Below are 57,671 nucleotides of genomic sequence, written 5' to 3'. Positions count from 1 at the left end.
AGGCGTCCTACTCCGAGGAGCAGCAGTCGGTCTGGGCCCAGAGCTACACCGACGTGATGAACTGGATCGTCGAGAATGCCGAGGAGCGCAAGATCGCCTACGTCGGCCACACCGGCGACATCATGGAGAACTGGCACACCGCCACCGAGCGCGACGACGAGGAAGAATACCGCGAAATCGCCGAGCGCGAGTTCGAGTTCGTCTCGGAGGCTCAGAAGATTCTCGACGACGCCGAAATCGTCAACGGGGTGCTGCCGGGCAACCACGACAACCGTTCCGGTGCCGACGTCGGGCCCGACAGCCTCTACAACGACTACTTCGGCCCCGAGCGCTACGAGGCCCTGGAGCAGACCCAGGGCTGGCAAGACGCGCAGGCCAGCTACACCCCCTATGCCGACGGCGACAACCAGAACCACTACGACCTGTTCACCGTGGACGGGATGGACTTCATCGCCCTGCACCTGGGGTACGACGTCACCGACGAGGAGATCGAGTGGGCGGACGAGGTGCTCAAGCAGTACTCCGACCGCAACGCCATCCTGCTCACCCACGCCCACCGCAAGCCCAGTGAGAACCCTGACGGCCGCGGCGCCACCTTCTCCCACGATGGCATCAACATCGACGAGGGTGTGCTGAAGCAGAACTCCAACGTGTTCCTGGTGCTCTCCGGCCACGAGCACGGGGTGGACATCGAGGTCCGCAAGGATGTGGGCACCGAGAACAACAACATCGTGGAGCTGCTGGCCGACTACCAGTTCTACACGGTCAGCGCCGAGGAGCTGGGCCTCACCGGCATCGATGGCCGCTCCGAGGACGACATGCTCCAGTTCGGCTCCAGCTTCTTCCGGCTGCTGCAGTTCGATGTGGACCGCGGCGAGATGGCGGTGGACACCTACTCCCCGCTGCTGGAGAACTTCGGCGCCACCGAGTACGACGACCGCGAGCGCTACAACGGCACCGAGGACGACACCCGCCTGCCCATCCAGCTGGAGACCCGCAAGACCAGCTTTACCACCGAGGAGGTGCTGGTCACCACCCCCACCGATGAGGTGATCGGCGAGGACACCGCCGAGTCCGGCTGGCCCGCCTCCGTTCAGTGGTCGGGCCTCACCGAGGGCGAGACGTACGCCTGGTACGCCGTCAGTCGCGACGCCGAGACCGGCGAGAACCTCACCCCCGGTTCCATCGCCCAGATGTCGGTGTTCACCGCCACCGCCGCGGGCACCGATGTCACCGCCCCGGAGCTCACCGTCCCCGAGGGTAGCGAGATCAGCGTGGGCGAGAGCTTCGACCCGATGGCGGGTGTGTCGGCGACTGATGACACCGACGGTGATCTCACCGCCGAGGTCGAGGTGATCGGCGCGGTCGATGCTTCCAAGCCCGGCAGCTACGCGCTGACCTACACGGTGCAGGACGCCAACGGCAACCAGGCCATCGCCTCCACCGTGGTCACTGTGACCGAAGGGGCTGCCGAAGACTCCGACGCTGGCGCAGGCTCCGGTGACGGCGACGGCGAAAACTCCGGCGAGAACAACGGATCCAACGACGACGGCGCGGCCGGTGGCGGCGGTTCGGACAACGACCAGGCCACAGGAAATGGCTCCGACGCCGCGCCTGCAGGCTCCACCGGTGAGCAGGTTGGCGCCGGTCAAGGCAGCTCGGCCCAGGCCGATTCCGGTCAGGCCGCTGAGCAGTCCTCGGGCATCCTGGCCCGCACCGGCGCGGACCAGTTCCTGCCGTGGGCACTGGGCGGGCTGCTGCTCGTTGGCCTCGGCGCCGCCGCCTGGTGGCGTGGACAGCGTTCCCCACAGGGTCGTCACTTCAGCAGCACGCACCGCGGCTGATCGCTGACGGCGCACACAGGCCCGGCACCTCATATCCGAAGTGCCGGGCCTGGCCGCGTTCAGGCGCGGATCACTGGTAGTAGATCGTTCCGCCCCAGTAGCTGCCGTTGCGCTTGTGGCAGGGAATGTACTTTTCGATGAGCCAGCCGCTGCGGAAGGCTTCATTGAGCTTGGCGGAGGCGACCTGCTCACATTTGGCTTTGGTCCCGTATTGCCAGTCGCTCATCGTCGGAGGGGCAGCTTGCGCAGCCGGAGCGGCAACGGCTCCCAATCCTGCGATCAGTCCCACGGTGGCAGCCGCCGAAGCAAGCGTGCGTTTGAGGTTCTTCACCACGATCTCCTCTGTCAAAGCGCCGAACCCGGGTGGCCCGACCGGCGCAAGTGTAAGCACAGTCACGTTCAGAACCCCAGGACTGATGAGCGGGCCGTAGGCTGGTAGGGAAAACCCCCGGTCATCTCGGCGGAGAACCGCGTTCCGCCGTACCTCGGCCCAAAAATAGGGTGGAACCATGAACACCACCACCACACCCCCTCGCCCCCATTTCCTCGTGGGCGCGGCCAGCGTCCTCCTCTCCGGACTGCTGTCCGTCACCTGGCTCATCGTCAGCGTGTCCATCTTCTTCACCGGCATTGGTTCCCTGCCCGCCGGGCTGATGGGCGTGCTGCTGCTGGTGCCCTGGGTGATGGTCATGCGCTGGATCGCACGCCTCGAGCGCCGCCGCGCCCTGGCCGTCCACGGCATCGACACCATCGAGCCGGCCCGCACCGTCTCCGACAAGCCCGGTTTCCTGGGCTGGCTGCACACCCTGGGCCTGACGGTCATCTCCTGGCCGTTCTGGCGCTCGGTGCTGCACCACCACCTGAACATGTTCATCGCGTTCTTCCCCAGCCTCGTCTTCTACTCGGGCATCTGGGCGCTGTGGACCTCCATCGAAGCGTCCATCGTCGTCCCGGACGCCCGGGTGCTGGCCTGGCAGCCCGGACCATTCCTGATGATCCTCGGCGGCGCACTCTGGTTCGTCGCCGGCCTGGCCGCCCTCACCGCGGGCATCTTCGCCGAGCGCGGCCTGGCCCGGGTCATGTTGCCCAATGGTGATGAGGCGCTGCGCGAAGAGGTCCACGAGCTCACGGCCCGCCGCCAGGGCGCGGTCGACGCTGCCGAGCAAGAACGGATGCGCATCGAGCGCGACCTGCACGACGGCATCCAGCCGCGACTGGTCTCCCTGGCCATGACCCTGGGCCTAGCCAAGACCAAGATGGATCAGGATCTCGACTCCGCCAAGCACCTCGTCGATGAGGCTCACACGGAAGCAAAAGCAGTGATCACGGACCTGCGTCAGCTGGCTCGCGGCATCCACCCGGCCGTGCTCTCCGATCGCGGTCTCGACGCCGCCCTGTCCTCGCTCGCCGCCCGCTCCCCCATCCCGGTGGACCTCAACGTCTCCGTTCCGGGCCGGCTGCCGCGCGAACAAGAAGCGGTGGCGTACTTCGTGATCGCCGAGACGCTGACCAACATCACCAAGCACTCCCACGCCTCCCGGGCCACGGTGCTCGTCACGGTGGAGCACGATCAGCTCTACCTGCGCGTCGAGGACGACGGCCGCGGCGGAGCCATGGTGCGCCGCGATGGCGTCTCCACCGGCCTGGCCGGGCTGAGCGACCGGGTGCGCGCCACCGGCGGCTCCTTCGAGATCGCCAGCCCTGTGGGCGGCCCCACCGTGATCACCGCCCACGTCCCGCTCACCACGCAGGCCCAGCACCAGCCGTCCCAGACCTCCGAGGAGCAGTCATGACCAGCACCCCCGAGACGACCCCCATGACCATCGTCGTCGCCGAGGACTCGGTGCTGCTGCGGGCCGGGCTGGAACGGCTGCTCACCGACGCCGGCCACCAGGTCCTCGCCGCGGTCGACAACGCCAACGACCTGCTCGATGCCGTCACCCGCCACACCCCGCAGCTGGCCATCGTGGATGTGCGCATGCCACCCACCTTCACCGATGAGGGCATTCGCGCCGCCGCGCTAATCCGGGCGCAGAACCCGGATGTCGCGCTGCTGGTGCTCTCCCAGTACGTGGAGGAACGCTACGCCTCGGAGCTCATCGCTGCATCCAACGGGTCCCTGGGCTACGTGCTCAAGGATCGCGTGGCGGACGTCGAGGACTTCCTCCGCGTGGTGGCCTCCGTGGGCTCCGGCGGCACCGCCCTCGACCCGGAGGTGGTCCAGCAGATCCTGGTCCGCTCCCGCCAGCGCAATGTGCTCAACGAGCTCACCCCGCGCGAGAGGGAAACCCTCCAGCTCATGGCCGAAGGCCGCTCGAACGCAGCCATCGCCCAGACTCTGTTCATCTCACCCGGGAGCGTCGAGAAGCACGTCTCCTCCCTGTTCATCAAACTTGGCCTGCCACCCGTCGACGGCGAGAACCGTCGCGTGATGGCCGTGCTGCGCTATCTCGAATCGGAGAACCACTGATGCCTACCTCCACCGTGATCCCGTCCCGTCCCACCGACCCCACCAACGCGCGGTCCACGCGCATCACCATCACTGTCATTGCCGCACTCACGGTGTTGCTCAGCCTCGGCGGCCTCAGCGCCTCCAGCATCGCCGCCGCCGTTGATCGCGCCGACTTCGAGGAGATCCCGCTGCGCCAAAGCATCGGCACCCCCACCGCACTGGATCTGGACTCCGGCGTGGGCCAGGTGCGCGTCCAGGTCTCCGAAGCGGTCGATGAAATCGAGCTCGGCCTCGTCGATCGCGGTTCCACCACCCTCACCGACACCGACGACACCACCCAGGGCCACTGGGAGATCACCGAGGAGGGCACGGGCGACAACGCCGAGACTTCGGTCACCCTGCAGCGTCCGAACTTCCAGGGCAACATCGGCTGGGCCCTGGGCGACAGCCTCGACCTGCTGGTGGTCATCCCCACCGAGCTCTCCGAATCGCTGGACCTCTCGGTGCGCAACTCCGTGGGCAACATCGAAGCCTCCGGCTCGTTCGAGCGGCTGCAGGTGAGCACCAACGTGGGCAGCATGTACCTGCCGGCCGTCGCCGCCAGTGAGGAGCTCGTGGCCCAGGGCCAGGTGGGTCAGCTGCAGATCGGCCTCACCGAGGATCACCGCGCCGATGTCATCGCCCGACTGGACGTCGGCAATGTGGACGTCACCGTCCCCTGCTGCGAAGCCTGGTCCGTGCGCGTCACCAACGAGGTGGGCGAACTCGATGTCGACTCCGACCTCCGTGAAGGAAGCGGTCCCACCATCGTGGCTCGCACCAACGTCGGTGACGTCACGGTCGAACGGCGCTAACCAACACCCCCACCACCGAACCTCAGGCGATCAAGTGCGCTGCTACATCAGCCGCTTGATCGCCTGGCGTTTGGGCCAGGTATAGGGAGGGTAGGCCATGCGCAAGGTGTCCACCTGGTCGGACTTCGTCAGCGACGGGCGCATCTGCGAGAACGTCCGGAAGCTGGCCTCCCCGTGGTAGCTGCCCATCCCGGAGGGCCCCACCCCACCAAAGGGAAGCGTGTGCAGTCCGGCGTGCAGCAGCGCAACGTCGAAGCCCAGTCCGCCTGCTGTCACCTGCTCCTGGAATGCCTTATGGTACCGGTGCCGGTCGGTGAACAGGTAGGCCGCCAGCGGGTGCGGGCGCTCGGTGATGAACGCGATCGCCTCATCAAAGGTATCCACCCGGATGATCGGTAGGATCGGCCCGAAGATCTCCTCCTGCATCAGCTCCGAATCTGGATCCACATCCGCCAGCACAGTGGGCTCCATGTAGCGGGACGCAGCATCCACCCGGCCACCCGAGACTAGCCGCGCCGGGTTCGGCCCGCTCAACGCCCCTTGTAGCAGAGCCTCCAGCCGCTCGGCCTGCGCCACATCAACCAGGCGCGCGTAATCCTTCGACGCCTCCGGGTTCGTCCCGTAGAACTCCGAGATCACCTCCGGCACCCGCTTCTCCAGCTCCCGCTCCGACCGGGCCCCCACGGCCAGCACATAATCCGGGGCCACACAGGTCTGCCCCGCGTTGGTGAACTTGCCAAAGACAATGCGCCGGGCGATCGTCTGCCAGTTCCGCCCGTCCGAGACCACGCACGGGGATTTTCCGCCCAGCTCCAGGGTCACCGGGGTCAGCTGCTTCGCCGCCGCCTCATAGACAATGCGGCCCACCCGCTCGCCACCGGTGTAGAAGATGTGGTCAAAGCGCTGCTCCAGCAGCTCGGTGACCGCTTCGGCGCCACCCTCGACCACACGCACAGCACGCGGATCCACATACTCTTCCACCAGCTCGGCGATCACCTTCGAGGTGGCCGGCGCTTTCTCGGAGGGCTTGACCACCACGGTGTTCCCTGCCGCAATAGCCCCCACCAGCGGGTTGATGGCTAGCTGGAACGGGTAATTCCACGGCGCAATGATCAACACCGTGCCGAGCGGTCGCGGCGCCACCTGAGCGCTGGCCGGCTGGAACGCCAGCGGCACCTTCACCGGGGTCGGTTCCATCCAGTCCGTCAGGTGCAGCAGAGTGTGGTCCACCTCGGACTTCACCACTCCGATTTCGGTGGCCAACGCTTCTGTCTCGGACTTGCCCAGATCCTCGCGCAGCGCCAGCGCGATCCGGTGCGACTGCTCATCCAACATCCGGCGCAGCGCCTTCAGCCCCTCCACCCGGAACCGGCGGCTGTGCGTGGCTCGGGACCGTGCGGTGTCGCGCAGGGAAGCGACGATCGGGGCGATCTTCTCACGTGGGGTGGCTCTCATTTCAGTCATGCCCTCCAGCGTAGCGAGCACACCTCCGTGCGGGCTGGAGTTCAGATGCGCCCAACGAGAATCCGATCCGGCTATCTGTTCGCGATACCCTGTTGTGGATGACTACGCAATACAGAGGCCGCAGCGGCGCCACCGTGCGCCGTGCTCGGCGTACGCTCGACCAGGATGAGCTGCGTTTCCTGCGGGAGATGGAAACCACGCACCTGGCCGGTCGAGTCACCGACCTCTATGGCGAGACCAGGCACCTGAAGCCCATGGGTGGCCGCGCCCCGATGGGTGAGTACTTGGCCGAGGTCTGGCAGCGGCGTCACTTCATCATGCGTGAGTCCCGCAACAAGGTGCTCAGCCGCACGAATGACACCCGTCTAGGGCCGCTCTGGCTGGTGCTCAGCCCCATCTTGCTGGCGGCTTTCTACTGGCTGATCTTCGGCGTAGTGCTCGGGGTCAGTCGCGGCATGGACAACTTCGTGGCGTTCATCATCATCGGCATCCTGATGTTCCAGTTCACCTCTGGCACCTTGTCGCAGAGCGTGCGCTGCATCGTCAGTTCCAAGGCGATGATCAAGTCGTTCTCCTATCCGAGAGCCGCGATCCCCATTTCGCTGGTGATCCGCGAGCTGTTGGCCCAGGTACTCATCATCGTGGTGATGATGGTGATGATCCTGGCCATTCCACCACACGTCACGATCAGCACCGTCTGGCTATTCGTGCCCGTGGTGCTCGTATTGCAGACCCTGATCAACCTCGGGATCGCCTTCTTTTTCGCCCGCTTCGGTTTCAAGTTCCCCGATGTCGCTCAAGCCATGAGTTTCGTAGTGCGTGTGCTGATGTACGCCTCAGGCGTGATCTTCCCCGTGGAGCGGTTCCTCGATCACCCCACCGCCCTGGCCATCGTGAAGGCCAACCCGGTCTGGATGATCCTGGATGCTTACCGCTCCATCCTGATGGAGAACACCATCCCGGACCTCTCCACCTGGCTGGGCCTGGCCGCTTGGGCCGTGGGGCTGCTGAGCTTCGGATTCATCTACTTCTGGCAGGCTGAGGAGGACTACGCCCGTGACGAGCGCTGATCCCCGCATTACTGTCTTGGCCGACAACATCCACCTCGGCTACAAGGTCCGCACCGTACAGAAGTCGCGGAACCCGCTGCGCTTCAACACCCGCCGCATCATCAAACCGGTCCTCAAAGGCATTTCTTTCGCCGCCCGCGAGGGCGAGTTCATCGGGGTCATCGGTCGCAACGGCTCCGGCAAGTCCACGCTGCTACGCGCCCTGTCTGGACTGGAATCAGTCAACACCGGCCGGGTGTACACCTCCGCCAAGCCGCAGCTACTGGGTGTGGGTGCCGCGCTGATCCCCAACCTGTCTGGATCCGAGAACGTGATTCTGGGTTTGTTGGCCATGGGCTACTCCCCTGAGGAGGCCGAAGCCACGCGGGAGTCGGTGATCGACCTGGCACAGATTGGCCCCTCCATCAATCAGCCGATGAACACCTACTCCTCCGGTATGGGCGCACGTCTGAAGTTCGCGATCTCCGTGGCAGCCCAGCCGAAGATCCTCATGGTCGACGAGGCGCTGGCTACCGGTGACGCCACCTTCCAGGAGCGCTCCAAGAACGCCATGGACAAGATGATCGAGAAAGCCGGCACCGTGTTCCTGGTCAACCACTCACGCGGGTCCATCGAGGAGATGTGCACGCGCGTGCTTTGGCTAGAGGATGGTCAGATTGTGGCCGATGGCGACACCAAGCAGAAGATGGAACAGTACATGACCTTCGCCTCCGCCATCGGGCGCGGCGAGCTCGAGTACGCCAACACCTTCCTGACTGCGGTCAAGGACACCTACGCTAAGCAGAACCCCGACCTGCAGCTCACCCCATGATCCCCGTCCGCTGACAAGAACCTGGAGAGGGTCCCCATGAAGGCCGATCATTCCCGAGAACAACACATCGCCGTGTTCGGTGAGTCTGGAAGCGGGAAGACGGTTCTTCTCTCTTCCTTTTACGGTGCAGAGATGTACCGCGGCGAACGCGAAGCAGAGGCGCTCTATCGCCTTCATGTTCCCGACACCGGTCAAGGGCGTCGACTACGGCAGATCTACTTGGGCATGAAACAAGAAGATGCCGTGCCCGTTGCCAATCGGTTCAAGTCCGCGACGTTCACGTTCCAGGTCGATCCCAAGGCCACCGAGAACACAAAAGCTGTCAAGCGCCGCGACTTCAACAGCCTTCGTTTGGTCTGGCACGACTATCCGGGGGAATGGTTCGAAAACAGTCCCAGCAGTCCGACCGAAGAACAACGACGCATCGATACCTTCCGTTCGCTACTGAACTCCAACGTCGCATTGATCTTGGTTGATGCCCAGCAACTCGCCGAATATCCGAGAGAAGAGTCCCGCTATTTGAAGTCGCTCTTCGGAAACATCGAGAACACCCTGCTCTCCCTTAAGAAGAGCATCCTGGAGGATGGGGAACGACTGGAGCGTTTCCCGAGAATTTGGATGTTCGCTCTCTCAAAGGCGGACTTGATCCCCGAGATGACGGTTCAAGATTTTCGAGACTTGATGATCTTGCGTGCCGCTGGTGACATCGAGAGACTGCAAGAAGTATTGAGCGAATTCATCGTTGGAGATGAGGCACTCTCCGTGGGTGAAGACTTCCTGCGCCTTTCTTCGGCTGAGTTCCACCCCAACGGCATTAACGTAGACCGACGCATTGGGCTTAACCAGATCCTTCCCCTGGCTGCAATTCTGCCCTTAGAACGACATCTCCGATGGGCGCGTACGCAAGAGGTCCCCCGGAAGGTTCTAGACAGCCTATTGGGACCTGGCCTCGAATTAGGCAGTGCTGTACTGGGGAGGGTGCTCCGCGGCCTCCCGACTTCCAAGGGGCCTTTGGGGATGGCCCAGAAGCTTCTCAATTCGATCATCAGCTCCGATGCGTTCGAAGAGTACTCAAAGTTGGCGGGAGAGCGGCTACGGCGCTCTAACCAGGCAGCTCGTGAGCAGGGCGATCAGATGAGAGCCATTTTGACCCAGTTCAAGATCGACCTTGAGAACGGTGAAAACGAGAACGTCATCCTCAGGGGAGAACGATGAAACTGATTTGGGCCACGCGCGGCCGAACCTGGGGGTTTCGGTTTCTTAGATCCGGCGGGCTCGCCGATCCACTGGAAATCTACGAGGTATGCTTTGCGGACCTCGACTCCGAAGCTGAAGGTATCCGCCACCTTCCCGACGGTAGCGTCGCCCTCAGAATCCTTGATCCAGAACGTCGCAAAGACCGTGCTGGTCGGATCATCCCGCATGATTTCGTCATTCTCGACCACACCGGCCTCGAGATCACCTCTGTTGAGGCGGCTCGAGACGTGGTCTGGCCAGAGGTCGCCGATGAATATGAGGCGGCCTGGGAGGCGTCTGAGCCGAGCTCTGCAGCTCGGGGGCTTTAGTTCCGACCTGCAGCTAACCCCTTGAGCCCCATCCGCTGACGGCGTTCAAAGTCCAGGGTCTGGAATCCGAGCTCGCTCAAGCCGTCTTCCCAGGACGCTGCCGACGACGCCACATCAAGCACGTTGGTTAGCAAGGGTTTCGGAGGTGGCGTATGCCCGGGGTCCCAACGCTCCGCCAACAACATCACTCGGTTATCCTCGTGCGATTGGCGCAAGAACGGGCGCAGGTGCCTATTCACGTGGGACACATCGTTCAGGTTCTGCATGTATCCCACTAGTGGCGGTCGTGGCGTCCCGTACCACCTACAGAGGTCACTGACTATGGACTCAGGCTTGTATGCGAGACGACGGCTGCGCGGCGCGTGAGCGTTGAACGCTAGGTTCATATACATCACGACAGCTCGGTCCAAATATCGCCGGATACTCGTCTGGGGGTTGAAGGGCAATGCCAGCGAGTTTTCGAAACGACTCGCATAGTACAGCGACGCAAAGCCCCCACCGGAACCGCCGAAGAACACCACACGCTTGGCGCCCAAGAGCGTGAAGACGTGATCCAGAATGCGAGTCAGTGCATCTTGGAGGTCCACTTGGTGGCGGTTGCCGGCATACCAACCGAGGAGCAACCGCTGCTCGAGGATCAGCGACGGATCCGAGACGAATATCCGGTTGGCATTCAAACCACCAGAGATCCCTAGCCCCGAAAGCACCGGCAGAGTGAAGTGCTTCTCGATGGCGCCGTGAAAGAACACGATCGCCGTGTCGCTGGGATGAGGGGCCACCAAGAGGTCGATCGGAACGTTGTGATGATCGACGGTGACGATCCCCGTGGGGGTCTCATCAACACGCAGAAACGCGTCCAAAGTCTCATACTCACGAACGCGATGTTGTGTTGAATCGATCGAACGCTCGCGAGGTATCCGAGGTTTCGGTTTACGTTTTGCAGGAGCTGGATTCTTCGAGGACGTTGAAGACGAACTAGGCCCCTCGCCTGGTGATGCTGTCATAGTCGATGTAAACGATCAGTCCCTGCCGTAGACGTCGCGGGAATAGATCTTGTCCCGGACGCCCTCCAGCTCGTCACCGACACGGTTGGTGATGATCAGTTCGGAGCGCTCCAGGAACGTGTTCAGATCGTTCTCCAGAGCCACACCCTCGATCGGGCTTTGCTCGACGGTCGGCTCATAGATGACCACTTCGGTACCGCGATCACGCAGCCCCTCAAGCACCACAGAGATGGACGAGCTACGGAAGTTGTCCGAACCAGCCTTCATTGCCAGGCGGTGGATGCCTACCACGGAAGGATTCTGGCGGAGCACATCATTAACGATGAAGTCCATGCGGGTCTGGTTGGAGTCGACGATAGCGTCGATGAGGTTCTGCGGCACTCCCTCGTAGTTGGCACGCAGCTGACGGGTGTCCTTCGGCAGGCAGTAGCCGCCGTAGCCGAAGCTGGGGTTGTTGTAGTGGTCGCCGATGCGCGGATCAAGGGAGACACCGCGGATCACCGCCCCCGAGTCCAGACCCTTCTCCACCGCGAAGGTGTCGAGCTCGTTAAAGTAGGCCACGCGCATGGCCAGGTAGGTGTTGGAGAACAGCTTGATCGCTTCGGCCTCGTCGGTGCCGGTGATGACGGTGGGGACGTCAGTGTCCTCAGCTGCGTCGGCCATCATCTCGGCGAAACGGGTGGCGGGTTCCTCGGAGCCGGAGGCGATCACGCGGCTGGGATGCAGGTTGTCGTAGAGCGCCTTGCCTTCGCGGAGGAATTCCGGGCTGAACACGATCTGCAGATCGGGGTGCGTCTCCTGCATGCGCTGAGTGAAGCCGATCGGGATGGTGGACTTGATCACGGCCACCGCGTTGGGAGCCAGGTCCTGCACCTGCTGCAGCACGGCTTCGACACTCGAAGTGTCGAAGTACTGGGTGTCAGGATCGTAGTTGGTGGGCGTCGCGATGATCACGAACTCGGGATTGTCGAGGGCAACGGCGGCATCCGTCGTCGCGGTCAGGTTCAGCTCGGCCTCAGAGAAGTGCTGGATCAGCTCCTGGTCCACGAGCGGCGAAACGCGCTGGTTCACCATGTCGACGCGAGAAGCGTCAATATCGAGCGACACCACCTCGTGTTTCCTGGCCAGCAAGACCGCATTCGCGAGTCCTACGTATCCCAGTCCCACCACAGTAATGCGCATTCGAGTGTCCCCCGTCGTGCTGTTGCTTTGGCCCATTCGGTGCTGATCGGCCATGTACTTACAGAGGATATCAAGGCTGAAAGCGACTTAACCTTCTGGAAAGGTCGCTTACCTAAGGTCACCGAGTAGGCTTCAAGGAGCACATCGGCCAACTCCCGTATCCGCGACCCTCAGGAAAGCATGAACCACAACATCACGAAGGCAGTCATTCCCGCGGCAGGACTCGGAACCAGATTCCTCCCGGCCACGAAGGCCATTCCCAAGGAAATGCTTCCCGTGGTGGATCGACCTGCCATCCAATACGTGGTGGAAGAAGCTGCCGGAGCCGGCCTCTCTGACGTGCTGATGGTGACCGGCCGTAGCAAGACCCCGCTTGAGAATCATTTCGATCGGGTGGCCGAGCTGGAAGATGTGCTGGAAAGTCGCGGCAAGACCAAGGTGCTCCAGGCAGTTCAAGCCGCCACTGATCTCGCCGACATCCACTACGTGCGTCAGGGCGACCCCAAGGGCCTGGGCCACGCCATCCTGCGCGCCCAGCAGCATGTGGGGCAGGAAACCTTCGCTGCGCTGCTGGGTGACGATATCATCGATGACGGTGCAGACCTGCTGCTTGAGATGATCCGGATCCACGAGTCCACCGGCGCCAGCGTTATCGCGGTCCAAGAGGTACCGGAGGACATGGTGTCGTCGTATGGCATCGTGCAGCCCGGCGGCGAGCTGGAGGACACCCGATGGCGTGCGCTGTGGGCCAATGACCTGATCGAGAAGCCCGCCAAGGAAGACGCACCGTCCAATTTGGCGGCCATCGGACGCTACGTTCTGCGCCCCGAGGTTTTCGAGGTGCTCGAACGCACCCAGCCCGGCGCCGGCGGCGAGATCCAGCTGACCGACGCTCTCATCGAACTGGCCAAAGATCCTGAGCAGTACGGTGGCGTCGTCGCGGTGGTCTACGACGGTCGCCGTTTCGACACAGGCAACAAGCTGGAGTACCTTAAAGCGAATATTGAGCTCGCGTTGCGCCACGAAGAAATTGGTTCTGATTTCGAGGAATGGTTGCGCGACACTTTCTCCAGCTAAACATCTGAGGGGCGAATGGACGCTACAACGTCGACCTCGTGGGAATACGTTCCTGCGAACCCTGCTGCCATCAAGCCTGTAGACGATTATTCGCATCTGCTCTATGCACGTGGCTACGTGATCCACACGGACCAGCACTCCCCCGTGGTACCGGATTTCTGGTTGCGCACGCGCTTTGCAGACCGGATCGTGCGATGGGACCCTCGCGGAACGCTCGCTGCCTACGATGACGGACAGTGCGGCATCCTCATCTTCGGCCATGCTCTACACTCGGAGCTCGGGACAACAGACATGCGCACGATCGGGCAGCATCTGCTCGATGCGCGCCGCGAGGGTCGCCAGCAGTACCTGGACGCGTTGGAGGACCAGTTCGGCCAGTTCATCGTGGTGGACCGCGAAGGCGACGATATCCGTTTCCAGACCGACGCCATCGGATTGCGTGCCGCGTTCCACAACGAAGACGCCAGCCTGATCGCCGCCCACGTCCGTGCGGTGGGATTGACGCTGAACGCGCCGGACAGCAAATGGGTCGAGTGGGTGAGCAATACCCGGAACAACGACTTCCCGGGGCGCGCCACTCGATATGAGGGGGTCTGGCAGCTCCTGCCCAACTCCGAGGTACAACTAGGTACAGGCAAGATCAACCGCGTAGGCCCCCGCCCATACACCCCACTCACCGTCGAGCAAGCCGCCGACCTCATGGTGCCCATCTTGGAACGTCAGGTGGAGATCCTCTTGTCGTCCGGCCGGCAGGTTCTGGTGTCTGCGTCGGCCGGTGTCGACAGTCGGACCTCGCTGGCTGCCTTCGCGTAAGCGAGCAACGCGGTGCAGGCCTTCACCTACACGAAGGATCCGAATACCGGGCACCAGAGCGGTGAGCTTCACCGGGACAAGCTCGCAGCCAAAATGGCTGCGCAGCTGAGAATCCCTCATCAGCTTTTCGATCTGAGTTCGGCAAGCAAGCCTCCGAAGGCTTTCATCGAGTCGCTAAGGAAGCTCAGTACCCGTCGATCGAACACACTGATCTCCTGGGCCTACTACAACAAGTTGCCCCACGACGCGCTGCACATTCGCGGACAGATCAACGGCGTCGGTAAGTGGCATTTCGCGCGCCAGCTGCACTTCTCCGAAGATATTGAGATCGGAGCCCGCCGCATGGCCTCGCTGACCAAGCGTGCACAGAAGGTAGACCGGGAGCTCTCGGATCCCTTCTGGGACCTAGGTGAAGAGGGCTTCCAGGAATACATCGACACCACGCAGCTTCGGTCGATCCCTGCGGGATATCGCATGACCGATATGTTCATTTGGGAGCACCGCGTGGGCAATTGGAACCATCCTCATATCGTGGAATCGGACGTCACTTTCGATACGTACCAACTGTACGGATCCCGGCGGATGATCCGACTAATGCTCTCCGTCCCGGAGATCGATCGAGTGCAGCTCAGCCTCTTCCGTGAGATCATCAATTGCGGGGAGCCGAGCCTGTTGGAATACCCCTTGAACGGCCACACCTGGGCACCACCTCGCTATGATCGGCCTTTGTCCTCCTACCAGCGTGGTAAGACCGCGGTGGAGCTAGAGCTGGAACAGCTCAAGAAGGAAAAAGCTGCTCTCACCGAGGAACTCACCAAGTTGCGCAGTTTGACTAAGACTGGGTCGTCAGACTGATCAGGACGGTTCGAGAAACATTTAATGACAATCCAGTATCTCGTTTCCGACCACAATGCACTGCCGACGGGTACGCCTTCGCGCAGAAGCTGGGCTTCCACGGGCCACCTGAGGAGTGGAATGAACTTCTCGAGTCGTCGCGCACTCCGAGAATTGTCGATTCCGATAAGGATCTGAGTAGCCTGCGCCCTCGATGGTATCGGGTTGAGCATGCTTCGACGGCCAGAGCCTTGGGTTTGCCTGTCCAGACGCCAGGATTACTTGACAAACTCCCGAGCTTTTCCACCCGACGTATCTACTGCTTTCAGACGTTGCCCGAAGACGGACTTCCAGCAACGTTCTGGATGACTTCTCCCGTCAGCGACCGGTCCTCTGAAGGCCCGTAGTGGCTGGTCGAGTTCGCTTCGGACAAGAGCAAGACGCCATCCGAGCAGATTCTGGGCCTTGCCCGAATCGATGGTCGGACCGCGGTCTACGATCCCACAGATGCGACAACAACGGTCACAAACAGTCTCGGCGAGATTCAGACGGTGGCTGACGGGCTGAATCACCTTCCTCCGTTATCCCTCGGTCGTGCTGAGGACACCGTGCTTTTAGTCGAGGGCGAATTCGAACTTCCGCACGGGTTGCAGACTGGCCATGGAACGTTGTCGACGACATTTGCTGACGTCCAGCGCTTGCGTCAGCCCAACACCATCATCACTCTCGCTCGCTCTGCAACGTCCGATCCGGGACAGCGTTTCCTCTTCGACGGGATGCGGAAAAGCCGTCAGACGGTTCACACCCGAGACGAACCCGGGACGCCGCTGAGCATATGGTCAGGATCAAGTTCTCCCGGCGGGAACCCCACGGACACTGAACCACATCTATTTACCTCTACGTTTCATGGGTCCAACAGTCAACTGAGCCTGGACTCAAGGACGTATCGCGCCGATTCAGAGAGGAAGAGCAATCGCACGCTGGGCGGCTTGACGCTCGGTGGCGGTCATCAGGGAGCACGCCGCTGGGATGGATCAATCGGTCCTACGCTAATCCGTCAGGGCGAGATGCCCGAGGACGGACGGATCCGCATGGAGAACCTAATCTATCGGCTCTCGGGGCTGCGTCCGCAATCTTCGCAATTCCCCGACGATGTCATCGTCTATTCGGCAGATAGTTCAGGACATCCAACGGTGACCCACGGAGCAGCGGATACTGTGGTCGACGGGCCCGGGATCGCATCTCTCACCAAAATGATGACCGCCTGGCTTACGCGCCAGGCCTTCAGTAGGGGCGCGGGGCTTACAGAGAAAAGCTGAGATCCTCGCCACCGATCGACGCAAATATAGTTATCACAGATTCCTTCGCCGGGACCTCGTCTGTCACGAGGATCTGCTCCGCGCCATGATGATGGCCTCGGACAACACCGCCCCCTATACCCTGGCTAGAGTTCTCGGCGAGAGGCTTCACCGCAGCCAAGACCCGGTCGGACTGTTCGTCGACGAAATGAACGCTGAAGCTGCGCGGTTAGGATACCAAGGGGCTGAGTTCACGACGCCCTGGAATTTCGGTCGGATGAGCGCGGTACAGATAGCCGATCTGCACCTAAAGATGCTCGAGGATGGTGTCCTCGTCACGGCCATGGGCTTGCTCTACCACGACGTGAGCATCGATGGCCCCCGTCAGCGCGTTCAGCCGATACAACACGAAGTGTCGATTTCGCCCGCAGCTCCTGTGGTCGAGATGCAGTCGGCCAAGACCGGAACATGGCCGCCGTCATATCTCTTACGCCTAGAAACACTTTGACGGCAGCACGCACGTCACGGTAGTTCTCAACGCGCGATCCTAGCGAATCCGAGATTTTGCCCTACGTTCAGCCAGCTCTTGGATACAGCACGGGACTTCCTAACTCTATGTAACTAAATTAGCCCCGTCCTGCTTCCCACTCCTAAGGAAGAGACTGTGCTGATCAGGGAACTACGTGCGCGCCTGCCCGATACCGGATGGATATACGAGGGCCGCCGCGACATCGAGTTCGCTGGCCTAGCCGTCGGGTACCGCAAGGAACGAAGGCGCGATCGATTTTACGCGCCGCGAGATGCTTCCTGGCCACAGTCGCCCGAAGAAACGGACCATCCTTCTCCCCAGAAGACTCGAAACAATATCCAGCGTACCCTCGCCTTGGGGCCGCGGGTGTGATCTGCTCGGACCAGCTGCGAGGTACCGACATGCTCGAAGGACACAATGTCTTTTATGCGAAAGATACTTTCGCCCTCGTCTGCAATATCGTCACGATCTTACGCGATCAGCTCGAGCAGTCGCACATCACCGGCATCACTGGTGCCGCCGGAAAGACCTCGACGAAAGCCATGCTGATGCACGCACTGCGCTCGGACAGGGACATAACAGTTGCCACCGAACCGGAAAACCGCAACCGACATCGTCCGATCTTGCATGGGCTAAGCATCGCGTGGAAGAGCGACCACACCGTGCTCGAAGTGTCATCCGCGGCGCTCGAGGTCTTCCGTACGACCGCGTTTCCAATTTCACCCGATGTCGCCATTGTCACCGCCATCGCCGCGGCCCATCTGGAACACATCGGAAGCGTCGAGAATGTCGCACGCCTGAAATCCGGCATCTTCTTGTCCCCTCCCCCCGGAGGCACCGCTGTGATCAACGGTGACACCGAGTATGCCGACCTCCTTATCGAAAGGGTTCGCACCGAGGGGTATCAGGTAGTCATCTACGGCGAGTCATCCGGCGCCGATATCCGCCTTGTCAGTTGGGACCCGGCGACGCACCAGACAACCGCTTTGGGCGACGGCGAAGAGATCTCCTACCGCCTGGGCCTTGCCGGCAGGCACTCCGCGCCGAACAGCCTCGCGGTCTTGGCAGCGTTACGCGCCCACGGAGTACAAGACTGGCGCGAGGCAATGCAGTCCCTCGCGGACTTCCAATCGCAGTCCGGTCGCGGCGATGTCCGCGAGCTCGCCCTGACCAACGGCGGAGTGATCACTCTGCTCAACGAGTCCTACAACGCGAATCCGGCCTCGATTGGATCTTCCTTGCAGAATCTAGGGACCGTCGATGCCCCGCAGGGAGCGCGGCGCGTCGCCCTTCTCGGAGACATCCTCGAGCTTGGGGAACAGTCCGACCGAATCCATCGTGAACTGGCCGATGTGGTCGACGAGTTCATGCCGGACCGCCTCGTCCTTTTCGGGACGCACATGCGGGCTCTCCGAGATGAACTTCAGTCGCGAGGGCACGATGTCCGGCACTGGGATGGCCTGGAATCGGTGAAACGGGAGCTTCCGTCCCTGTTGTGTGACGCGGACGTTGTTCTTATGAAAGCCTCCGGAGGAACCGGCCTGAACGAATGGGTGAAGTCGTTGCTCAAAGCTGGTACTGTCCCGACGCATTCGGTCAGTTAAAGTCGAACCCCTGCATGACGATTCCTTTCCACGGAGCCTCGCTACCAGGTTTAATCCCGAGGATCGTTCGGGCCCTGCGCACGAATATGCGCACGTTCTCCTCAACACCGCAGACTATGACGTAGGTTCCGCTCGGCTCAGTCCACACTCCTCCGGCGACCTGCGTCTGCCGCGAGAGCATGAGCAGTTGGCGCTTCTCCGCGGGGCTCAAATCGACGGCTCGTTCAGCCTCAAAGCGGAGACGGCACGGATAGTTATGGCTGGGCTTACTCTTTACGAGCACTTCATTGACGACCCCGCTGCGCATCGGTCCCAGCAAGACAGATGCGTTCAACGACACAGTTTCAAGTCCCGGGGCAGACGGTCGCGGAACGTCAGGAAAGAGCTGGTCAATGATATCGCGCGGGGCATCCCGTCCCTGGCCTTCCCAAGGGAACATGTTAATCTCAATCCCGGGGCGGGAGTTTAGCTCGAGAACCCGGAAACTATCCTCCGCCGGTTAGCGCTTTTCGTCATAGATGATGTCCACTCCAGCCATGAATAGGCCTGGAATCGCTGCCACCGCGCGCACCGCTGCTGCTTTGAGGGCTTCCGGAACCTCATCGGTCCGGTCGATACTGTCGCCGCCCTGTGTCGCATTGGCTTTGCCGCGCAACATCACCAGCGTCCCCGAGTCAGGCACGGATTCTATGTTCAGGCCCTGTCGGGAGATGAACTGCCGTAGCTCATGGTCCGGCTTGATGCGTTTAGAGGAGAGATGCGGATTGCAGGATCGCGCTTTGTTTTTAAGCGAGATCAGCTCTGCGATGGTATGTTCTCCATCACCAATGACGTTCGCGGGGCGGCGTAGTACGGCTCCGGTGACTCGATCGCCGATCACCAGGACTCGATAGTCCTCACCGGCGAAGTGCTCCTCGAGAATATACTTCTGCTTCTTCTGTCCAGCGCGGTTCAGATAGCGGTAAATCTCCAGCAGGTCCGCCTCTGTTTGGATATTGGTGTAAACATCGCGGCCCATACTGCCAATCAGCGGCTTGAGCACGACCGGGTAGCCAAGGGCAGAAGCCTCCATCACTAGACGTTCAACAGCATCTTCATTAGCCGGATCGATGACAGCATTCGCCGGCACTGGCACCCCGGCGCCACGCAGACGGGCCGACGTCATGGACTTGCTCTTCACCACGCGCATAGCAGTGGCAGTAGTCGTGGATGGGCGGGCCTTGTCGAACTTGATTCGACGATTCTCGCTAGAGATGAAGAATCTCCGCATCTGACCGTCTAACAAGCGCACTTCGAGGCCGCGACGCCATGCCTCCAAAACGATGGAATAGCCGGCCAGCGGTGTTCCGAACGCTTCCCTGACGACGTCAACCGAGAAATGTTGCGGCACAGAACTGGTCATCGAATGGCCTCCGGTATTTTGCTGCGTGGACCTGCGAGCTGTTCCGCAGGAAGCTTCATTATCTCACCCAGCCGCAGGTGTTGGCCTAAATTGCACAGGACTAGCGCCGCGTGTGGATGATAGTTGGGCAAGAAATCAACAGGCCCTGGTTCCTTGAGTGATCGATAGTCTCCTTACACCGTGACGAACCGTGCCGTCCTCGCTGCCTACTCCGCGTTGATCACGGCACGAGATTGGTACTCCTGTAGCGTCAACGTCGCGTCACTCCTGACCCGTCGTTTCATCGAAAACACCCACACCGCTCTTCAGCACGGCATACGATGCGATGCTTTCCGACATAGCGGCTTCTTCGTCTCCCCAGACGTCGCTATTGTCAGAGGCGGCTCACTTCGAGCACACGGATAACGACCATAACGTTGCACGGCTGAAGTCCGACATCTTTTTGTCGCCGCCCCAGGTGGCGGGACCATTATCAACGGCAACACCGATTTCACCAGCGTGTCGACCGAGCGCACTCGCGGCGAAGGCTATCAATTGGTGGCCTATGGTGATGCCCCTGACGCTGATGTCCGATTGGTCAGCTGGGGCCCGCAACCCGCGAGACAATTGCGCTTGTCGACGGTGAAGAGATTATCCACAAACGGGCCCCATCCGGAAGCACATAGCGGTGAACAGACTTGCCGCGATTGCCTCCCCCGTGCGGGCATGGCGTCGACAATTGGCGCGGGGCGATACAGTCGCTCTCTGTTTTCCAACCACAAGCCAGCCAGGGCGATGCACGTAGGGCGACCCGACCTTTTCGCAGTAAAGCAACACTGATAGGCGTGTCATACGACACGAATCCCGTGTCCATTCGCTCGTCCCGAGAACTGCTTCAGAGCACCGACGCACCAAAGCGTGCGCCCCACGTCGCCCTCCCGGGCGACGTCTCAGAACCAGGCGACCATTCCGATCAGGTTCACCCCGATCAACTATTCCTTGTCGGAAAGCACGTACTGGTTCTCCACGATGCGCTTCAGCTTCGAGGGCAAGATGTGATCCCTTACCTGAGTTGCACAGGTTTAGTGCCCCGGTGCGTTGATTGATGGTAGCTGGTCGAGAACTTCTCGGGCTTCCATGCTGATAGTTGGTTCAGCAGTGAAGGCATGACCGTTGATCCGGATCGTCACACTACGCAAGGGCCGTAGGGTACGCACGAGCTTTTTGATACTGACACCAGTAGCGTCCTGCACGTAGGGGGCAACACGCAGAGCAGCGAATACGACGGTCAGATGCGCTTCGAGCGATTGTCGACTGCGATGAAAGACTGGCCTGGCACGCAGGTCGGACTTCGTCATCCGGAAGGAGCGTTCGACCTGCCAGAGATCGTGATACGCCGCGACCACCTCAGTCCCCGACATCTACTCCATCGGCAGGTTGGTGACGTAGCCCTTCAGGCCCTGTAGCTGTCTAGACCGTTCCACCAGTGCCCAGTCCACCCCGAGTTTCTTGCCGTTGAGTTTCACGAATCGGTCCTTACGCACCGGCCGGGCCCCGGAAGCGACTTTCTCGGCCTTCTCGATCCTTTTGTTCAGCGTGTAGTTGTCTCGTTTGAACGAGTAGTGATACACCACCCTGCGACCCTGCGGTCCCTGGCCTTAGCCCCGGTGCCCATGGTGCGCACGGATTCCAGGGTCTGTCCATCAGTGAAGTGAGTGCCATGGCGCTGAAAATGCCCGGCCAGATCATAGGAGGCCTTCGTAATCCTGGAGCCGACGATGAAGGAGAATCCAGCAACTTCTAAGGCGTTGAGATTGGCCGCTTTGAGCATCCCGGCGTCAGCTGGCGCATAGCGTGAGATGAAAGCGCTGGTCTGGGTATCTGTAAGCGCGGTTCTGGGTATTGGGTAGCACCATGGTGTGCTGAAGAGTAGTAGCGTCGTCCGGCGTTGCCTTTCTCTTCTAGATCCATGGAAGCAGGCCTTCATCGTGGCTGATTACAAGAAGATCATGTCCCTGTTGCTGGAATCGCGGTCATATCGAGATATCGCTGAATCCTTAGGATGTTCCCAACGAGACGTTGGTAAAGCCCGTGCGGTGATCAAAGAGCACGGCCTCACCGGTGACCAAGTTGCTGTCATGAGCGTTAAACGGGTCGAGGAGCTTTTCCCCGATCGGCGTCGACGAGTTGCAGGTGATTACCTAGCCCCGGAATTCGGCCCGGTGGTGGCCTCGATGCGTTCGAATCGTCACTTCACCTTGCTTCAGGGGTGGAGAACTTATCTCGGTGTGGCCTCCGGGCTGCGGAAGTACTCGTACTCTCAGTACTGCCACCTCTTCAGCGATTACGCGGCAAGAAATGATCTTGTCGCCACCTTGCATCATGAGCCGGGCCGGGCGGCATTCATTGATTGGGCTGGTGACACCCTTCAGGTCTGCGACGCAGTCACCGGTGAAATCACTAAGGTCTACTTATTCGTCGCGGTGTTACCCTATTCGGGCTTGGTGTACTGCACGGGATGCACTGATATGCGCATGAATTCATGGCTGAGTGCTCACAAGGCAGCTTTCGAGTATTTCGGCGGGGTCCCTCAAATCGTGGTCCCTGATAATGCGCCTACTGCTACGCACCGCCCGACCAAAGGCGAGTCTGCCCGAGCAGTGAATCCAAAGTACCAGCAGTTCGCCGATCACTACGCAACGGCGATTGTGCCGGCCCGGGTACGCAAACCTCGAGACAAAGCCGCCGTAGAATCTGCCGTTCAGGTGATCAACAAGCGCGTCATCGGATATCTGGCAGAAGACGTCTTCACGACCATTACCGAACTCAACACCGCGATCAGTGTTCGGATGAGGGAGATCAATGAAGAGATCCGCCGAGCCGATGGAACAACCAGGTCCGAACGATTCCTGGCAGAAGAAGCATCAGCCCTGGCAGGCTTGCCAGCTGAGGGGTATGAAGACGTTGAATACAGGCAAGTCAAAGTGGGACGGAATTACCATGTCACCTGCGACTATCAGCACTACTCAGTGCCACATAGACTCGCAGGTCAATTACTACGAGCACGACTGACAGATCAACAGGTCAGTATCTTCGATGGTGATGCCATCATCGCCGAGCACCGACGTAAACATGGTCGCCGGGGCCAGTACTCCACTGATTCCGCGCATATACCCCACCAGCATCAAGACGTTGCGGGCTTGTGGTCTCGCGATTGGTTTATCCGTCGGGCAGCCGCGTTCGGGCCGGCGACCGTGGAGATCATCACCGCTGTTCTAGACCGCCACAAGATCGAGGCTCAAGGGTATCTGGAGTGCCAGAACATTCTCGAGACCCTCGGCAAACGCGATAAACAACGCCTCGAGGCTGCGTGCACGCAGTTAGCTAACCTAGGCGGGTATGCCAGCTATTCCGGACTCAAGCGACTCATGGCTGCTATTGATTCTGATACGAAAACACCCAGACCTCTCAGGGCGGCAGCCGCCACCATCAAACCCCAGGCGGCCGCAGCTAACCTCGATCCAGCACAGATCTACGTGCGTGGAGCTGACTACTACCAGCAGGGACGGTGAACAGCGCCATGACCACGACACCCACGAGCGGCGCCTTGATGAATTCCGTGTTCAGTACCGAGGACAAAGAGAAGTTTCGCACCTTACGAATCACTCACCTGGCTGCGAAGTTCGAAGAGCTCATCATCGATGAAAGCAACGACCACCTGACCCCGGAGCAAATATTCCTGGCGGCCGTTGACGACGCTTTAGATCAACGCCGAGTGAAGAACATTCAGAAACTGCTCCTGGCTGCGCAGCTACCGATCATGAGGGCCTCGATCGCAGAGATCAACTATCAAGAAGGACGAAATATCACCCCAGCTAGGATGGCCCGCTATGCCGCCCATGACTGGGCCAATGAGACCGCTAACCTGTTGATCACCTCGCCCACAGGAGGAGGAAAGACCTATATTGCTTGCGCGATTGCCGTGGCAGCATGTCACAACGAGCATAAAGTCTTCTACACCCGCATGGACGAACTCGCCCGTCGTCTCGTCATCGCTCGAGGCGATGGCATCGCTCATCAAGCCTTATTGAATCGGCTCTCCGATGCGGATCTGTTGATCATCGATGATTTCTTGACCGTCGGTATAGACCCTGAAGCCGCGAACGATCTCTTCGCGATCTTGGCGAACCGAGAACACCGGGCAGCGACCATGATCGCTTCTCAAACCGGGCCCGCGTACTGGGCTTCAGCTCTGCCTGACAGAATCGCTGCGGACAGTATCGTCAATCGGCTGGCGAATAATGCCCGCACGATAAACCTTGGTGACATTGATATGCGACGCCACCAGGGGGAACAGACACGAGCGGCCCCTGGCTACTGGGAGTAGAGGAACTTGAGAAACCGACGACCGGGAAGCACCATAGAGGCGCTTCCCGGTCGTCAGAACTCCGCTACCGGTTACCCAGACCAGCGCTACCGACTCACGCTATGCGCCAGTCAGCGACGACAACCATGTCCCTCACCCCCGTGACGGGCCTAAAACATCTCCAGCACCGGGACCGGCATCGTGGTCTCTGCTTTGTTGCCTTCGAAGAGATGCACCTCCAGCGGGAAACCGGTTGGGTCAACGAGGAAACCGACCTGGACTTGTGGGTCGACTCGGCGTTCTTTGCTCATTCCGACTTTGCGGAGCTCGTCTTCGTCTTCTGCTTCAAAATGCAAGGTGGTGGTGTCGTAGAGGACCATGGTGGCTGCCCCGCGAGTGCCGATGGTGAAGGGCAGGCACACCCAGTTCTTCCAAGATCCCCGTGGTCGCCAGTTTCGAAGCTGGCTCGATGATTCTGGCGAGCACCATAGACCGGAACGCGTCGTCTTCGAGGCCATCGAATCCAAGATACGTGTAAGCATCGGCCAGCACGTCCCAGAGCACTTGGCTGACGGTCCCCGTGACGACCGCACCAGCAAGGGACTCCTCGGCGTGCTCCGGGGCAGGTAGGTCAAGATCGAGTACTTGTTGACCTGCGTTGAGTTTTTCCTGGCCTAACTGCATCAATACCACGAGCTCTGCTGGCGTGTGGGCTGAACCGAGATGCTCCAGGATACGACGTGTTCCGCGGCGTTTCTCAACGATCTGTACCGCGGTCGCTCCTGAGGCAGTACGGACTTTCCGGATGTAAGGACTCACTCTCACAGCATACGATTAGTGCCCCAAAACGACGCTTGAAAACTCTCTGACCTGGGACGATGCCTCACAAACCCCACCACCTGTACAACTCAGGCCAAAAGATTCTTCAGCTGCGCCGTCGGGCGGGATGTAGACGTCCACGTTCGTTCCCAATTGCGACTCGTTGATCAGTCCGGCGGACTGCTGATTCGTTGTTGGACAATTTGCTAACTGCTCACTTGGATCTGTGGCGACCGGCTATAGCGCCCCAAGCCCAGCGTGAACTCGTCGCACGTTAGCTTGGGCTCCATTAGTGATGCTTAACATGGCAGCAATCTCATCATTGCGAAGTCGACGCCACTCGTCGCAGGACTTGAGATCCTCAACGAAAGTCTGAGCATCTGAAGCCCACCCAATTAACTTCGCAAAGCGTCCTGCGACTTATACGCCCTTTTGCCGCAAGCGTGCAACGCCATCTTCCAATAGCCCGAGAAAAAGTTCACGGTTCGGCGGGTAATGTCCGTGAGGACCAGGGTACTCGATGAACCTACTGTCGTTGTTAGTCGCGCTTGACTCAACTTGCTCCCGAAAAGGCCGGTAGTGTTCAGTGACGTGATGTTGGTCATTCATGTTCTGCACAACCCAGAATTCGTTCTGGGGATTCTGCTGATATCGCCTCAACACCGACGTGCGTGTGCCCAACGAAAGCGTCCACGAGTCGCGGACACGATCACGTCCGTCAGACAATTGCGGAAAAATTCTCTTTCGCAAACGCTCTTGAACGGTCCAATGGTAACGACGTACGTCCGTCTGAGGGTTGTACGCAAGCGACAAGCTGTCTGGGAGGTACGCGCCTACCTGCAAGCTCGCAAAGCCACCCCCGGAGGAGCCAGTCAGAATAATATTCTTCGCACCGGTCGCAGCCGCCGCTTTCCGAACCAACTGCGCGAGAATAGGTCTTAGATCAAGGCTTTCCGAACCGATATACCAAGCCAGGTTTAGGCCCTTGCTCATATATAAAGTCGGGTCCGATACAAAAAGACTACTATACTCGGTATTCTGAAGCGTTCTCAGCCATTCAAAATGAGGAAGTTCCTTCTTGCCAGAAGTCAGCGCCCCGTGAAATGCAACCACAAGCGTCTCAGAGTCTTTGTTTATGAGGAGAGAATCTAGAGTCGACCCCTCGGACAGGTCTGTTCGATACTTCATCGCACCGAAAGATGCATGAAAGTTAAGGCGGCGCAAAGAGGAATATATAAGGAGCGGCAGGTTGGCTCCACTGCGTTCGATGTCTTCGGCACGCACCGGAGATTGTACTGGTTCATCTGCCGGTGCGTTCAAGGGCGAACCGACCCGGGTCCTCTCCTTCTCAAGCCGTGCAAAGAAATTTCTCACTCCGCGGGAGTTCCATGTTGATTTCTCGTAGTAGGAAGTAAATTCTGCGATGGTTTCCGCTGCTTCGAGCCACTCTTCATCGGAAACTCGCTCGAGCTTCACCAAATGCCAGGTTCTGAGAAATCTCTCAAGTCGCGTATTCTGGTACTCCTCCAGCAGACCTACGGACTTAACCCATTCTGATCGCGCCCGCTCGAGAGGGACATACTTCTCAAAGAACCTCGGTGAAATGTCATTGACCGTTGAGTTCGCGACAACACCATAGTAAGTATGAACAGAGGTATCGTGAATCCTGATCCGATCTGCGTAATGCAACATCTGCTGGAAAAAGAAAGTGTCTTGCCCAACGGCGCCCAATGGTTGTTCGAGCCCAAGAGACTTCAACCATGCTGTTCTGATTACTGCTGCTTGGATACTAATGGGACGGAAGTCAACGCGAGCGATAGCGTGATGAGGCAGATGGACTGTGCCATTTTGATCCATATCATCGCCGAATGCGTCTAAAAGCCGCTGGTGGTAGCGCTGCGGAACATACCTATGTCTCCACACACTGATATTCCCAACAGCGAACTGAGCCTCACCGTATGCTTTCAAGTCCTCTAGCAACTTGGCATAGCCGTCTTCAGTCGCCTCATTGTCGGGATCCAAATACGTCACATACGGCGTGGAGGCTAGTTGCAGGCCGGCATTTCTCGGCCTGGACGCTGAACCAGACCCTCCTTTGGGAAAGTGGAAGGCCTCGACATTTTCGTAAGTTCGTGCAAGCTGATCGATTGTCTCGATAGTCTGAGGATCGCTAGATCCATCATTAACTAAAAGAATCTGCATTTTGTTAAAGATGCTGGATCTGACCAATGAAGCGAAACATTTGTGCCTCAGATGGTCGCCGTTGTTATATATCGGTACGATCACGCTCAGCTCAAGGTTGAGACGTTTCCCAGCGACGCTAAAAGCTGACGCCGATTCCTTCAGTCTCGCCTCATCATCAAGATGCAACTTGCGCCCGGGGTCGACGTTGATTCGGTCCCTAGATCTCGAGAACCCTTCTTGATCGATCGCGTAGGCGTTGTCGAACGACGAAGAGAGCCGCTCAGGCGAACTCAGATACCGCTCGTCCGGTTTCCACCATGCTGTCATCTCAAGGGCGGTCAGAGCATCGGTAAATTGATGCCTTCGATCGACTGCGTCGCTTGGGGCGCAATCAAGCTTCATGGTCACGTTGGAACCCTGGTAACTGAACGCCGCAACATGATCTTGTACATACGTTGGCGAGTAATGCCACGCTGGATTCAGTGGAAGTAGCACATCGTATTCGTCACGATATTCCGAAAGCTCGTTCCAATCGATGACAGGAACCATTCCGCATGTCTGCACTGACATGTTTTGTCGAAGCGCATCGCTTGGTTCTTTCGATACACCAAGAACACGTTCTTTAGCGCTCTCGCTTTCGACAAGGCCCAACGTCGCCAGAATAGTCGTAACACGGTCGTATGCATGATGGTCTGTAAATGCCTCTCGGACACCCGCATTCTGAGCTGCAAGGAGCTCGCGCGAACTCAGTGAATCAAGTGTCGACGCGACGTCGTCACTGGAGTTAGCAATATGGACATAGGGGTGATGCGAATTCACCCCCTGGCTGTAGGTGGATAGGACCAGTTTGCCCATAGCCATCTGATCGACGACGTCGGGGGAGAAATCTTCTTGCGATGCCATTATTGCATTCTCGACAATAGAGAAATCAGAAAGCCTGGATATTCTGTCTAGGTGAACTGCAAACTCTTTGGACACCATGTAGGGGGCCGTCGAGCGAATCGGAGACTCAAAGCTCCCCTCAGTAATCAAGAGTGCTTTTTTGGATTTCATGAGCCCTTCTAGGACCCAGGCAAGATACTGTCGCGATTCACCAGTACCAGGAAGCACTCCCGGATTGTAGATCACAAACTCCTCTCGATTACCACCGGCTCCGACCGGCGAATAATGGAGAGGATTCACACCATTTTTTAGAACCTGAATTGTTGTCGCGTTAACGCATGAGTTCTCATAGAACGTGATGCGTTCAGACGACCAAGTAAAAATGTGGTCGGCATACTGCGCCAGTACTTGCCCGTCGCTCGTATTCGTATCAGCCCCATCCCAGTAAACGATGGGGACACCGTTTTCACGAGCAGCCTCGAACATGCTCCTAAACGCTGGGAGTTTCATCCAATCCAGGCGTTCGCTTGGCACAACCAAGAGGGCTGCCATGCCTTCAAAGTCTGAACTGGCTGACGCGTCGAGCGACATGCGCCGGACAGCGACGAGCCCTTCGAGCATGGATCGAACATTCTCGGGGCCGACATAGCCAAACAAATAGTCTCGGTACGGACGCGATATTCCCTGCTGAAGTCGCGGAAGAGAGTCCGCCAAGTTGCTGAGGTGTGTCGTGAGCGCGTCAGGCGATCTATATCCGTGCGCAGCCGTCAAGGAAGTTACGGGAGTTCTTAGTTGTACCGCGTCATCTTGCAGCAACGCTCCCAAACTTCGTCGGCCGGCTTGAAACTCCTCAATTTGCTTCAGCGCTAATTGAATGGACTCGAGTCGTGTACTTATTGGGAAAGCCGGCTTATGCATCAGGATTCGTTCTCGGAATTAGTGATGACCGTGTTATCTGTACGGCCAAGTTGACTTTCGATGCGATCTAGTTGAACTGTTATCGCACTTAAAGCATCGGATAGTCCGTGTAACTGGCGTTCGAGGCGCTGCGTTCTCTTCGAAAGTCGCTCAAATCTCTTTGCATAGTTCTGAGGAAGAGATTTTTCCGAGACGGGTTCCGCTATGCGGTTTAGCACCTCCTGCTGTTTGCGCAGCCGAGCCTCGAACGCATTCGTGGTAGTCGTCGACTGCTCTCGAGCAGTTCGCAACTCGTCTGAGATTCGGTTGAGGCCCTCGTCAAATGACTCCATTGACGCAATCTGCTTATACGCCATCTGAAGCTCGACTAGTAGCGCTCGCTCTTCCTCGATAAGTGACTCATGAAGAGCCGACCTGTCTTGGGCTGTCTGCGGTTCTGTCTCGTTGCCTGACGCAACAGAATCTTCCCCATCGCCATGTCGTATATTGCTCATTAACGCTTTCCTTCAAAAGTACTGAAATCTCGACACTGAAATTGGTAGAGCTAGCTTGTAACGCCCAATCGTGCAAGGCGTCGCAGGTAGGCTTCGGAAGTGCATTCGTCCTCGATGAATGCTCGACCGCGCCGCTGCTGCTCCGCGTAGCGGCCCTCGTCCCAGAATTCAGCGATGACGTCCTGCACCTGATCTGGTTCAGCGTACACCGCGCCGTCCTTGAACACGGGGCGGAAGTGCTCAGGGAGCACGCAGACCACGCCATGGCTCATGGCTTCCAAGATGGCCATACCGAACGCTTCCAGCCAGCCGTCGCTGTGGAAGTAGACGAAGAAATCGATCTTCTCATCGAGATACTCGTTCACGTCAATCTCGTTGAAGACGTAGATCTCCCAGTTCTTCGGGCGCCGTGGCATGAAGCCCTTCTGCGTGGGCACCTTCGTGCCACCCAGGATGCAGACCTGCGCCGACCCGTCGATGGGGTAGACCTTCTGGAATATCTCTCGCCGGGACGGCCACTTACCCTCATCGTCACGGGCGTGGCGACCGATGACCGGCTGACCGGGGTGGAATCGGTTCCGATCAATGCCGTCCTTCAGCGAAATGATGCCCTTCCAGGTCAAGCCCGACAGGTCAGAGGACGGCATCAGCGGCTCGACCATGGCGCTGATCTGCTCGCTCTGGGGCGCCCATACCGGGCGTACTCCGAAGAGCCCTTCGACGTTGCGAGTCACGGTGCCCATGTCATAGCTGCGCCGCTCGCCACTGGGCTCATAAGGCGGGTGGTTCGCTACGATCACGATACGCCCCGGGATCAGCCCGGACCGGCCATCCGGTACGGACTGGACAGCTGTGGGCCAGCGGATCACCAAGAGATCGGTCTCATTCACCGCGTCCAGGGAGAGCCGATCGATCTGTCCATTAAACACCAGGTCGTCGATCTTGCGGTTGAACTGACGCTTCGCTGCCGAGGGAATCAGCCCGTTCTGCAACGGGATCACCCCAACCCTCAGCCCGGCACTCAAGCACACGTTGATCTCATTGAACAGCGAAGTGGAGTTGCCTGCGAGGAATCCGAACTCCGAGGCGAACACCACGTCGTACTTCCCCGGTTCTTTGGACCGGCTCGGCAAATAGGCCTCCGGCGCCACAAAGGGACGGTCCTGCGGCGACTTGGCCAGGTACGGTGAGGCCTCTTCCTCGCGGATACTGCGGTGCCAGCTCTTGTACGCGCGCAGGTACGCCCGACGTTCCGGTGCAAGGTAACCCACACCCAAATCGTCACGGGTGAGATTACCGCCTTCCATCAGGGCGAAGGCCAACGGGGCGTCGATGATCGGCTCGATCTTGATGCCGTAGTAGTTCTCGATGCGTGACTTGTATTCGGAGTCGCCCGATTTCCGTACCGTGTCCCAGTAGCCAAGGTCGTTCACCACAGGATCGCGACGGAACATGACCGAGGGCAGTGACGGATAGAAGACCTTGCCCGTGGCAGAGCGCAGCTTCATGGTCAGATGCTCATCCACACGCACCCAGTTAGTCATGTTTGCCACCCGATCCGGGTGATCCATGAAGTCCCGCACCTGCAGCTCAATCTGTTGCGGGTGATGCCAGTCGTCCTTGTCGGCGATGGTGATCAACTCACCGCGGGACAGATCAATCCCGTCGTTGCGCACGGAGTAGGAACCGCGATTGGTCTCGTTGAAGATCAGGCGGATGCGATCATCGAGGGCCGCAAGAGCTTCAAGCTGATCCCGGTACGGGGCCGGGTTCCCCTCCGCGTCGATCAAGGGAGAGCAGTCATCCATCAGGAGGATCTCGATATTGGTCCAGGTCTGGGCCAATAGCGACCGTACCGCCACATCTGTGGCTGCGGAGGGCTCGTAGATGGGCATCAGCACGGTGACGAGCGGTCCGTTGCCGGCATCCTCCGCCGGGGGCAACGACGAGCTCACGGAGAAGAAACTGACATCATCGTCGAGTTCGATGCCGGCAGCACCGCCCTGCTCCATCAACTGATTGAACTCCACCAGCCAGGTGTCCCGACCGTGTCGAGCGTCGCCCACGTGCGGGTTCAGCGCATTGAGAGCCATCAGCCGCTGCGAGTAGTCATGTTCCGGGTCTGGGTCTCCGGAGGTAAGCAAACGGTAGGACTCGTCGAATTCTCCGCGCCAGTGCAACAGCTCCCCGTAGAACGAACGGTTCGGCCCGGTCACCTCAGCGATCCCGCGCCAGTCTTCCACCATTGAGTACAAGGTCAAGGCGTCCAGGTAGTCGATGTCGTCGCGCGGGGCTGCGAAGAGGTACCGTGCCAGCGAGAGCATGCCCGTCTTCCAATTGTCGGCCTGCAGGTTGTCACGCGCTTGGTCACGGAATAGTTTGATGCGGTAGGACTCAAGCACTCCATGGAGCTGATCGAAGTCGTACCGGCCCTTAGTGGCCGCGTAGGCGAGGATGTCGCGGGCTCCGCCATTGCGGTTGCGGATCGCGTTCTGGGTGAACCAGTGGATACGACCAGTGTTCGTGCGCACTTCTTCGACCCAGTACCAGATGGCGCCTGATGCCGGGTTGAGAGTGGCACCCGGCAGCTCATATAGGGATGCCACAGCCCGTTCGAGCCTTTTCAACGAGATCTCAGACTTCGCCTTGTGGTGCGTCCGCATGAACTCGCGGTAGAAAGTCTCACGCCCGGCGCGGCGAGCATTTTTCCACATCTCGATGACAGCGTCTGGATCGAGGGACTTGCGCGCCATCTCGAGAAGCATCTCGTCCGAAGGATCGAAACTGTCGTCCTCCCAGAGAATTTCTTCGATAGACCCATGTGCAACAGTCAGACGGAGATGTTTCTCGCCGGTAACGAGCGCCTCCGGTGGAAGCACCATCGAATATCCGGAGCGCTTCACTCCAAACTTCGCAATCGATTCGGGATGACGTGCCCTGGCGTCTGTTCCGATCAGTTCACGAGGTACTCCATCAACGATGGACTCTAGAACAACGCGCGCTGGATACTGGAGCGCACCTGTATGGAAGGCCCATCCATGAAACGCCACTCCGTCGAATTCAGCATCCGATCGATAAAACTCACCGTGGAGACTCTGCTCAATTTCGTCCGGGAGATCCTGCGGGCGCCGACCGGTCTCACCGCCAAGTCGAAGATCAAACGTCTCGGACAGTTCAGCCCCAGAAGAGTACAGACGCAGTTGCTCTGGAACGTGAGCTTTCGTCGGTAGCTCGCCCGCGAATCGATGCTCGCCGGTGGTTTCGCCATCCGAGTCGCCATCATTCACAGCGTGCAATACGGCGATAGCGTCACCGAGGCGAAGGTCCACCCGCTGGTGACCGACGGGGCCCGTCACCGTGACACTCGCGTATGACTCGGTAAATGAAAGCTCTTTCAACCTGGTACCACGACGCACCGAAAGATCTTCAACCCAGTTGAAGAAAGTATCTGGACGTCCTTCCTTGATGCGCTCGACTTCGTGACGAGCTACCCCCGCGTGTTCTCCGGCCAGTATCACGTCGTCTTGCAGTAGCCGCACCTCGGACCCGTCAGGGCTCTGAACGAAAACCTCAATACGGTGCAACGCGTCATCAAAGTATTCGCTGGGAATCTGGGCACCGTATTGATGATTGAACGGAGCTTTCAGATCGATCCGGCCGTGCTTCCACGGCAGTTTCTTCAGGTTCGCTGGGGACTCCTCCACGGTCGTACCATCAACGGAAACCCTAACCCGAGCAGTCTCGGACGAGGATTCACCGCACACTGCCCATCCTGCTACTTGACCGGCTGGAGTCACCAAGAATTCACCACGCACCGTCGACGAGGGGGCCCGTCGATCCGGGACCTGAATTCGGTCCTGCTTCAGAACGGTCCCCGAAGCGCGATGAATTAGCTGAACTTCGTGCTCGGTGCCGTCCCAGAACTGCGGCGGTAGGCTCCCCAGGAAGCCGATGTTGCGGGTATGAAAATCTGCAGCCGAGAGCTCTCCGCGGAAGATCTTACACCGAAGATGCTCGATGAATTCACCGTCGACAACGAGATCGAGAACGGATTTCGTGTCACTGGGCTTGGGATCATAGAACCAGCCGCTGATGCGATGGGCTTGAAAGTTGACGACCTTGAATTTCATATCTGTGTAATCCTCTAATCGGTCCCGGTCGGTCGAGCGGCGGCATTAGAAACGGGCTGTGTGATCATCATGAACTTTCGGCGAACATCTACAATTCCGCGGTGAAGAACTCCCTGAGCCGGGGGTCGTTCCACTCGTCGGGGGCACGGTAGAAGGAGCCGAGCTGACGGATGATCCGCTGGCATTCCGCAAGATCTTTCTCGACAACCTGCGGCAGCTTGCCCAGGAACCAGTTCCGGAAGAACGGCTCCAGGCGGGTCTCTTTGTAGTGGTCCAGTAGCCCAACCTCGGCGAACCAAGCCGCCCGCGATCGCTCCAGCTCCACGTACTTGCGGTAGAAGCCGACGCCCACCGTGTTGACCACGGAGTTCTGAACGGCGGCGAAGTAAGTGTGCACGATTTCGTGGGTGATCGCGATCTTCCGCGCTGCGTGGAAGAGCTGCTGGAAGAAGAAGGTGTCCTGACCTTGACAGCCTTCGACCTGGGTAATGCCTAGGCCGCGCAACCATTCGGTGCGTGCCACGATTGTCTGAATCCGCACCGGGGCGTAGTTGAGCCGCGAGAGCGCACCGTCGACGACGGTGCCGTCCTCCTCCACAAGGGGCGTGAGCATTTTCGCGTGATCGATCACCACTCGCCGCTTGTGCTGGACCACTGCGTTACCTACCGAGAAGTCGTAGTCGCCCTGCTTCACCAGCTCGAGCAGCCGCACGTAACCGTCGTTGCTCTGCTCATCATCCGGGTCGAGGTTGGTCACGTAGGGGGTCCGCACGAGCTCGAGGCCCTTATTGCGGGGCCGGGAGGCGCTGCCGGAACCACCGGGCGGAAAGCGATAAGCACGCACGTTGGAGTACTGTGCTTCGAGCTGGTCCACGATCGCAATGGTCTCGGGATCGGTAGACCCATCGTCGACGAGCAAGACCTCGGCATTCGGGAACACACTGGAACGGCGCAATGATTCAAAGCACTTATTGCGCAGGTGCGGGCCGTTGTTGTAAATCGGCACCAGGATGGACAGCTCGGGCTCACTCTGAGGTATGGCTACGGGCCGGTAAGCAAGCACTGTGTCCGAGGCGATGCTCAGGGTGCGCTCTGCACTCGATTGAGCCTCGGCCAGCGTCTGCCCAGAGCGCACCCACACTGCGTGCGGCACATCCGCTTCTACCGGATGCTCATCCAGGTACTCATACAACGGTCCCTCAAAGTCCAGGTTTCGGACGACCACCGCGTCCGCGTCCGAGTAGCGATAGGCGCAGACAATATCGGTGATAAGGTTCGGCCCGGAAGCGCTGTCCGCTGGCAACCGCACAAAGACGTCGCCGTCTTGAGAACCTCGCACCTGATCTTCCTCGCCGTGCGGAACATGCTCGATCGTCCCTGCGTAGGTCTGCTGCGCCACGAAGGCGGCGAAATCGTCGGCGCTGATCGCGCTGACGAGTACCCGATGTACCGGCAGGTGCGGAACGAGGCCGATGGCCTCGAGGAAATCTCCCATGCGGTCGGCGGCAGTGTTCGCGCTGAAGGCTGCCCGAATTCCGGCCACCTGGGCTTCCCGGATGGTCTCCGGGGACAGGCTCTCCACGATCTGCGCCACATCCACCGGACCGTCGGGCATCTGCAGGTGCGGGAGCTGAGTGTTCAGGCCGGCGTTGTAGTTCGCCACGATCATGGTGCCGGCCGCCTGCAACTCGAGTGCGCGCCGGTCGAACGACGTCTGGCTCTCTGCATCGGCGCTGAGCGCGACTCCCAGCGGCAGCAGGCGCTGCAGCGCTGCGGTGTCTTCAGCGGTGAGCGGGCTATGCAAATGAGGCAGGTAGCGGTCGGGGTAGCGAGCTTCCAGTCCGGCGACCATGTCGGGCAGCAGGACGTCAAGAATCGTCAGATCGGCGCCCGCATTAACCAGCCCGTCGAGGATCCGCTCCCCCGCGAAGCGGCGCTCCGGGTACTCTTCGCGGTCCCAGGGGCCAACCAATAAGAAGTCGTGATTCTGGTGACGCGCGCATCCGAGTGGGTGATGGTGGTGTGGGTTGATACCGAGCGACAGCACCTGCACCGTGGTGCCGCTACGCAGGATCTTCTCGTAAGCAGGCACCGACTCGGCCGCGGTGGTGAAGACGTGGTCGGCATGGACGGCAAAGCGGCGGAACTGGGTGAAGCCGAGAGGGTCCTCTGTGGACCAGAACGCGATCGGAACGCCTCGTTCACGGGCTCCTCGCATGATGGACTTAACCACCAGATCACGTAGCGGCGAGGTCAGAGCGGCCAGTCCGGACCAGGCTCCGTCGACGCCCATCCATGCTGAGGTGACCAGCAGGACATCGATTTCGCCGAGTTCCAGTTCCCAGTTCTCCGGAGTGATGGGCACCAAGGTGACGGAATCTTCCAGAGCAGAAACCAGCGGCTGATCAGCGATGATCCCCACTCGCGTGGCGCTTTTGCGATCCCAGTGCGGTGATGCGACCTGGGGCAACTGTGCCGCCTCGGTCAGCCAGGCGCGTACTTTCTGGCGAAGCTCTGCCTCCGCGCCCTGCTGGCGGAGCAGGTACTCTCGCTCGTCCGCGGCCGGCCAAGGAGAGCCCTGACCTCTCGCAACGATGCGGCTGAAGTAGGGCGATGCCACGTGGGCCGCGAGGTCACGGTTGTCGTGGCGCAGCTGTTCAAGCTCGTGTCGGCGCTGAGCAATGGAACTCAGCCGGTACGCCAGGGTGCCGCTACGTAGATCAGCGGTGTCCACCGCGCTCATGAGGGACGCACCACGCGTGCTACTTTGCGCCGCAACTGACGATATCGGCGCCGCAGCGCCGAGACGTCAGACTGGGACGATTGATCATTCTTCGAATTGGCGCTGGTGGAGGACGTACCCTGGTGCAGGGAGCGCAGTTCCGCGTGTGCGGCAGCTGCAGCCACGCGCACGGAGGACAGCTCGAATCGCAGATCAGCGTTCTGTGCTTCGACGCTTTCCAGCTTCCGCTGCAGTGCGGCGTCGGTGACGGGCTCCTGCGTGGTCTGCTGCTGGCGTGTCTGCAGCGCATCCACCTGCTTGATGAGGATCTCCTCGCGCCGGTAGGCGTCCAGCAATTCTTGGGACAACTCGTCCACGCGACGCGTCAGTTCTGCGACAACTTCAGCAGTCTCGGCGGGGGCAGTGTCCTCATGGACGGAGGAATCGGCGGTCAAGCTCACTCCAAGATCTGATTCGGGAATCATGGTGAGGGGAGAAACCCGATAGACAACCGTGAATTCCCCTTGAATTCTGAGGATACCAGCCGCTGTGCGCCCGTTCCCGAAGTCGACAGCGGAACCCTCGGCTCAGCGGTCGAGGTTGAAATCCAGGGCGTCACGCACAGCGGTAGAGAGCGGTACGGCGTGGGCCTCGGAGCGACGATAGTGGACCGACAGTTCCCGTGACAGCTCGTCGTTGCCGAGCCGCTGGGCTTGGCGGATGGCCTGGCGCACCGAGCGACGAGGGACCGAGGCGTCGTCGATCTCCTCCAGAGCAATCGCAGCGGCGTCCATGTTGCCCAACGCGAGATCCACCAACAGGCGGGCACGCACGGCGTTCTGCGGTGGCACGTCCCGTGCGAGGTCGTCCCACCCTTCGGCAGGGGTAGTTGCTAACAGGCTGATCTGCCGGGCCACCGGGTCCTCACTGCGTTTAAGAGTGCGGATGCCTCGGTTCACGGCGTCGACCAAAGACACGCTGGGTACAAGGAAGGCCGCCGCCTCGGCATCGCGTCCGGCACCCAGAGGCAGAGACTCTGCCAGGGCCATCAGCGGCTGGGTGGCTACCCCCTTCGCTGAGGGCAGGTCACGGTTGATGTCTTGGAACAGCTCAAGGACATCGAGGTGAGCGGGATCGGCATCCACGGCATCGTGAAGCGCTTCCCGGGCCGCCCACACGTGGCCCTGCAGAAACGCCTGAGCCCCATATTCGCAGAGAATTTCGGCATCATTGCCGAGGGTGGCACGGGTGCTACGAAGCAGTTCCAGCGAGGACAACCGGCGCCCGGAGTCCCACAGATGGGCGGCTTCGTCCAGGGCTTCCTGACGGGTCAGTTCGACCTGATCCGGGACCACTGCGGACCCCTGGTCCCCTGGTGATGATTCCGAACGATGCGGACGGTTCCGCCAACGTGTGAGCAAACTTGTCAAACTCGTTCCTCGACTCTGTTCCGGGGCGGACAGGACTCAAGCACCAATGCGTGTCAGCGCCAGATGCCCCGTGTGTCAATCACTGTGGCGTCACCCAGCGTTGCAGGGTCGATTTCCGTGAACTGGTGGTGATCGACCAACAGCAAGACAATGTCTGCATCTTTCGCTGCCTGGTCCAAAGGGGCGAGCTGGACATTCTCATAACCCGTCAGGCTCTTCGGCAGCTCGTCCACGTTGGGCTCCACCACGTGAATTCGCGCGTCGGACATCTCCGTTGCCAGGCGTTCGACGATATCAAGGGACGGCGATTCGCGCAGATCGTCAATGTCAGCTTTGAAGGCCACACCCAGTGCAGCGATCGTCAGGTTATCGCGCCCAGCGGCCGCTTCCTTGACCTTCGACAACACATATTCGGGTTTGCCGTCGTTGGTTGCCCGAGCCTGCTGGATCAGCGGCGACTCTTCCGGCGCGGACGAGACGATGAACCACGGGTCCACCGCAATGCAGTGACCGCCCACACCCGGTCCAGGCTTCAGAATGTTGACTCGCGGGTGATGGTTCGCCAGCTCGATGAGCTCCCACACGTCGATGCCCAGACGGTCCGAAATGATGGATAGCTCGTTGGCGAACGCAATGTTGACATCCCGGAAGGCATTCTCGGTCAGCTTCGCCATTTCGGCGGTGGTGGCGTCGGTTAGGAGCAGCTCGCCATCGCAGAAGGTCGCGTACAGGTCCTTGGCCATTTCGGCGGCTTTGGGCGTCACGCCGCCGATGACGCGGTCGTTGTCCCGCATCTCGATCATGATGCGCCCGGGAAGAACGCGTTCGGGGCAATGTGCCACGTAAATGCTGTTTTCCTTGCCCTCGTCCAAGGTCAGGTCGGGTCGTGCGTTCAGGATGAACTGGGCCATGCGCTCGGTCATGCGCGGCGGAGACGTCGACTCGAGGATGATCAGCTCGCCACCGCGCAGCTGCGGGGCAAGATTCTCTGATGCGGCACGGATGAACTTATCGTCCACCTCGTGGTTGTCCTTGAAAGGAGTCGGCACAGCCACGATGTACGCATCTGCTTCGGGGGTGGTCGTCTGAGCGGACAAAGACCCGTTAGCGACAACGCCTTCAAGCATGGCAGAGAAGCCTGGCTCAACGAAGGGCACTTCGCCACGATTAATGGTCTCGACGAAGCGCTCGTTAACGTCCACACCGATAACGCGGGCACCGGTCGAAGCAATGAATGCGGCGGTCGGAAGACCGATGTATCCGAGTCCAATCACGCTTACCGTGGCAAAAGGCAGATCTTGAGTCTTGGGGGTCACTTTGATTCCTTCGAATTGTCTCCATCAACAACCACGTGCCGGGCATTCATCCCGTACGATTCGATGACGCCGTTGGCATAGAGCTCAACGTCGTCCACGTCCCAGGTATGGCTGTGGCTGCCGCGCATCTGCATGAAGTTGAAGCGGTCAGCGGCGTAAATTCGGGCTCCGCGTTCTTCGGCAGACTTCAGGAAGCGCGTGTCCTCGCCGCGGCGCACAGGGGAGAACGGAACCTTTCGGAACAGATCGCTCTTGCCCACGAAGGTGGCTCCCGCGATGAAGTTGGTGAACATGTTCTCCTGACCGGGATTGCGCAGCACGATGGCGTCATCGGTCTGGGAGTACATGTAGACCGCCAGCTTTCCCACAAGATCAGCACCAGAGTATTTCAGGGCGTTGATGCTGTCAGAGAGGTAATGGCTGGCATAGAAATCATCATCATCGAATTTGGCGATGACATCGCCGTCAGCGGCCTTGACCAGGCGATTCAGGCAAACACCCAGGGAATCGTTCTTGTGGGCGTGCAACAGGGTGAAGTTCTCGATCCCGTGGTCACGGGCGTAGGCTTCCAGCTCAGTTTTCTGCGCGTCGAAGCCATGGGTGAGCAACACCAGCTCGAGGTTGTCCTTCTTCTGCGCGGCCACCGAGTCAATAGCTTGGAAAAGGAATTGCGGGCGGTTGGTCGAAACAATGGCACTGACGCTGGGGTCAGCCAGGAAGGGAGACTCCACGCGGAGGCCGGCGGACTTCAGAATTTTCGCCGTGCGGTGCGCATACGTGTGCTGTTCCCAGATGCGACGCTGCGCACGGTGCACGGTGCGGTCCCGCAACTGCGAGGAGTTGAGCATGGCCCGCAAGGTGTAGGCAGCGGAAGCTTCATCGCGCACCACCGGCACTTCATTGTTCCGGAAGAACTTCGGGATCGCAGCAGATTCCGTGGACACCACGGGGGTACCTGAGGCGACGATTTCGAAGACACGTCGCGCACACATGGAGGGGCTGTCCGTCACCGAGTTGACGTTCAAAAAGACTTTGTACGCGCGGTAGGCCGCGAGCATCTTCTCGTACGGCAATGAGCCGACCACGTGCTTCTTGAACGGCTGAGGGAACTGATACTTCTCATCACCGCCGTGATGGCGGGAGAAAATGTCGAAGGAGTAGACCCCGCGCTCAAAGACGCGCACCGCCGCACCCAGCAGCATGTGCATCTGTTCGCGGCGTTTCTCGTACTTGTGGGAGAAATACATGCCCGCGAAGGCCATGTCGTTCTGCTTGTGCAGGCCCTTGATACGCACGGGGTTGTGAATGGAGGGCTGGGCGGCGAAACTCAGCGAATCCACTCGGTCGTGGTCGAGGAGTTCTTTGTACTTCGGGATCAGATTAGAATCTGAGGTGAAGACCACGTCGAAGAGCTTTGCGGTCGGCAGGAAGTCCTCGAAGTGCGGCGGGTCTTCCTTATTCCAGAACACCGTCGGCACTTCCATGGCCTTGCAGTAGTTGACCAGCTCGAGCACAGCGTGGCGCGGAGCGGACGTGCCGGTGAGGTGGTACTGCCAGGCGCCACCATTGCCGGCCCAAGCTGACTCAACGAAAAGCAGATCAATGGGCTCGCGAACCAGTTCTTCACGCCACCGCTGCGGAGTGAGCACCACCATCTCGAACTCGGGCCCCCAGGCGGCCAGCGAGAATTCGTCAAGAATGACTCCCACACGTAACCCAGGGAAAGATTTCGGCCGTTGCAGCGGGGAGACCGCCGGATAGTACTCTTCAATGCGCTGTGGGGAGGCCCCCACGGCGGGCTGCTGAGTGCCATAGCCCGGGATGTGGTACTTGCTCCGCCGCCGCCACTCTCGATACTGAGAGTAACCGCCCTGGCGCCAGTGCCAAAGGCCTTTTCGAAGGCGCTTGAGCGGAGTCGGCATGGTCCTGGGAGCCCCTCGTAGTTCGTCTAATACGTACATCGACTTAGCGAAGAATCGGCTGGTGCTCGCATGCCGATTCGGTCGTATTACGTCGATTCATCGGCGAGTCTATCGCAGAAGGGTTACCTCACAGCGGACAAAGTGGAATATCTCGTCGATGGCTTCACCCCCGTCAAGCACCTCATGACCCGGGCGTAACGCGCGCCTATGCGATACTAAGGGGCATGACCGACGCGCTAATGGACACTCCCCACCGTGATCGCCCGCGGAAGAAGAGCCGCAAGGGCTTGATAGCTATTCTCATCGCGCTGGTGCTGTTCATCGGTGCCATCGTGTTCATCGCGTGGAGCCTCTTCGGTCGACTCAGCGATATCGAGACCATTGACAACGCCTTCCCAGATGAGTCCCTTCGCCCCGCCGCAGTCGAGCCTCCGGATGGCGAGGACGCCCCGCTGAACATCCTGCTGTTGGGTTCCGATACCCGTGCGGACACCTCCACGTCTCTGCTGTCTGACCTGGGCAGCCGCGCCGACACGATTATGGTGGCGCATATTCCTTCCGACCGCGAATCTGTGCAGATCATGTCGATCATGCGTGACTCGTGGGTGGAGATCCCCGGTCACGGCAACGCGAAGGTCAATGCCGCCATGGCCTACGGCGGCGTTCCGTTGATGGTGCAGACCGTGGAGGGGCTCATCGACCAGCGCATCGACCACGTGGCCGTGGCGGACTTCAACGGTTTCAAGAACATCACCGACGCTTTGGGCGGGGTCACCGTGAACAATCCGCGCGCCTTCACAGCATCCTCCCCGGTGAACATCCCCTTCGAAGCCGGCGAGATCACGCTGAATGGTGATGAGGCTTTGGCCTTCGTCCGCGAGCGCAAGTCCTTCTCGGATGGCGACTACACGCGTGTGGCCAACCAGCAGCTGTTCTTGCAGTCCGTGGCCGGCCAGGTACTCTCGCGTGAAACCCTGACCAACCCGGGCAAGCTCTCGGATCTGATCGGTGCCACCACCCCGTACGTGGCTCTGGACCATGAGCTGGGCCTGACCAAGATGATCCAGCTGGGCTCCTCCATGTCTTCCACCCGCGCCTCGGACATCTCCAGCTTCACCCTGCCGACCAACGGCACGGGCCGCGAAGGCGGCGGTCAGTCTGTCGTCTACGTGGATTGGGACGAGCTCGAGAACGTGCGCACCCGCTTCGCAGAGGATGACCTGGTGGGCTACGAGCCCGCCGCTTACTGAGGCTCTGACAGTGGTGACTGATCAGCCCGGGCGAGAAAGCTCAGATCGTCATCGGAATCTGGATGAGATAACTCGACAGGCTTTCGAAGATGGCCTGTTTGACGTGAGTGCTGATGCCCATACTGAATCGTTGAAGGACGCCCGAAAGTCCTCACCACAGAAGTGACCTCCCCTACCCGGAGTACGTGGGTAGTTCGAGTCCCCAGGAGCTTGATTTCGATGCCCATGGATCTTGAAGAATACCTCGCACGTCGCCCGGTCGACCGCGAACAGGTCAGAGCGAACAAGGAGCGGATACTGGCCGAAGTCCGCGCGTACCAATCGAGCAATAGTGGACAAGATCAGTAGGCTGGCTGACTTACCGAAACTCCCTGCGGCCCGGACCTTACACAGGCCGACAGCAGATACGTATCCTTTGGAGATAGCAAGCAGTTGAACGGTGTTTGCTCGGTCTGGGCACGCCCCACAGAATGCAGGAGTACCGCATGACTAACCCGTCGATTCCGAAGATTCTGGCTCAGCGCCTCAGCGAAGAGATCCAGCCACAGCGAGCATTCGGTTGGAAGAAGGAACCCTGGCTCAAGATCGTCAGCGACGCTCCGGAAGTTGTCGCGACCCTCAACGATTTCCCAGACAAGCTCGACCGCGAAGTAGTTCGAAAAGTGGTTCAGGAAAAGCTCGCGCAGGAGCAGGTCCTTGCAGCCTTCATTCCCGTACTCATTTGGGGCGGCCCGGGCGGCTACGGCCCATTCCGGGCACGATCCATTTTGACCGGTGTCGGAACAAGCGCGAACTCCCAGGCATCGATTAATCCCGCTGTTGCCGAGAAGCTCAGAAATGCCGCTGACATCGTTCGCCAACCGGACCACGTTGCTGCGTATAGCTACATGAGCAACGACGGTCGAGTAAAACATCTTGGTGGGGCCTTCTTCACCAAGTGGCTATCCTTCGCTTCTATGACAAGTTCCATTGATGGACCGGATGTTGCTCCGATTCTCGACAAGCGCGTCAGCGATTGGATCTTCGAACAGACCTCGGGTGAAGTGACAATCGGCAAGAAGATTCGATCTACGCCGGACTACCGCACGTACCTCGAATTACTAGATAGCTGGGGTGGGGACCACAACCGCACCCGCGCTCAGGTCGAGCTCGCTATCTTCGAGCTCACGCGCGACCGACCCGCTGACTGACCCGCTACCGCTGGGGCCAGTGGCCGCGTGCGGCCATGACCTCGGCCAGCCCCGCACCGTTGTCGGTGACGAGCCCATCGACGCCGAGCGCCAGCAGCCGCTCCATCTCGGCCGGATCGTCCACCACCCAGACATGCACGGCCAGACCCACCTGGTGGCAACGCTCCACGAATCGGGCGGTGACCACCGGAATCGGCCCGGACCGCACGGGCACCTGCACCGCATGCAGATCGACGTCACGCCGGAGCCGCTCGACGACCTTGCGGAACACGGGCAGCGGGAACCTGTGAGTGAACACCAGTGTGGCCACGGCGCGAGTGCCCCCGGAATGGGCTATGGGCAGATCATCGCGGCCGGTGAGCCGGCGAGCGTGATCGCGGTAGGCGATGCGATGGGCATCAACGAACGAGGCCACTAATACCCGCGCCCACGCATCGTGCCGGTGGACGACGGTGGCCACTGCCTCCGCGGAGGCGGCGTCTTTCAGATCCACGTTGAGGTGAATGTGCGGGAACGCGGAGAGCAGGTCCTCGAACAGCAGCAGCGGTTCACCCGGACTGCCGTCCGGATGCTCCCCCACCACCCGGAACTGGGCGAGCTCGTCCCACGTGCGCTCGGCCAGCGGCCCGGCACCGGTGGTGATGCGCTCCAGGGTCTCGTCGTGGAAGACCACGGGCACGCCGTCAGCAGTGGTGCGCACGTCGAGCTCGAGGTACCCGAAGCCACGGTCGACCGCTGCACTGAAGGCGGCGAGGGTGTTCTCCCGGTCCGGGTCGGCGCCACGGTGGGCCAGGGCGATGGGCCAGCCGTGACGGCCGGGCAGCGAGTCGGTGAGGTAGCGGGGCATCGGCGTCCGGCCTTTCATGACTCAGGTGGGTGACTCAGGTGGGCAGGGTGAGCAGGTGCTCGATGGCGCGGGCCACGCCGTCGTCATCACAGGCGGCGGTGACGGAATCCGCGGCCTCAATGAGCTGGGGGTGGGCGGAGGCGACCGCGTAGCCGGTGCCGGCCCAGGAGATCATCTCGAGGTCGTTGAGCATGTCGCCGAAGGCCACGGTGTCTTCCGCAGCGACGCCGAGTGAGTTGGTGTAGTCAGCGAGGGTGAGGGCCTTGTTGACGTCGGGGCGGCTGATCTCCAGCAGCGGGAGCCCGGGGGCGGAGTGGGTGACGGAGACGAGCTCGCCCACCAGGCCGCGCACGGTGGCCAGGAGATCGTCGGGCTTCACTTCGGCGGCTTTGACGAGGAATTTCACCACTTCGGGGTGCTCGCTGAGGGCGCTGACCACGGGGTCGGCGAGGGTGAATTCGGGGGCCGTGGTGTCATCGTCGGGAGATTCGGGGTGTTGTAGCCGGGAGCGGCGCCCGGACTCGTACAGTTCGGACTCCATAACGAAGCCGGTGAGGGTTTCCAGCCCGAAGCTGGTGCGGGGCACCCGGGCGCTGATGAGTTCGTGCACGGTGCGCACGGTCTCCCCCGACATGGGGTGCGCCTCGATGACCTGGTCGGCAACGACGTCGTAGATCACCGCCCCGTTGGAGCAGATGATGGGGCCGGCCTGACCGAGGGTGTCGGCGAGGCCGGCGAGCCAGCGCATGGGGCGCCCGGTGACGAAGACGACCTGGATGCCGGCTTCACGGGCGGCGGTGAAGGCTTCGATGGTGCGGGCGGAGATGTGGCCGGTGCGGGTGTGGCGGTAGGAGATGACGGTGCCATCGAGATCGGTGGCGATCAGGCTGGGGCGCACCAGGGGGTGGCCGTCGGCGGATCGCTCCAGCTGGGTGCCGTGGGGAGTCAGCGGAGAGGCGGGGTCCGTGAGGCGGGCGGAGGTGCGCGGGCGCTCGGGTCTCACAGATGCCCCTGGGCCCCGTCCGCGGAGGCGGCGGACGAGGTGGCGGCGTCGAGTGCTGCGTCAAGTTCAGTGCGGGAGGGCGGGTCGGCGCCGGGGCGCGAGGAGGTGATGGCCGCGGCATGGGCGGCGAAGGCCAGCACGGAGGCGACCTCGGCCTGGGGCAGGGCGCGCAACCGGGAGCGGGATGCGGCGCCGAGGAGGCCGCGATCGTGCAGGGCCACGATGAGGGCGGCGGTGAAGGAGTCGCCGGCGCCCACGGTGTCGGCCACCTCCACGGGGACGATGGGCTGTTCCCAGGTGCCCTCGGCGGTGGCGCAGAGGATGTCGGTGGCGCCGCGGGTGACCACGACGATGGCCGGGCCGAGGGACTGCCAGTGGGTGACCACCTGCTCGAGGGTGAGTTCGGGGTAGAGCCAATGCAGATCTTCATCGGAGGCGTGCACGATATCGGTCAGTGCTACCGACTCTTCGGCGCGGGCGCGGGAGGCTGCGCGATCGGGGATGATCGAGGGCCGGCAGTTCGGGTCGTAGGAGATGGTGGCGGTGGGGTGCAGGCGGCGCAGCATCTCCATGACGGTGGCTTCGCCGGGGGCGAGCATGGTGGCGATGGAGCCCATGTGCAGGTGGGCGACGTCCTGTTCACCATCGAGCTGGTTCATGACCGTGCGGAAACGGTCCCACAGCTCATCGGGGGTGGGCAAGGTCCAGTCGAGGTCGAACTCGTAGGTGGCGGCCCCGGTGGGGTCCAACCGGGCGGTGGCGACGGAAGAGGCCAGTTCGTCAGCATCGAGCACGGAATGGACGTGGTTGGACTCGAGGTGAGCCTGGATGACCTGGCCGTGCTCATCGGTGCCGTAGCGCCCGGCGAAGAGCACGGTCTCGCCGAGACGGGCCAGACCCACCGCGACGTTCAGGGGGCTCCCGCCAGGGTGAGCTCGGGGAACAGCGGTGTCCGAAACCACCACATCTACCAGTGCCTCACCGATCACGCCCACATAGTCTTTCACTCGTTAAACGGTACCCTACCGACCCGTTTGCAGAGCCTGCTTGACGTCAGGTCACCGAGGGCACCAATCCTGGTCCGCGCCCGGTGCGGAATGAAACGATCACAGAACCCAACAGAAAAGCGAGGTCCCGATGAACGGCACAGCACAGCAGCGCCTGGGCGAGGAGTCCATCACGCCCAGCCCGCAACCGCGGCGGGTGCTGGTGCTCGGTGCGACCGGATACGTCGGCGGACGGTTGGTTCCACGGCTGCTGCAGGCCGGGCACGACGTCAGCGTGGCGGTGCGGTCCCCGGAAAAGGTGCGCGCCACCCCCTGGGGTGCCGAGGTCACCGTGCACCAGGTGGATCTGGACGAGGACCCACGTCAACACCCGGCCCTCGGCAAAGCGCTGGAAGACCAGGACGTCGTCTACTATCTCGTACATTCCATGGGTGGCGGCAGCGACTTCGAGGAGCAGGAGGCGCAGACGGCCGAACGCCTCGCGGCTGCCGCACGCGAGGCGGGAGTCCAGCGGATCGTGTACCTCGGCGGTCTGCACCCCGAGGGCGCCGAGCTCTCGCCGCATATGCGCTCCCGGGCCGCCGTGGCGCGGATCCTGTTGGACAGCACCGTGGACACGATCGCGTTCCAGGCCGGCATCATCATCGGCTCCGGCTCTGCTTCCTTTGAGATGATTCGGCACCTGGCCCGGACGCTGCGGCTCATGCCGGCACCGGACTGGGTGGCGAACCGGGTGGAACCACTGGGTATTCGCGACGTCCTCTACTATCTGCTCGCTGCGGCAGATGTACCGGGCAGCATCAACGCCACCCTGGACGTGGGCAACCGGCAGACATTGACCTACGCCCAGGTGATGAAAATCTTCGCGAAGGTGGCCGGGCTCGCACCGCGGCATGTGATCGCGCTGCCCATCCCGGCTCCCACCCTGTCCGGGATGTGGGTGGGGCTGGTGACCCCGCTGCCGATGAGCCTGACCATCCCGCTGGTGCAGTCGCTGCAGCTCGACGCGGTGGCCGGGGATCGTCGGGTGGATGAGCTGATTCCGCCGCCGGCCTCCGGCTTCTTGACGTACGAGGAGGCGGTGACCCTGGCCCTGCGTCGGGAACGGGAAGGGGCCGTGGACACCACCTGGGATGCCGATGTTGGGCCCCTGGATCAGGCGGCGGCCAGCCTGCCCAACGACCCCCAGTGGGCGGGTCATCCGGTGTACGAGGACGCGCGCAGCGTGACCACCACCGAGGCGTCGGCGGAGGCGGTGTGGCGCGTGGTCGAGGGCATCGGCGGAACCAATGGCTGGTATTCCTGGCCGCTGGCCTGGCGAGTGCGTGGGGTGTGGGACAAGCTCGTGGGCGGGGCCGGCCTGAATCGCGGTCGGCGTCTGCCCGACGTGCTGCGCGTGGGCGACCCGGTGGACTGGTGGCGCGTGGTCGGCCTGGAGCCCGGGCGTTCCCTCACGCTCCGCGCCGAGATGAAGGTCGCGGGTGAGGCATGGCTGGAGTTCACGGTGCGTGAGAGTCAGCAGGGCACCGAGCTGACCCAGCGAGCGGTGTTCTACCCCACGAACGTGCGCGGCACCCTGTATTGGTACTCCATGGCGCCGTTCCATCGGTTCATCTTCCCGACCATGCTCGAGCGCATCATTCACGCCGCGGCAGCAGGCGCCCAACACGACGCCAGACCTCCGGCAGGTCAGGAACGATTATGACCCGAACCCTGTTGTGGTTCAGAGACGACCTGCGTGTCGAAGACCATCCGGCGCTCACCTTTGCTGTGCACGCCGCCAGCGATGACGGCGATGTTGTCGGCCTTTACGTCCTGGACGATGAGACCCCGGGCATCCGTCCCCTGGGTGGTGCCGCTCGCTGGTGGCTGCACCACGCGCTCTTATCGCTGGCGGACCGACTGCGTGACCTGGGGATCCCCCTGCTGATCCGTTGCGGCCCGGCAGCCCAGCAGGTCCCCGCCGTAGTGCAGGCGACCGGCAGCACCGGTGTCGTGTGGACGCGGCGCTATGGCGGCCCCGAGCGCGAAACCGATGCCAGCGTGAAGGAGGACCTCCGCGGACGCGGGTTCACAGCCCACAGCTTCCCCGGGTCACTCTTGCAGGAACCCTGGACGATCAGTACCGGCGGAGGTGGGCCCTACCGCGTGTTCACCCCGTTCTACAAGAACCTCAGCGGTCACCCCCTGCGCGAGCTGCTACCCGTGCCGAAGCCGGTGGCCGAGTATTCCGGCGTGCAGTCCAGTCTGGCAGGGGCAGGCGTCAGCCTCGGCGCTGTTGACGACCTCGACCTTCTCCCCACCCGGCCCGACTGGGCGGGCGGCTTGCGTGATCGCTGGACCCCTACGGAAGAGGGTGGTCAGCAACGGCTCAGGCAGTTCGTGGACCAGGAGGGGGACGCTTATACTCGGGCCCGTGATGTGCCCGGCGTGCAGGGCACATCACTCTTGTCTCCGTACTTGCGCTTTGGACAGGTGAGTCCGCTCTCCGCGTGGACGGCGGCCTCCGAACTCGACCACGAACCCAGCGCATCGACCTTCCGCAGCGAGCTCGGGTGGCGTGAGTTCTGTTGGCACTTGCTGTACCACTTCCCGGACCTACCGGAGAAGAACCTCCGCACTCAGTTCGACGCCTATCCGTGGCGGACCCAAGCACAGGAACCGGATGTTTTTCGTGCCTGGTCCGCTGGTAGAACCGGTTTTCCCTTCGTCGATGCGGGCATGCGAGAACTCTGGCAGTCGGGACACATGCACAATCGGGTCCGCATGGCCGCGGCCAGCCTGCTGGTGAAGAACCTCGGGATCCACTGGCGCGAGGGCGAAGCGTGGTTCTGGGACACCCTCGTCGACGCCGATGCCGCGTCCAACCCTGCCAATTGGCAGTGGGTGGCCGGCTCCGGCGCGGACGCCGCCCCGTTCTTTCGCATCTTCAACCCCGAACGCCAGCGTGACCGGTTCGATCCGGACGACGTGTATGTCCGGCGTTGGGTGCCGGAATTCGGCTCGGAGGACTACCCCGATCCTCTGGTCGATCTTCGAGCCTCGCGGCAGCAGGCGCTGGCTGAATATCAGCAGCTCAGCGGAGGTTCCGGTTGATCTCCGGCATGTGTAGCGTGAGCACGACGTTCGCCCCTCAAAGAAGGAGACTCTGATGTCCGACCAGACCCTGAACCGTGAGACCGTGCTTGACGTGATGCGCTCAGAGCGTTTCGTGATGTTATCGACCGCCACCCGCGAAGGAAGGATCGTCTCGCACCCGATGACTCCCCAGCAGGTCACTGATGAGGCCGAGGTGTGGTTCATCATCGGTCGAGACAGCGATCAGTCGGAGGCGATCCGGTCCAACCCCCAGGTGAACCTCGCTTTTGCCGAAGCTGGTTCGTGGCTGTCGCTGGCCGGCACCGCAGAGTTCGTTGACGACCAGGCAAAGATCGACGAACTCTGGACCGAGCAGGCGGGCGCCTACTTCGAGCAGGGCCGCCAGGACCCCAATGTGACCTTGCTGAAGGTCACCGGCGATTCAGCACAATTCTGGGGCGTGCCCGGTGGCGCCGTGGGATCGACACTGAAGCTGATCGGCGCCAAGATCACCGGCAAGAAACCGGACGGCACCAGCGGCACCGTCGAACTCTAAGCAGCCGTGAGAAGCTTCCGCCTGACAGGTGGGGAGCACGAAGGCTCTGCCAAGATCACGGTTGATCTCGGCAGAGCCCTCACGACAGCGAGCGAGAATCAGGCTCCCTAGAACCGCTCCACGCGAAGCACACATTCAAGGTCGTCTCCGGTCAACGCCATCTCGGTTGACCACTCAGCAGTCTCGCCAGTCGCCACGTTTGAGACATCCACCTGGACGATGCCCATGGTCTCGCCACCTTCCATAGCGGAGATATACACGCGGTAGTCCTGGTCATCTGACTCAGGATTAGTCACGGTACCTTCCACTTCTAGGGCGCTACCCTGCGGATCACATGTCACGAGTTCCGCGTCGTCTGCTGCTCCAACGTAACCTTCCACGGAGCCAGGCTGGTCCGGCATTTCAATGACCTTCTGTTCGCCGGCGTCCGTGTTCGCTGCCGCATCGTTGACGTCGTCGCCACCGCTGCAAGCCACCAGGGTTGTGGCTGCCGCGGCCGCTACTGCAACAGTCAAGATTCGGGTGAATCTCATACGGATTCCTTTCGTCGGAAGTTTCTCATCAGGATCAGCATGGCACCAAGCAACAGGAGCATCGAACCCAGGACCAGAGCGATGATCATGCCCGACGATCCAGTCACTGCCAGTGCGCCCAGTTTCATCGTCACGGAATCGTCATCGGACACCGGGGTCCCTGAGGGATCCTGAGCCCAGATGGTCGCAATGTTGTGAACCTCGCCGGAGTCGGCATCAGCCTGCGTCAGCTTATAGGAAGCAGACGCCTCCACCGACTCACCCGGAGCCAGGACTCCTGGCTCCGAGGGCCAGTTGTATTCCAGATCTCCCAGCCCTTCCAACTCGTCGTCAATCGTCACATCCGTGAGCGTCACGTTCCCGGTGTTCGTTCCCGTGAAGTTGAAGGTCACCGAGTTTCCGACCTTAGCCGCCCCCTCGAACTCCCCAGCTTTCTCCAGGTCGATCGATGGGTTCGCTACCAAGGGCACAATCACGGAGCTATCCACAGGAGGTAGCGGGGAAACAGGCTCCCCCGGATGCTGGGGGTCCGCAGGCGGCGTGCCCGTGGCCCAGGCAGTGTTCGCCACTTCTCCTGAATCCACATCAGCCTGAGTCAGAACGTATGTGGCCGTGGCCGTGACCGACTCACCCGGAGCCAACACCCCCACCTCACCAGGCCAGGAATACGAGAGCTCACTCAAACCCACCATCGGATCAGTAATGACCACATCGCTCAGAGTCACGTTGCCCGTGTTCGTCGCTTCGAAGGAATACGTCACCGACTCACCAGCAACAACATCACCAACAAGCTCGCTCGACTTCTCCAACGAGATCCCCGGAACCGGAGGCAACACAGTCACTTCCTCAACCGGAGGCGTCTCCACCGGATCACTCGGAACCGGATTCTCAGGATCAGAAGGATCAACACTCGGCGGAGGAGTGCCCTCAGCAGTAGCAGCATTCACCACCACACCGGCATCCACATCAGCCTGAGTCAGAACGTACGTGGCCGAGGCAGTCACCGACTCACCCGGAGCCAACACCCCCACCTCACCAGGCCAGGAATACGAGAGCTCACTCAAACCCACCATCGGATCAGTGATCGACACACCCGTGAGCGTCACATTGCCCGAGTTCGTCGCAGTAAACGAATACTGCACCGACTCACCAACAGCAACATCACCAACAAGCTCAGAAGACTTATCCAACTCCAAACCAGGAACCGGAGGCAACACAGTCACTTCCTCAGCCGGCGGAGCCTCCACCGGCGGATCCTCCGGGTTCGGAGGCGTACCACCAGCAGTAGCAACATTCTGGACCCAACCACGATCCACATCAGCCTGAGTAAGAACATACGTGGCCGAGGCAGTCACCGACTCACCCGGAGCCAACACCCCCACCTCACCAGGCCAGGAATACGAGAGCTCACTCAAACCATCCAACGGATCAGTAATGACCACATCGCTCAGAGTCACGTTGCCCGTGTTCGTCGCTTCGAAGGAATACGTCACCGACTCACCAGCAACAACATCACCAACAAGATCACTAGACTTCTGCAACTGCAACGCAGGCCCCGAAGGAATCACAACAGTAGCCGGATCTTCATCATTGACCGGATCACTCGGCACCGGGTTCCCCGGATCTGAAGGATCAATCACCGGCGGAGGCGTACCTTCAACAGCAGCCAGATTGACCACCGAACCGGCATCCACATCAGCCTGAGTCAGCTCGTAGAAAGCAGACGCTTCCACCGACTCACCCGGATTCAGCACACCAACAGCACCAGGCCAAGCATCCTCATCAATAGCGATAGCCTCATCACTCAGCAAAGGATCCTGCAGCACCACACCACTCAGAGACACATTCCCCGAGTTCGTGATTGTGAAGATGTACTCCACCAACTCACCAGCAGCAGCCTGCCCAGCAAGAGCACCAGACTTCACCACCTCAATCGATGGATCCGACTCCAGCTCAGTAATCACCGTGGAATCATCAGTCACCGGATCAGGCTGAACCGGATTCTCAGGATCCTCCGGATCATAAGTCAACGGAGGAACACCCGAAGCCAAAGCCTCATTCTCAACCCAACCGCTATTGATGTGCTCCTGAGTCAACACCAAGGAGGCCGTGGCCGTGACCGACTCACCCGGAGCCAACACCCCCACCTCACCAGGCCAGGAATACGAGAGCTCACTCAAACCCACCATCGGATCAGTAATGACCACATCGCTCAGAGTCACGTTGCCCGTGTTCGTCGCTTCGAAGGAATACGTCACCGACTCACCAGCAACAACATCACCAACAAGCTCGCTCGACTTCTCCAACGAGATCCCCGGAACCGGAGGCAACACAGTCACTTCCTCAACCGGAGGCGTCTCCACCGGATCACTCGGAACCGGATTCTCAGGATCAGAAGGATCAACACTCGGCGGAGGAGTGCCCTCAGCAGTAGCAGCATTCACCACCACACCGGCATCCACATCAGCCTGAGTCAGAACGTACGTGGCCGAGGCAGTCACCGACTCACCCGGAGCCAACACCCCCACCTCACCAGGCCAGGAATACGAGAGCTCACTCAAACCCACCATCGGATCAGTGATCGACACACCCGTGAGCGTCACATTGCCCGAGTTCGTCGCAGTAAACGAATACTGCACCGACTCACCAACAGCAACATCACCAACAAGCTCAGAAGACTTATCCAACTCCAAACCAGGAACCGGAGGCAACACAGTCACTTCCTCAGCCGGCGGAGCCTCCACCGGCGGATCCTCCGGGTTCGGAGGCGTACCACCAGCAGTAGCAACATTCTGGACCCAACCACGATCCACATCAGCCTGAGTAAGAACATACGTGGCCGAGGCAGTCACCGACTCACCCGGAGCCAACACCCCCACCTCACCAGGCCAGGAATACGAGAGCTCACTCAAACCATCCAACGGATCAGTAATGACCACATCGCTCAGAGTCACGTTGCCCGTGTTCGTCGCTTCGAAGGAATACGTCACCGACTCACCAGCAACAACATCACCAACAAGATCACTAGACTTCTGCAACTGCAACGCAGGCCCCGAAGGAATCACAACAGTAGCCGGATCTTCATCATTGACCGGATCACTCGGCACCGGGTTCCCCGGATCTGAAGGATCAATCACCGGCGGAGGCGTACCTTCAACAGCAGCCAGATTGACCACCGAACCGGCATCCACATCAGCCTGAGTCAGCTCGTAGAAAGCAGACGCTTCCACCGACTCACCCGGATTCAGCACACCAACAGCACCAGGCCAAGCATCCTCATCAATAGCGATAGCCTCATCACTCAGCAAAGGATCCTGCAGCACCACACCACTCAGAGACACATTCCCCGAGTTCGTGATTGTGAAGATGTACTCCACCAACTCACCAGCAGCAGCCTGCCCAGCAAGAGCACCAGACTTCACCACCTCAATCGATGGATCCGACTCCAGCTCAGTAATCACCGTGGAATCATCAGTCACCGGATCAGGCTGAACCGGATTCTCAGGATCCTCCGGATCATAAGTCAACGGAGGAACACCCGAAGCCAAAGCCTCATTCTCAACCCAACCGCTATTGATGTGCTCCTGAGTCAACACCAAGGAGGCCGTGGCCGTGACCGACTCACCCGGAGCCAACACCCCCACCTCACCAGGCCAGGAATACGAGAGCTCACTCAAACCCACCATCGGATCAGTAATGACCACATCGCTCAGAGTCACGTTGCCCGTGTTCGTCGCTTCGAAGGAATACGTCACCGACTCACCAGCAACAACATCACCAACAAGCTCGCTCGACTTCTCCAACGAGATCCCCGGAACCGGAGGCAACACAGTCACTTCCTCAACCGGAGGCGTCTCCACCGGATCACTCGGAACCGGATTCTCAGGATCAGAAGGATCAACACTCGGCGGAGGAGTGCCCTCAGCAGTAGCAGCATTCACCACCACACCGGCATCCACATCAGCCTGAGTCAGAACGTACGTGGCCGAGGCAGTCACCGACTCACCCGGAGCCAACACCCCCACCTCACCAGGCCAGGAATACGAGAGCTCACTCAAACCCACCATCGGATCAGTGATCGACACACCCGTGAGCGTCACATTGCCCGAGTTCGTCGCAGTAAACGAATACTGCACCGACTCACCAACAGCAACATCACCAACAAGCTCAGAAGACTTATCCAACTCCAAACCAGGAACCGGAGGCAACACAGTCACTTCCTCAGCCGGCGGAGCCTCCACCGGCGGATCCTCCGGGTTCGGAGGCGTACCACCAGCAGTAGCAACATTCTGGACCCAACCACGATCCACATCAGCCTGAGTAAGAACATACGTGGCCGAGGCAGTCACCGACTCACCCGGAGCCAACACCCCCACCTCACCAGGCCAGGAATACGAGAGCTCACTCAAACCATCCAACGGATCAGTAATGACCACATCGCTCAGAGTCACGTTGCCCGTGTTCGTCGCTTCGAAGGAATACGTCACCGACTCACCAGCAACAACATCACCAACAAGATCACTAGACTTCTGCAACTGCAACGCAGGCCCCGAAGGAATCACAACAGTAGCCGGATCTTCATCATTGACCGGATCACTCGGCACCGGGTTCCCCGGATCTGAAGGATCAATCACCGGCGGAGGCGTACCTTCAACAGCAGCCAGATTGACCACCGAACCGGCATCCACATCAGCCTGAGTCAGCTCGTAGAAAGCAGACGCTTCCACCGACTCACCCGGATTCAGCACACCAACAGCACCAGGCCAAGCATCCTCATCAATAGCGATAGCCTCATCACTCAGCAAAGGATCCTGCAGCACCACACCACTCAGAGACACATTCCCCGAGTTCGTGATTGTGAAGATGTACTCCACCAACTCACCAGCAGCAGCCTGCCCAGCAAGAGCACCAGACTTCACCACCTCAATCGATGGATCCGACTCCAGCTCAGTAATCACCGTGGAATCATCAGTCACCGGATCAGGCTGAACCGGATTCTCAGGATCCTCCGGATCATAAGTCAACGGAGGAACACCCGAAGCCAAAGCCTCATTCTCAACCCAACCGCTATTGATGTGCTCCTGAGTCAACACCAAGGAGGCCGTGGCCGTGACCGACTCACCCGGAGCCAACACCCCCACCTCACCAGGCCAGGAATACGAGAGCTCACTCAAACCCACCATCGGATCAGTAATGACCACATCGCTCAGAGTCACGTTGCCCGTGTTCGTCGCTTCGAAGGAATACGTCACCGACTCACCAGCAACAACATCACCAACAAGCTCGCTCGACTTCTCCAACGAGATCCCCGGAACCGGAGGCAACACAGTCACTTCCTCAACCGGAGGCGTCTCCACCGGATCACTCGGAACCGGATTCTCAGGATCAGAAGGATCAACACTCGGCGGAGGAGTGCCCTCAGCAGTAGCAGCATTCACCACCACACCGGCATCCACATCAGCCTGAGTCAGAACGTACGTGGCCGAGGCAGTCACCGACTCACCCGGAGCCAACACCCCCACCTCACCAGGCCAGGAATACGAGAGCTCACTCAAACCCACCATCGGATCAGTGATCGACACACCCGTGAGCGTCACATTGCCCGAGTTCGTCGCAGTAAACGAATACTGCACCGACTCACCAACAGCAACATCACCAACAAGCTCAGAAGACTTATCCAACTCCAAACCAGGAACCGGAGGCAACACAGTCACTTCCTCAGCCGGCGGAGCCTCCACCGGATCGCTCGGAACCGGGTTCTCAGGATCTTGAGGATCAAATGTCGGTGGCGGAGTTCCCTCGGCGGTCGCGATGTTACGCACCCAGCCGAGGTCCAAATCAGCCTGAGTCAACATGTACTCAGCGGTTGCTCGAACCGAGTCACCCGGTTCGAGGGTGCCCGCGATTTCTGCAGTGCTCTCGTCCCAGTAATAGGTGTACTGAGCATCGGTCCCGAGAAGGTCATCAGAGATGCTGATATCGGAAAGGCTCGTGGTTCCGTCGTTCGTCACGACGAACTCGTAGACAACCGTATCGCCAGCCTCAGCGAATTCCTGGTCATCAGCAATGCGCTTCTCCAGAGAGAGGCTCGGATCTCGATCAACGAGGACGGTCTCGGGGTCCTCATCGTTCACGGGAGCAGCCGGAACACCCGGGCCTTCTGGATCCTCAGGATCCTTCACGTTCGGAGGTGTGCCCTCGGTGGAGCCCACGTTAAGCACCGCACCAGCGTTGATGTCCTGCTGAGTCAGCGTGTATGTACCGGTCAGCACCACGGTCTCACCGGGAGCAAGTACACCTTCCTCTGTCGCGTTCTCCCAGTTGTAGGAAACGTCTTCCAAGCCCGGAAGCCCATCAGTAATGGACACTCCAGTGAGCGTCACGTTTCCATCATTCGTCGCTGTCAGCGTGTACTCAACGGTGTCTCCTGCGGACGGGTACTCGTTGACGTCCGTGAACTGGCTCGATTTCACCAGATCGATCGATGCTGCCGGGTCAAGTGGCGTGACCACTGTCGCGTCTGCGGTCACCGGATCCTGTGGAGTCGGTGCCCCTGGATCTTCAGGGTTGTAGACCGGCGGCGGCGTCCCTTCCGCCGTGGCCGTATTGTGCACAAGACCGTTATCGATGTACTCCTGAGTCAACACCAATGTGGCCGTGGCCGTGACCGACTCACCCGGAGCCAACACTCCCACCTCACCAGGCCAGGAATACGAGAGGTCACTCAAACCATCCAACGGATCAGTAATGACCACATCGCTCAGAGTCACGTTGCCCGTGTTCGTCGCGAGGAACTCGTAGTCGATCACATCACCGAGGGACACGTTCTCACTGTCGATGCTCAGCTCACCGCTCTTGACGAGCTCGATCTGTGGGTCATTGACCACGTGCTCGGTCGTCGGCGGGTTGTCCGGATCCACAGGGTCGATCGGGTCGCCGCCTCCGGGAGGCGTTGCGGAACCACTGGCGGTGTTGGTGAGCGTCTGGTTCTGAGCGTCGTCGTTGACCCGGACCGTGTAGCTGAGCACGAGTTCTTCGCCTGAGGCCAGGCTACCGCTCCAGTTAGCGACACCGTCCTCGAAGGTCAGGCCATCAACTTCGACACCATCGATGGTTGCGGTCGGGCCGTCGATCAATTCGGCGTGCTCGAGCACTCCGGTGAGATCGTCAACCACGTCGACATTGGTCAGTGGAGTTTGGCCCGTGTTCGAGCCAGTCACGGTGTATGTGATCTCCGAACCG

38 protein-coding genes and 2 pseudogenes (2 of these 40 running past the window's edge) are annotated in these 57,671 nt (G+C 60.4%); 20 read left to right on the top strand and 20 right to left on the bottom strand.

The window, feature by feature from the left end; genetic code table 11:
• Positions 1–1,844, top strand: the end of a protein-coding gene (locus P8192_RS01005; RefSeq protein ID WP_278157835.1) for a LamG-like jellyroll fold domain-containing protein. The gene continues 2,263 nt to the left of window position 1, outside the view; the window shows 1,844 of its 4,107 coding nt (coding positions 2,264–4,107); its start codon lies beyond the left edge, outside the window; the stop codon is at positions 1,842–1,844.
• Between the two features lie 70 nt (positions 1,845–1,914).
• Here the strand turns inward: P8192_RS01005 and P8192_RS01000 are convergent, their stop codons facing one another.
• The gene (locus P8192_RS01000; RefSeq protein WP_278157834.1) at positions 1,915–2,178 is read right to left on the bottom strand and encodes a hypothetical protein; all 264 of its coding nucleotides are present in this window, start codon (positions 2,176–2,178) and stop codon (positions 1,915–1,917) included.
• Between the two features lie 175 nt (positions 2,179–2,353).
• Here P8192_RS01000 and P8192_RS00995 point away from each other — a divergent pair, with 175 nt between their 5' ends.
• Genes P8192_RS00995 through P8192_RS00985 form a run of 3 tightly spaced genes read left to right on the top strand, consistent with a single transcriptional unit; the run spans position 2,354 to position 5,150 of the window.
• Positions 2,354–3,637, top strand: a complete 1,284-nt coding sequence (locus tag P8192_RS00995) for a sensor histidine kinase (protein ID WP_278157833.1) — start codon at positions 2,354–2,356, stop codon at positions 3,635–3,637.
• A 23-nt stretch (positions 3,638–3,660) separates the two neighbouring features.
• Positions 3,661–4,314 carry a response regulator transcription factor gene (locus P8192_RS00990; RefSeq protein WP_278159679.1) on the top strand — a complete coding sequence of 218 codons (654 nt, stop codon included), beginning with the start codon at positions 3,661–3,663 and terminating at the stop codon, positions 4,312–4,314.
• Complete coding sequence (locus P8192_RS00985; RefSeq protein ID WP_278157832.1) at positions 4,314–5,150, top strand: hypothetical protein; 837 nt, start codon at positions 4,314–4,316, stop codon at positions 5,148–5,150. Before P8192_RS00990 ends, P8192_RS00985 begins: the two co-directional genes overlap by 1 nt.
• Before the next feature lie 42 nt (positions 5,151–5,192).
• Here the strand turns inward: P8192_RS00985 and P8192_RS00980 are convergent, their stop codons facing one another.
• Positions 5,193–6,614: an aldehyde dehydrogenase family protein gene (locus tag P8192_RS00980; RefSeq protein ID WP_278157831.1), complete on the bottom strand. Its 1,422-nt coding sequence runs from the start codon at positions 6,612–6,614 to the stop codon at positions 5,193–5,195.
• Positions 6,615–6,712: 98 nt separating this feature from the next.
• On the opposite strand from P8192_RS00980, the gene P8192_RS00975 reads away from it, so the two are divergent.
• From P8192_RS00975 to P8192_RS00960, 4 genes are read left to right on the top strand one after another with little or no spacing between them, the layout of a single operon-like run.
• On the top strand, positions 6,713–7,684 hold the full coding sequence (locus P8192_RS00975; RefSeq protein WP_278157830.1) for an ABC transporter permease: 972 nt from the start codon (positions 6,713–6,715) through the stop codon (positions 7,682–7,684).
• Positions 7,671–8,495, top strand: a complete 825-nt coding sequence (locus P8192_RS00970; RefSeq protein ID WP_278157829.1) for an ABC transporter ATP-binding protein — start codon at positions 7,671–7,673, stop codon at positions 8,493–8,495. The genes P8192_RS00975 and P8192_RS00970 overlap by 14 nt, the downstream gene beginning before the upstream one ends.
• 36 nt (positions 8,496–8,531) lie before the next feature.
• Positions 8,532–9,710, top strand: a complete 1,179-nt coding sequence (locus P8192_RS00965) for an ATP/GTP-binding protein (protein ID WP_278157828.1) — start codon at positions 8,532–8,534, stop codon at positions 9,708–9,710.
• The gene (locus P8192_RS00960) at positions 9,707–10,060 is read left to right on the top strand and encodes a hypothetical protein (RefSeq protein WP_278157827.1); all 354 of its coding nucleotides are present in this window, start codon (positions 9,707–9,709) and stop codon (positions 10,058–10,060) included. The genes P8192_RS00965 and P8192_RS00960 overlap by 4 nt, the downstream gene beginning before the upstream one ends.
• On the opposite strand, the gene P8192_RS00955 is transcribed toward P8192_RS00960, so the two are convergent.
• Positions 10,057–10,920, bottom strand: a complete 864-nt coding sequence (locus P8192_RS00955) for a hypothetical protein (protein WP_278157826.1) — start codon at positions 10,918–10,920, stop codon at positions 10,057–10,059. The two genes, P8192_RS00960 and P8192_RS00955, sit on opposite strands and share 4 nt — an antisense overlap.
• A 159-nt stretch (positions 10,921–11,079) precedes the next feature.
• Complete coding sequence (locus tag P8192_RS00950; protein ID WP_278157825.1) at positions 11,080–12,246, bottom strand: nucleotide sugar dehydrogenase; 1,167 nt, start codon at positions 12,244–12,246, stop codon at positions 11,080–11,082.
• 180 nt (positions 12,247–12,426) lie between these two features.
• Here P8192_RS00950 and galU point away from each other — a divergent pair, with 180 nt between their 5' ends.
• From galU to P8192_RS00925, 5 genes are all read left to right on the top strand, one after another.
• Positions 12,427–13,323: a UTP--glucose-1-phosphate uridylyltransferase GalU gene (galU, locus tag P8192_RS00945; RefSeq protein WP_278157824.1), complete on the top strand. Its 897-nt coding sequence runs from the start codon at positions 12,427–12,429 to the stop codon at positions 13,321–13,323.
• A 15-nt stretch (positions 13,324–13,338) separates the two neighbouring features.
• The gene (locus P8192_RS00940) at positions 13,339–14,136 is read left to right on the top strand and encodes a hypothetical protein (RefSeq protein ID WP_278157823.1); all 798 of its coding nucleotides are present in this window, start codon (positions 13,339–13,341) and stop codon (positions 14,134–14,136) included.
• 93 nt (positions 14,137–14,229) lie between these two features.
• Positions 14,230–14,991: a hypothetical protein gene (locus P8192_RS00935; protein ID WP_278157822.1), complete on the top strand. Its 762-nt coding sequence runs from the start codon at positions 14,230–14,232 to the stop codon at positions 14,989–14,991.
• Between the two features lie 1,383 nt (positions 14,992–16,374).
• The gene (locus P8192_RS00930; protein ID WP_278157821.1) at positions 16,375–16,776 is read left to right on the top strand and encodes a hypothetical protein; all 402 of its coding nucleotides are present in this window, start codon (positions 16,375–16,377) and stop codon (positions 16,774–16,776) included.
• Positions 16,777–17,198: 422 nt separating this feature from the next.
• A complete protein-coding gene (locus P8192_RS00925) occupies positions 17,199–18,401 on the top strand; it encodes a Mur ligase family protein (protein WP_278157820.1) in 1,203 nt (400 codons plus the stop codon).
• Here the strand turns inward: P8192_RS00925 and P8192_RS00920 are convergent.
• The 3 genes and pseudogenes from P8192_RS00920 to P8192_RS14475 form a co-directional block, all read right to left on the bottom strand.
• Positions 18,394–18,735, bottom strand: a complete 342-nt coding sequence (locus P8192_RS00920; protein ID WP_278157819.1) for a hypothetical protein — start codon at positions 18,733–18,735, stop codon at positions 18,394–18,396. The genes P8192_RS00925 and P8192_RS00920 overlap by 8 nt on opposite strands.
• Positions 18,736–18,900: 165 nt before the next feature.
• A complete protein-coding gene (locus P8192_RS00915) occupies positions 18,901–19,803 on the bottom strand; it encodes a hypothetical protein (protein WP_278157818.1) in 903 nt (300 codons plus the stop codon).
• Between the two features lie 1,061 nt (positions 19,804–20,864).
• Positions 20,865–21,625: pseudogene (locus P8192_RS14475) on the bottom strand (IS1634 family transposase); the annotation flags it as partial.
• A gap of 145 nt (positions 21,626–21,770) precedes the next feature.
• Here P8192_RS14475 and istA point away from each other — a divergent pair.
• Together istA and P8192_RS00895 are read left to right on the top strand one after the other, a co-directional pair.
• Positions 21,771–23,354, top strand: coding sequence for an IS21 family transposase (gene istA, locus P8192_RS00900; protein ID WP_278157815.1), 1,584 nt, complete (start codon positions 21,771–21,773; stop codon positions 23,352–23,354).
• Between the two features lie 8 nt (positions 23,355–23,362).
• Entirely contained in the window at positions 23,363–24,169 is an 807-nt protein-coding gene (locus P8192_RS00895) for an ATP-binding protein (RefSeq protein WP_278157814.1), read from the top strand.
• 109 nt (positions 24,170–24,278) lie between these two features.
• Here the strand turns inward: P8192_RS00895 and P8192_RS00885 are convergent.
• The 8 genes and pseudogenes from P8192_RS00885 to P8192_RS00850 all read right to left on the bottom strand — a co-directional run.
• Positions 24,279–24,967: pseudogene (locus P8192_RS00885) on the bottom strand (IS1634 family transposase); the annotation flags it as partial.
• Between the two features lie 420 nt (positions 24,968–25,387).
• Entirely contained in the window at positions 25,388–28,654 is a 3,267-nt protein-coding gene (locus P8192_RS00880) for a glycosyltransferase family 2 protein (RefSeq protein WP_278157811.1), read from the bottom strand.
• Positions 28,655–29,495: 841 nt separating this feature from the next.
• On the bottom strand, positions 29,496–33,149 hold the full coding sequence (locus P8192_RS00875; protein WP_278157810.1) for a glycosyltransferase: 3,654 nt from the start codon (positions 33,147–33,149) through the stop codon (positions 29,496–29,498).
• 514 nt (positions 33,150–33,663) lie between these two features.
• Positions 33,664–36,318 carry a glycosyltransferase family 2 protein gene (locus P8192_RS00870; protein WP_278157809.1) on the bottom strand — a complete coding sequence of 885 codons (2,655 nt, stop codon included), beginning with the start codon at positions 36,316–36,318 and terminating at the stop codon, positions 33,664–33,666.
• Entirely contained in the window at positions 36,315–36,758 is a 444-nt protein-coding gene (locus P8192_RS00865) for a hypothetical protein (RefSeq protein WP_278157808.1), read from the bottom strand. Before P8192_RS00865 ends, P8192_RS00870 begins: the two co-directional genes overlap by 4 nt.
• A gap of 126 nt (positions 36,759–36,884) precedes the next feature.
• A complete protein-coding gene (locus P8192_RS00860; protein ID WP_278157807.1) occupies positions 36,885–37,652 on the bottom strand; it encodes a hypothetical protein in 768 nt (255 codons plus the stop codon).
• A 128-nt stretch (positions 37,653–37,780) separates the two neighbouring features.
• Positions 37,781–39,043, bottom strand: a complete 1,263-nt coding sequence (gene wecC, locus P8192_RS00855) for a UDP-N-acetyl-D-mannosamine dehydrogenase (RefSeq protein ID WP_278157806.1) — start codon at positions 39,041–39,043, stop codon at positions 37,781–37,783.
• Positions 39,040–40,965, bottom strand: a complete 1,926-nt coding sequence (locus P8192_RS00850) for a glycosyltransferase family protein (protein WP_278157805.1) — start codon at positions 40,963–40,965, stop codon at positions 39,040–39,042. Before P8192_RS00850 ends, wecC begins: the two co-directional genes overlap by 4 nt.
• A 224-nt stretch (positions 40,966–41,189) precedes the next feature.
• Between P8192_RS00850 and P8192_RS00845 the strand changes: the two genes are divergently transcribed.
• Together P8192_RS00845 and P8192_RS00840 are read left to right on the top strand one after the other, a co-directional pair.
• Positions 41,190–42,215, top strand: a complete 1,026-nt coding sequence (locus P8192_RS00845) for an LCP family protein (RefSeq protein WP_278157804.1) — start codon at positions 41,190–41,192, stop codon at positions 42,213–42,215.
• 485 nt (positions 42,216–42,700) lie between these two features.
• Positions 42,701–43,405: a hypothetical protein gene (locus P8192_RS00840; RefSeq protein WP_278157803.1), complete on the top strand. Its 705-nt coding sequence runs from the start codon at positions 42,701–42,703 to the stop codon at positions 43,403–43,405.
• A 4-nt stretch (positions 43,406–43,409) separates the two neighbouring features.
• On the opposite strand, the gene P8192_RS00835 is transcribed toward P8192_RS00840, so the two are convergent.
• The 3 genes from P8192_RS00835 to P8192_RS00825 are packed head-to-tail and all read right to left on the bottom strand — an operon-like array spanning position 43,410 to position 46,262.
• Complete coding sequence (locus P8192_RS00835; RefSeq protein ID WP_278157802.1) at positions 43,410–44,252, bottom strand: glycerophosphodiester phosphodiesterase family protein; 843 nt, start codon at positions 44,250–44,252, stop codon at positions 43,410–43,412.
• Between the two features lie 34 nt (positions 44,253–44,286).
• Positions 44,287–45,255 carry a Cof-type HAD-IIB family hydrolase gene (locus P8192_RS00830; protein WP_278157801.1) on the bottom strand — a complete coding sequence of 323 codons (969 nt, stop codon included), beginning with the start codon at positions 45,253–45,255 and terminating at the stop codon, positions 44,287–44,289.
• Positions 45,252–46,262 (bottom strand): carbohydrate kinase family protein, encoded by a 1,011-nt coding sequence (locus tag P8192_RS00825; RefSeq protein WP_278157800.1) that lies wholly within the window; start codon positions 46,260–46,262, stop codon positions 45,252–45,254. The genes P8192_RS00830 and P8192_RS00825 overlap by 4 nt, the downstream gene beginning before the upstream one ends.
• 130 nt (positions 46,263–46,392) lie before the next feature.
• Between P8192_RS00825 and P8192_RS00820 the strand changes: the two genes are divergently transcribed.
• From P8192_RS00820 to P8192_RS00810, 3 genes are read left to right on the top strand one after another with little or no spacing between them, the layout of a single operon-like run.
• On the top strand, positions 46,393–47,967 hold the full coding sequence (locus tag P8192_RS00820; protein WP_278157799.1) for an SDR family oxidoreductase: 1,575 nt from the start codon (positions 46,393–46,395) through the stop codon (positions 47,965–47,967).
• Positions 47,964–49,358, top strand: coding sequence for a cryptochrome/photolyase family protein (locus P8192_RS00815; RefSeq protein WP_278157798.1), 1,395 nt, complete (start codon positions 47,964–47,966; stop codon positions 49,356–49,358). The genes P8192_RS00820 and P8192_RS00815 overlap by 4 nt, the downstream gene beginning before the upstream one ends.
• Before the next feature lie 55 nt (positions 49,359–49,413).
• A complete protein-coding gene (locus P8192_RS00810) occupies positions 49,414–49,896 on the top strand; it encodes a pyridoxamine 5'-phosphate oxidase family protein (RefSeq protein ID WP_278157797.1) in 483 nt (160 codons plus the stop codon).
• Positions 49,897–50,003: 107 nt separating this feature from the next.
• On the opposite strand, the gene P8192_RS00805 is transcribed toward P8192_RS00810, so the two are convergent.
• Positions 50,004–50,429, bottom strand: coding sequence for a hypothetical protein (locus tag P8192_RS00805; RefSeq protein WP_270106724.1), 426 nt, complete (start codon positions 50,427–50,429; stop codon positions 50,004–50,006).
• On the bottom strand, positions 50,426–57,671 hold the 3' portion of the coding sequence (locus P8192_RS00800) for a DUF7507 domain-containing protein (RefSeq protein ID WP_278157796.1). 1,757 nt of this gene lie beyond the right edge of the window; only the last 7,246 of its 9,003 coding nucleotides appear in the window; the start codon falls outside the window, past its right edge — the gene reads right to left on this strand; its stop codon occupies positions 50,426–50,428. The genes P8192_RS00805 and P8192_RS00800 overlap by 4 nt, the downstream gene beginning before the upstream one ends.

Origin of the sequence: Citricoccus muralis, assembly GCF_029637705.1 — a bacterium.
Lineage (GTDB): Bacteria > Actinomycetota > Actinomycetes > Actinomycetales > Micrococcaceae > CmP2.
This window is presented reverse-complemented; position numbering and strand designations above follow the sequence as displayed.

Excerpts from the sequence above, each read along its gene's own strand:
- P8192_RS00870 (WP_278157809.1), bottom strand. The coding sequence starts at position 36,318 with ATGAGCGCGGTGGACACCGCTGATCTACGTAGCGGCACCCTGGCGTAC.
- P8192_RS00810 (WP_278157797.1), top strand. The coding sequence starts at position 49,414 with ATGTCCGACCAGACCCTGAACCGTGAGACCGTGCTTGACGTGATGCGC.
- P8192_RS00950 (WP_278157825.1), bottom strand. The coding sequence starts at position 12,246 with ATGCGCATTACTGTGGTGGGACTGGGATACGTAGGACTCGCGAATGCG.
- P8192_RS00985 (WP_278157832.1), top strand. The coding sequence starts at position 4,314 with ATGCCTACCTCCACCGTGATCCCGTCCCGTCCCACCGACCCCACCAAC.
- P8192_RS00930 (WP_278157821.1), top strand. The coding sequence starts at position 16,375 with ATGATGATGGCCTCGGACAACACCGCCCCCTATACCCTGGCTAGAGTT.
- P8192_RS00960 (WP_278157827.1), top strand. The coding sequence starts at position 9,707 with ATGAAACTGATTTGGGCCACGCGCGGCCGAACCTGGGGGTTTCGGTTT.
- P8192_RS00835 (WP_278157802.1), bottom strand. The coding sequence starts at position 44,252 with ATGCCCCGCTACCTCACCGACTCGCTGCCCGGCCGTCACGGCTGGCCC.
- P8192_RS00925 (WP_278157820.1), top strand. The coding sequence starts at position 17,199 with ATGCTCGAAGGACACAATGTCTTTTATGCGAAAGATACTTTCGCCCTC.
- P8192_RS00915 (WP_278157818.1), bottom strand. The coding sequence starts at position 19,803 with ATGACCAGTTCTGTGCCGCAACATTTCTCGGTTGACGTCGTCAGGGAA.
- P8192_RS00815 (WP_278157798.1), top strand. The coding sequence starts at position 47,964 with ATGACCCGAACCCTGTTGTGGTTCAGAGACGACCTGCGTGTCGAAGAC.
- galU (WP_278157824.1), top strand. The coding sequence starts at position 12,427 with ATGAACCACAACATCACGAAGGCAGTCATTCCCGCGGCAGGACTCGGA.
- P8192_RS00990 (WP_278159679.1), top strand. The coding sequence starts at position 3,661 with ATGACCATCGTCGTCGCCGAGGACTCGGTGCTGCTGCGGGCCGGGCTG.
- P8192_RS00880 (WP_278157811.1), bottom strand. The coding sequence starts at position 28,654 with ATGCTCGAAGGGCTCGTCGCTGTCCGGCGCATGTCGCTCGACGCGTCA.
- P8192_RS00935 (WP_278157822.1), top strand. The coding sequence starts at position 14,230 with ATGGCTGCGCAGCTGAGAATCCCTCATCAGCTTTTCGATCTGAGTTCG.
- P8192_RS00965 (WP_278157828.1), top strand. The coding sequence starts at position 8,532 with ATGAAGGCCGATCATTCCCGAGAACAACACATCGCCGTGTTCGGTGAG.
- P8192_RS00840 (WP_278157803.1), top strand. The coding sequence starts at position 42,701 with ATGACTAACCCGTCGATTCCGAAGATTCTGGCTCAGCGCCTCAGCGAA.
- P8192_RS00845 (WP_278157804.1), top strand. The coding sequence starts at position 41,190 with ATGACCGACGCGCTAATGGACACTCCCCACCGTGATCGCCCGCGGAAG.
- P8192_RS00975 (WP_278157830.1), top strand. The coding sequence starts at position 6,713 with ATGACTACGCAATACAGAGGCCGCAGCGGCGCCACCGTGCGCCGTGCT.
- P8192_RS00940 (WP_278157823.1), top strand. The coding sequence starts at position 13,339 with ATGGACGCTACAACGTCGACCTCGTGGGAATACGTTCCTGCGAACCCT.
- P8192_RS00995 (WP_278157833.1), top strand. The coding sequence starts at position 2,354 with ATGAACACCACCACCACACCCCCTCGCCCCCATTTCCTCGTGGGCGCG.
- P8192_RS00850 (WP_278157805.1), bottom strand. The coding sequence starts at position 40,965 with ATGCCGACTCCGCTCAAGCGCCTTCGAAAAGGCCTTTGGCACTGGCGC.
- P8192_RS00895 (WP_278157814.1), top strand. The coding sequence starts at position 23,363 with ATGACCACGACACCCACGAGCGGCGCCTTGATGAATTCCGTGTTCAGT.
- P8192_RS00820 (WP_278157799.1), top strand. The coding sequence starts at position 46,393 with ATGAACGGCACAGCACAGCAGCGCCTGGGCGAGGAGTCCATCACGCCC.
- P8192_RS00805 (WP_270106724.1), bottom strand. The coding sequence starts at position 50,429 with ATGAGATTCACCCGAATCTTGACTGTTGCAGTAGCGGCCGCGGCAGCC.
- P8192_RS00980 (WP_278157831.1), bottom strand. The coding sequence starts at position 6,614 with ATGACTGAAATGAGAGCCACCCCACGTGAGAAGATCGCCCCGATCGTC.